This window comes from Streptomyces deserti (assembly GCF_054782695.1).
The window spans coordinates 1-57,671 of sequence record NZ_BAAGRZ010000015.1 but is presented as its reverse complement, the minus strand read 5'-3'; the positions used below and the strand labels follow the sequence as shown (position 1 = coordinate 57,671).

The window sequence follows — 57,671 nt, the reverse complement described above, 5'->3', positions numbered from 1 at the left end:
TCGTCCAGGAACAGCACCTCGGGCTCGCCGAGCAGCGCGAGCGCCAGGTCCAGGCGCCGCCGCTCACCCCCGGACAACTGCTTGACCCGTACGTCGGCCTTCCCCGCGAGCCCGACCAGCGCCAGCGCCTCCTTCGGTGGGCGCGCCCCGCTCACGCACCCCGCCCACATCCGCGCGGTCTCCGCGACGGTCAGCTCGGACGGGAAGCCCCCTTCCTGGAGCATCACGCCGGTGCGGGGCCGTACGGCGGCCCGGTCGGTGTACGGGTCGTGCCCGAGGACGCGCACTCGCCCGCCGGCCGGTGCCGCGAGTCCCTCCAGCAGTTCGACCGTCGACGTCTTGCCCGCGCCGTTGGTGCCCAGCAGGGCGAAGACCTCCCCGCGCCGCACGGCGAAACTGATCCCGCGCACCGCCTCGAACCCGCCCCCGTACACACGCCGCAGGTCAGTGACCTCAATCACGTGTTCGTGCCCGTTCGCTTCCATGCCACCAGCGTCCCGGCCCACCGACCCCCACGGCAGTGCACGCTGTCATCGACCGGCATGACAAATGTCAGAACGCACGCCCCGAACAGGGCACGCCCCGAACAGGGAGGCATCAAACAGGACCGGACACGCACCCATCCCGAACATGCGGCGAACCCGAACACGAAGAAGACCCCGATCCCTGAGGACCGGGGTCTTTTTCCCGAGCGGACGACGAGGCTCGAACTCGCGACCTCAACCTTGGCAAGGTTGCGCTCTACCAACTGAGCTACGTCCGCATTGCCCCCGACCGGCCTTCACCGATCGGTGCGAGCACCAGCCTACCTGATCCACAAGAGTGTTCGGTACGGCGGTACGGAGCGGGTGACAGGAATTGCACACTGCGCCTTCCCCCTGGAAGGGGGATGTTCTACTACTGAACTACACCCGCACATCCTGAGTGAGCTGGGCCTTTCGGCCTCGCCCCTCGGCGTGCTCCAGACTCTAGCTGATCAGCAGGGGTGCTGCGCAAGTCGGTTGCTCCGAGGGGCGGCTGACCGGTCGCCAGGCAGGCTCACTGCGCCGAGGCGAACGCCTCGTAGACCTTCTTGGGGATGCGCCCGCGCGCGGGGACCTCCATCTTGTTGGCCTGGGCCCAGGCCCGTACGGCCGCGGGGTCGGGGGCGACCTCCGTCTGCCGGTAGGCCCGGCCCGACCGCGACCGCTTGCGGCCGGCCGCCACGTACGGCGCGAGTGCCTTGCGCAGTTTCCTGGCATTGGCTTCGTTCAGGTCGATCTCGTACGACTTGCCGTCGAGTCCGAAGGCGATCGTTTCCGCCGCTTCCGAGCCGTCGATGTCGTCGAAGAGAGTGACCACGACCTTCTGCGCCACGAATATCGGTCCCTTCGTGCGACATCTCCGGGTTGACGTCTGCGATGACGTGCCGGGACGTCGCGGAGATGTCGGCTGTTCGCCTGTAATTGGGCAAAGTATCTGCTAATGACAATTCATTTGTACAGTGCCCGGCAATGCAATGTGAAGCTCGACTAAATCTGTCCGCGTGTCCGAGCGCAATAGGGTTCCGGGACCGAACTGGGATCTTTCCCGGATCTTTTCCCTCCCGCCTCCCGGTGATACCGAACCGTGACCGGCCTCACGTAGATACCTACAACTCTACTCGCGTAGAAATTTTGTGCGGGTAGTCTGAAGGAACCTGCTCAGCACCACACACCGGGAGTGCCAGTGGCACGCGTCGTAGTCGACGTCATGCTCAAGCCGGAGATCCTCGACCCCCAGGGCCAGGCGGTGCAGCGCGCACTGCCGCGGCTGGGTTTCGAAGGGATCTCGGACGTCCGCCAGGGAAAGCGATTCGAACTGGAAGTTGACGGGCCGGTCGACGAGGCCGTCCTCGCCCGCATCCACGATCTCGCGGAATCCTTCCTCGCCAACACCGTGATCGAGGACTTCACCGTGCGGGTGGAAGACCGGGCCGAGGAAGTCGCGGAGGCCGTGAAGTGACCGCTCGTATTGGCGTCGTCACTTTCCCGGGCAGTCTGGACGACCGGGACACGCAGCGTGCGATCCGTCTCGCGGGCGCCGAGCCCGTCGCCCTGTGGCACAAGGACAAGGACCTCAAGCAGGTCGACGCGGTGGTGCTGTGCGGCGGTTTCTCCTACGGCGACTATCTGCGCGCCGGGGCCATCGCCCGCTTCTCGCCGGTGATGGACACGGTCATCGAGCAGGCGAAGGCCGGACTGCCGATCCTCGGCATCTGCAACGGCTTCCAGATCCTCACCGAGGCCCACCTGCTGCCGGGCACGATGCTCCGCAACAACCACCTGCACTTCATCTGCCGTGACCAGAAGCTCCGGGTGGAGAACGCGCAGACCGCCTGGACCAGCGACTACACCGCCGGCCAGGAGATCCACATCCCGCTGAAGAACATCGACGGGCAGTACGTCGCCGACGGGCGCACGCTCGACGAGCTGGAGGCCGAGGGCCGGGTCGCCTTCCGCTACCTGGACGTCAACCCCAACGGCTCGCTGCGCGACATCGCCGGCGTCACCAACGAGGCCGGCAACGTCGTAGGCCTCATGCCGCACCCGGAGCACGCCGTCGAGCCGCTGATCGGCTCCGGCCGCACCGACGGTCTCCCCTTCTTCACCTCGATCCTCAAGAAGCTGGTCAACGCATGAGCCGGACGCCTCTGGACACGGTCGAGCACGCGACCGCGACCCCCGACGTCGAGCTGCCCTGGGCCGAACTCGGCCTGAAGAAGGACGAGTACGAGCGGATCGTCGAGATCCTCGGCCGCCGCCCCACCGGCGCGGAGCTGGCCATGTACTCGGTCATGTGGTCCGAGCACTGCTCGTACAAGTCCTCCAAGGTCCACCTGCGCCAGTTCGGCCAGAAGGCCCCCGAGAACGACGCCCTGCTGGTCGGCATCGGCGAGAACGCCGGTGTCGTCGACGTCGGCCAGGGCTACGCGGTCACCTTCAAGGTCGAGTCGCACAACCACCCGTCGTACGTGGAGCCCTACCAGGGCGCGGCCACGGGTGTCGGCGGCATCGTCCGCGACATCATCGCCATGGGCGCGCGGCCGGTGGCGGTCGTCGACCCGCTGCGGTTCGGCGCGGCCGACCACCCGGACACCAAGCGGGTGCTCCCCGGTGTCGTCGCGGGCATCGGCGGCTACGGCAACTGCCTGGGCCTGCCCAACATCGGCGGCGAGGTCGTCTTCGACGCCTGCTACCAGGGCAACCCGCTGGTCAACGCCGGCTGCATCGGTGTGATGCGGCACGAGGACATCCACCTCGCGAAGGCGTCCGGCCCGGGCAACAAGGTCATCCTGTACGGCGCCCGCACCGGCGGCGACGGCATCGGCGGCGCCTCGATCCTGGCCTCCGAGACCTTCGACGACGCCAAGCCGTCCAAGCGCCCCGCCGTCCAGGTCGGCGACCCCTTCCAGGAGAAGCTCCTCATCGAGTGCACCCTGGAGGCCTTCAAGGAGAAGCTGGTCGTCGGCATCCAGGACCTGGGCGCGGCCGGCCTGTCCTGCGCCACCTCCGAGCTCGCCTCCAACGGCTCCGGCGGCATGCGCGTGACCCTGGACGACGTACCCCTGCGCGACTCGACGCTCTCCCCCGAGGAGATCCTCATGAGCGAGTCGCAGGAGCGCATGTGCGCGGTCGTCGAGCCCGACAAGGTCGACCGCTTCCTGGAGATCTGCGACAAGTGGGACGTCATCGCCACCGTCATCGGTGAGGTGACGGACGGCGACCGCCTGGAGATCTACTGGCACGGCGAGAAGATCGTCGACGTCGACCCGCGCACGGTCGCGCACGAGGGCCCGGAGTACGAGCGCCCCTACGCCCGCCCGTCCTGGCAGGACGAGCTCCAGGCGGACGACGCGAACAAGCTGCCCCGGCCGGCGACCGGCGAGGAACTCCGCGATCAGGTCCTGAAGCTGGTCGCGTCCCCGAACCAGGCGTCGAAGTCCTGGATCACCTCGCAGTACGACCACTTCGTGCAGGGCAACACCGTCCTCGCCCAGCCCGAGGACTCCGGCATGATCCGCATCGACGAGGAGACCGGCCTGGGCGTGGCCATCGCCACGGACGGCAACGGCCGGTACGCCAAGCTCGACCCGTACACGGGCGCGCAGCTGGCCCTCGCCGAGGCCTACCGGAACGTGGCGACGACGGGCGCCAAGCCGCTCGCCGTCTCCGACTGCCTGAACTTCGGCTCGCCCGAGGACCCGGCGGTGATGTGGCAGTTCGCGGAGGCCGTGCGCGGTCTCGCCGACGCCTGCCAGCAGCTCGGCACCCCGGTGACCGGCGGCAACGTGTCCCTGTACAACCAGACCGGCGAGGCGGCGATCCACCCGACCCCGGTCGTCGCGGTCCTGGGTGTCATCGACGATGTCGCCCGCCGCACGCCCGTCGCCTTCCAGGAGGAGGGCCAGCTGCTGTACCTCCTCGGCGACACGCGTGAGGAGTTCGGCGGCTCGGCCTGGTCCCAGGTGATCCACGACCACCTCGGCGGCCTGCCCCCGAAGGTCGACCTGGAGCGTGAGCGCCTGCTCGCCGAGATCCTCATCGCCGCCTCCCGCGACGGCATGATCGACTCGGCGCACGACCTGTCCGACGGCGGTCTGATCCAGGCCGTGGTCGAGTCCGCGCTGCTCGGCGGCAAGGGCGCGCGTCTGGTCGTCCCGGACGGGCTGGACGCCTTCACCTTGCTGTTCTCCGAGTCCGCCGGCCGCGCGGTCGTCGCCGTGCCGCGCTCGGAGGAACTCCGCTTCACCGACATGTGCGGGGCCCGGGGCCTTCCGATCACCCGCATCGGTGTCGTGGACGGTGACACCGTCGAGCTCCAGGGCGTGTTCACGCTCTCCCTGGCCGAGCTGCGCGAGGCGCACGAGGGGACGATCCCGGCGCTGCTCGCGTAAGCGGCAAATCGGAAACAAGCCCCCGTCCGGTCCGCCGGGCGGGGGCTTCGTCGTCCTCCCGCAAGCCTCTTGCACGTAATTACGTACTTCCGTAATCTCTGTGGCGTGGAACTCGAACAGCGCGTCGCCGACCTGGAACGCCGACTGGCGGCCCTGGAGGGCGAGCACCGCGCCGCACCCCGGCTGACCGAGGGCGACTTCTGGGCCCTGAACGGGCTGAAGGAGCAGCTGGCCGAGCTGGGGGCCGCCGACGGAGGCGTCCTGTTCACGGGGGCCGTGCGGCTGCCGACCGGGGAGCAGTACGCGTGGCAGCACGGGGCCCTGACCGAGGGGCTGCTGGAGGACGACTGGACGGCCGCCGCCGATTCGTTCGCGGCGCTCGGTCACCCGGTCCGGCTGCGGCTGCTCCGCGAGATCATCGGCGGCCGGCGCACCGCGGCCGAACTCGCCGAGCTGGACGAGGTCGGCACGACCGGCCAGATCTACCACCACCTGCGCCAGCTGACCGGCACCGGCTGGCTGCACACGACCGGTCGGGGCCGCTACGAGGTACCGCCGGGCCGGGTCGTACCGCTGCTGGTGGCGCTGTCCGTGGCCCTGCCCTGACCAGGTCGGCGCCGACAAGACGAGGGGGAACGATGCTCGCACGCAAGCTCGCCATGACGGCCTTCCGGGGTCTGCAGCCGGCCTTCATCGGCCTGGTGATCGCCCACATCGGGCTCGACTGGGGATATCCGTGGTGGTGGAATCTCCTGCCGCTGGTCCTGGCGTACGTGCTCGTCGCCGTGGTGAACCGGTGGGGCGGCACTCCGGACCGCAGGCCTGAGGCACGCGAGCCGGTCGTCGTCGCCCCGCCCGTCACCGGCCGCTGGTCCGCGCAGAACAGCCCCGCCGACCGCACCCCGAGTCACGGCGTCCACGCCTACGGCCAGACGTTCGCCATCGACATCCTCGCCGAGCCGGAGCCGGGCGCCCGCCCCGGTTTCCGCTGGCTGTGGCCGCTCGCCCGCCGCAGCTCGGCCTTCCCGGCCTTCGGCGCGCCGATCCTGGCGGTCGCCGACGGCACGGTCGTACGGGCCGCCGACCGGCAGCGCGACCACCTGAGCCGTACATCGCTGCCGGGGCTGTTGTACCTGATGCTCGTCGAGGGCTCGGTGCGCGAGATGGGCGGGGTCCGCCGGATCCTCGGCAACCACGTCGTCCTCGACCTGGGCGACGGCACCCATGCCCTCTACGCCCACCTCCGGCGTGGCTCGCTCACCGTGCGAGAGGGCGACCGGGTCCGGGCCGGCCAGGTCATCGCCCACTGCGGCAACTCCGGCAACTCCAGCGAACCCCACCTCCACTTCCAGCTGATGGACGGCCCCGACCCGGACACCGCCCGCGGCGTCCCCTTCCGCTGGCACGGCATCGGCGTGCCCCGCAACGGAGAAATCTTCGAGGCGCCCGTCACCGCGACCTCCCCGGCCTAGGCTGAACCCCATGCCACCGGCCAAGAAGCGCCCCCGCACCTACGACCCCGGCAAGATCCGTACCGCGGTCCTGGCCCAGTTCGGCAACGTACGCCAGGCCGTCCGCACCCTGACTCCGGAGCAGCTCGCGCTGCCCACCCGGCTCGGCGACTGGACCGTGCGGGAGCTGGTCGCGCACCTGGGGACGGCCCTGGGGGCGGTCGCCCGCCTGGTCGACCTCCCGGAGCCGGCCAAGCAGGACGGGGCGCTGCTCGACTGGCCGTTCGCGATCGCCGCCGACGCCCCGGACATCGCCGGGTACGCCCGTGAGCTGGCCGAGCGCAACCCGGACCTGGACGCCCACCTCGCCGCCACCGAGGAGCGCTTCACGGCCGACCTCGACGCCCACCCCGGGAGCAGGCTGCTCGCCACCAGCGCGGGTGCCCTGCCGCTGGCCGACTACCTCGTCACCCGTACCGTCGAACTCGTCGTCCACACCGACGACCTCAACGCCGCCGTCCCGGGTCTCGACATCCCGTACGACCGTCAGGCCCTGGCCGCCTGCACCCGGCTGCTGGCCGACGCGCTCGCCGCCAAGGCCCCGGGCGGCTCGACGGAGGTGCGGATCCCGCCGTACGCGGTGGTGCAGTGCGTGGCCGGGCCCCGGCACACGCGCGGCACCCCGCCCAACGTCGTCGAGACCGACCCGCTGACCTGGATCCGGCTGGCGACCGGGCGGCTGGCGTGGCAGGACGCGGTCCAGGACGCCAAGGTCAGCGCGAGCGGGGAGCGGGCGGATCTGGAGGCGTATCTGCCGCTGATGAGGTGAGAAGGGGAACCGACCACTCCCCGTGTCCGTCGAAGCGGCATGTACAGGCAGAAGCAGCGCATGACCCTGACGGCCGCCGTCGCCGTGCTCGTCCCGCTCGCCGCGGCCTGTGGCAGCGAGCAGGCGGGCGGCGGCAGTGGCTCGGCCGACGTGGAGAAGCCCGTGACCGGCGTCCTGTGGAGCGTCGACAGCGTCACCGTCGACGGCACCGACCACCGCGCCCCCGCCGACGCCCACGTGACGATCGACAAGGGCGGCCGGGCCGAGGGCAGCTACGGCTGCAACCACTTCAGCGCCCGGGCCGCCATCGACGGCGACCGCATCCGGCTCAGCGACACCGCGACGACCCAGATGGCCTGCGAGAGGAAACCCATGGCCTTCGAACGGACCCTCGCCCGCACCCTCGCCGACAGCGAACTGAAGGCGCAGGTGAAGAGCGACCGCCTCACCCTCACCACCGACGACGGCGACACCGTCCGCCTGACCAGGTCCGAGGACGCCCCGCTGTACGGCACCAAGTGGACCGTCACGTCCCCCGGCGCCGACGGCCGCGCCCACCTCACCTTCGACGACAAGAAGGACACCGTCTCCGGCCGGCTCGGCTGCAACCACGTGAACGCCAAGGCCACCGTCCGCGACGGCCATATCACCCTCGGCACCCCGTCCACCACCCGAATGATGTGCGAAGACTCACTCATGGACACCGAGAAGACCCTGCTGCGCCTGTTCGACGGACAGCTCAGGTACGGAGTCGATCACCGCACCCTCACCCTGACCAGCGACAACGGCACGAGTGTCCGGGCGGTCGCCGAGCGGTGATCCACTCCTGAGGGTCGATCCCCCATTCGGACCATTGGCCGATCTCGCCTACACTCGGTGGCGTGCCACGTGGTGACGGTCGACTCAATCACGATCTGCTCCCCGGTGAGAAAGGCCCCCAGGACGCATGCGGCGTCTTCGGTGTCTGGGCTCCGGGCGAAGAGGTCGCAAAGCTCACGTACTTCGGGCTCTACGCCCTCCAGCACCGGGGTCAGGAATCCGCGGGAATCGCGGTCAGCAACGGCTCCCAGATCCTCGTCTTCAAGGACATGGGCCTGGTCTCCCAGGTCTTCGACGAGACCTCGCTCGGTTCGCTCCAGGGTCACATCGCGGTCGGTCACGCCCGCTACTCGACCACCGGCGCCTCCGTGTGGGAGAACGCCCAGCCGACGTTCCGCGCCACCGCGCACGGCTCCATCGCGCTCGGCCACAACGGCAACCTCGTCAACACCGCCCAGCTCGCCGAGATGGTCGCCGACCTGCCCAAGCAGGAGGGCGGCCGCAGCCCGCGCGTGGCGGCCACCAACGACACCGACCTGCTCACCGCGCTCCTCGCGGCCCAGGTCGACGAGGACGGAAAGCCGCTGACCGTCGAGGAGGCGGCCGGCCAGGTCCTGCCCCAGGTGCGCGGCGCCTTCTCCCTCGTCTTCATGGACGAGCACACCCTGTACGCGGCCCGCGACCCGCAGGGCATCCGCCCGCTGGTCCTCGGCCGCCTGGAGCGCGGCTGGGTCGTCGCCTCCGAGACCGCCGCCCTGGACATCACGGGCGCCAGCTTCGTCCGTGAGATCGAGCCGGGCGAGTTCGTCGCCATCGACGAGAACGGCCTGCGCACCTCCCGGTTCGCGGAAGCGAAGCCCAAGGGCTGCGTCTTCGAGTACGTGTACCTGGCCCGCCCGGACACCGACATCGCCGGCCGGAACGTGTACCTCTCCCGTGTGGAGATGGGCCGCCGCCTCGCCAAGGAGGCCCCGGTCGAGGCCGACCTGGTGATACCGACCCCGGAGTCCGGCACCCCCGCCGCCATCGGCTACGCGGAGGCGTCCGGCATCCCCTTCGGCGCCGGCCTGGTGAAGAACGCGTACGTCGGCCGTACGTTCATCCAGCCCTCGCAGACCATCCGGCAGCTCGGCATCCGCCTGAAGCTGAACCCGCTGAAGGAAGTCATCAAGGGCAAGCGCCTGGTCGTCGTCGATGACTCGATCGTGCGCGGCAACACCCAGCGGGCCCTGGTCCGCATGCTCCGCGAGGCGGGCGCGGCGGAAGTCCACATCCGGATTTCCTCTCCCCCCGTGAAGTGGCCCTGCTTCTTCGGCATCGACTTCGCCACCCGCGCCGAGCTCATCGCCAACGGCATGACCATCGAGGAGATCGGCACCTCGCTCGGCGCCGACTCCCTGGCGTACATCTCCATCGACGGCATGATCGAGGCGACCACCATCGCCAAGCCGAACCTGTGCCGTGCCTGCTTCGACGGCGAGTACCCGATGGAACTCCCCGACCCCGAGCTCCTCGGCAAGCAGCTCCTGGAGACGGAGCTGGCCGCGGGCCCGGCCGCCACGGCCGCGGCCGACGCGATCCGCCGCCCGTAGACAGCCCGCATTACCTGCTGTACGACACGAAGGTTCTCCTTAGCCATGTCTGAGACAACTGGTGCCAGCTACGCAGCTGCTTCTTACAAAACGGCAGGTGTCGACATCGAAGCGGGCGACCGCGCCGTCGAGCTGATGAAGGAGTGGGTGAAGAAGACCCAGCGCCCCGAGGTCCTCGGCGGCCTCGGCGGTTTCGCCGGCCTCTTCGACGCCTCCGCCCTCAAGAACTACGACCGTCCCCTGCTCGCCTCCGCCACCGACGGCGTCGGCACGAAGGTCGACATCGCCCGCCGGCTGGGCGTCTACGACACCATCGGCCACGACCTGGTCGCCATGGTCATGGACGACATCGTGGTGTGCGGCGCCGAGCCGCTGTTCATGACCGACTACATCTGCGTCGGCAAGGTCCACCCCGAGCGTGTCGCCGCCATCGTGAAGGGCATCGCCGAGGGCTGCGTCCTGGCCGGCTGCGCCCTGGTGGGCGGCGAGACGGCAGAGCACCCGGGCCTGCTGGGCGAGGACGACTTCGACGTCGCCGGCGCCGGTACGGGCGTCGTGGAGGCCGACCGGGTGCTCGGCGCGGATCGTATCCGTAAGGGTGACGCCGTGATCGCCATGGCGTCCTCCGGTCTTCACTCGAACGGGTACTCCCTCGTCCGGCACGTCCTGCTGGACCAGGCGGGACTCGCCCTGGAGACGCAGATCGACGAGCTCGGCCGCACCCTCGGCGAGGAACTCCTCGAGCCGACGAAGATCTACTCGCTGGACTGCCTGGCCCTGATCCGCACCACCGACGTGCACGCCTTCAGCCACGTCACCGGCGGCGGACTGGCGGCCAACCTGGCACGCGTCATCCCGGACGGTCTGCACGCGGTCGTCGACCGCTCCACCTGGACCCCGGCCCCGGTCTTCGAGCTCGTCGGCCGGACCGGTCAGGTCGAGCGCCTGGAGCTGGAGAAGACCCTGAACATGGGCGTCGGCATGATCGCGATCGTGCCGGAGGAGTCCACGGACGTGGCGCTCGCGACCCTGGCCGACCGGGGTGTGGACGCCTGGGTGGCCGGCGAGATCACGGACCGCGGTGAGCACACCACCGGTGCCGCCCTGGTCGGCGACTACGCGAACTGAGACCTGTAGGCAGCACAGAACCCGGTCGGTGACCGAGGTCACCGACCGGGTTGATGCTCACTGCAAGGTCAAGCGCCGCGACGCTGCTGAGAGGACTGGTCGTCCTCGTCCTCGTCGTCGTCCCCGTAGAGGTCGGCGTACTTTGCGTACAGGTCGTCGTCGTGCTCATCGTCCTCGAACCGGTCGCCGTTCGGCGACGTGTTCGACGTCGATGCGCCCAGCTCCTCGGCCAGGCGTGCGAGGTCCGTCCCACCGCTGTTGTACTTCAGCTGGCGGGCGACCTTCGTCTGCTTGGCCTTGGCCCGGCCGCGCCCCATGGCTCGACCCCCTCAACGACGGGGCTCGACGGCCCCAGAGTCTTGACACGCGTTCATGGTCCAGAACGGACTCTCCGTGGAGAGGCCGGTCCGTAGGGCTTCCACGGTACCTGAGCCCGCGCCCATACGGTACGTCGCCCGCAGGACGTGCCCGTGCCCAGGACCTTCGAGGCGCCCCGTCCTCGCTGGTCAACCGCGATTTTAACCACTTATCGGCGGTCGACCCGCCGGTGGAAGTGAGAGTTCTCTCTAAGTGCCCACCGACGGGTACCGGTCAAACCTGCCGCGGAGCCTTCTTCGACGGCCCCCGGCTAGCGCCTGGGCCGCGCCTCCGCCATCCGCTGCTCGGCGATCCGGTCGGCCGCGGCGGCCGGCGGAATGCCGTCCTCCTTCGCACGTGCGAATATGGCGAGCGTGGTGTCGAAGATCTTCGCGGCCTTCGCCTTGCACCGCTCGAAGTCGAAGCCGTGCAGCTCGTCGGCGACCTGGATGACACCGCCGGCGTTCACCACGTAGTCCGGCGCGTAGAGGATCCCGCGGTCGGCGAGGTCCTTCTCCACACCCGGGTGGGCGAGCTGGTTGTTGGCGGCACCGCAGACCACCTTGGCGGTCAGCACCGGCACGGTGTCGTCGTTGAGCGCCCCGCCGAGCGCGCAGGGGGCGTAGATGTCCAGGCCCTCGACGCGGATCAGCGCCTCGGTGTCGAGGACGGCCGTCACGCCCTCGGGGTGCCGGTCGAGGATCCGCCGGACGGCCTCCTCGCGCACGTCCGTGACGACGACCTCGGCGCCCTCGTCGCGCAGGTGGTCGACCAGGTGGCGGCCGACCTTGCCGACGCCGGCGATGCCGACCTTGCGGCCGCGCAGCGTCGGGTCGCCCCACAGGTGCTGGGCGGAGGCCCGCATGCCCTGGTAGACGCCGTAGGCGGTGAGGACGGAGGAGTCCCCGGCGCCGCCCTGCTCCGGCGACCGGCCCGTCGTCCAGCGGCACTCGCGCGCCACGACGTCCATGTCGGCGACGTACGTACCGACGTCGCAGGCGGTGACGTAGCGGCCACCGAGCGAGGCGACGAACCGGCCGTAGGCGAGGAGCAGCTCCTCGGTCTTGTCCTTCTCCGGGTCTCCGATGATCACGGCCTTGCCGCCGCCGTGGTCGAGACCGGCCATGGCGTTCTTGTACGACATCCCGCGCGCGAGGTTCAGCGCGTCGGCGACGGCCTCCTCCTCGGTCGCGTACGGGTAGAAGCGCGTACCGCCGAGCGCGGGGCCCAGGGCGGTGGAGTGGATGGCGATGACGGCCTTGAGGCCGCTGGCGCGGTCCTGGCAGAGCACGACCTGCTCATGTCCCCCTTGGTCAGACTGGAAGAGGGTGTGCAGGACGCCGTCGGTTACGTCGGTCACTGTGGTGACTCCTGAGTAAGTAGCGGCGGGTGGTGACAGGCTCCCGTGCGGGTGGCGGGGGCTGTGAGCACGAGATTAGAGCCTGGCGGGCCCGCCGGCCGCACAGTGCTCAGGATCACCTCCGTGCGGAGTACGTCCGTGCGACGATTTGCATAGATTTCCCGCGCGTTTGTGAGTGGGTTCCGCAGGTTTTCGCGACGGAGCGCGGGGGAGGGAGCAGGCGTGCCCAAGGTGTCCTCGGTGATCGTCCCCTACGCGGCATACCTCCGCGTCTACGAACCGCTGGCCGCCTTCCCGGAGCCGGAGCGCAGCCACTGGGCGCGCTACGCCCGCCGCACCGACCGCCCCTCGTACCAGGACGAACTCCGCCGCGCGCTGGCCGACTTGGCGCCGACCCCGCCGGTTCCGGTGCCGGTGCACGAGAGCGAGGACGCCTTCGTGCTCGACGTCGACGGCGTGATCTGCGTCTGCCCCTGGCGCACCCGGCTGCGCGGCTGGCAGGCCCTCGCCGAGCTCGCCGAGGAGCTTCCGGCGCCGGTCCTGGACGCCGTCCTGCCCCCGGTGCTGCGCCGCCAGACCGCCCAGGACTACGAGCGCTGGCTGGCCGACAACCCGGACGCCCGGCCGTGGATCCGCACGGCGACCTGGCAGGTGCCGATCAACTGGTTCGTGCTGGTCTCCGACGAGGAGCGCGAGTACGACAAGGGCTCCGCCGACGAGGCGCCCGTGCTGCGCTACCGCACGCCGATGGTCCAGGCCCGTCGGCGGGTGGCCCGGGGCCTGCGGGCGCTGAAGGAGGCCATGGACGAGGGGCCGCTCATCGACGGCCTGGTGGACGTCGGGCGGTGGCTGGAGGAGTTCCACCCGCGCTCGTACGTCGAGCTGGACTACGGCGGCCTGGTGCACGCCCTGCCGGCCGGTGCGCTGGAGGGCGACCACTCGGCGGCCGACGTGGCCGAGGGGATCGCGGCCCTGCGGCGCGGCGACGGGGTGACCGCGGGGGCCGCGTACGGGCGGCTGGTGGAGCGGTGGCGGTCGGTGCGGGACCTGCGGTCGGCGAACTGACGTTTGACGTGGCGCCCTTTTTGGGGTTTCGTCCTCGCACTGAGGTTCCTGAGGAGGTTCCTGAGGATGTTCTTGGACGGGCTCTGCGGATCCTGATCCTCCGTCAACAAGGGACGTAGAACCCGATCCGGGCGTATGTGTCAACTGTCTCATGCGTGACGGACTGCACTTACAAGACCCTTGCGCCCCTTACCCCTCCTCATGCCAAAATAGGACAAGGAGTCCGGGGAGGGCTCCTTCCGCCCCACTGTGGGCGGAATCTCTCGACATTGCACGCTTTGGGGGGTCGTGGAGACTCTGGATCGCCACTGTGACTGATCGTCACAGTGGCGTGACTGTCCGCTATGGCATGGTCCATCGGCTTCCGTCGCTGATGAACACCTGGAGGGCAATTCCATCGGTTTGGCCGACGCGGCTGGACAGATGGTGTAGTTGTAGTGCCGAGGACAAGCCGTTCGTCCTATAACCGACTCGACTCGCGTCCGCTCATTTCGGGCAACGCGGGTCAAGGTGCAGAATTTAGAGGAATGAACCGAGAAGGTTCGGTTCTCCCGAGGAGGCCGCTCATGACCGCTCGCACCCCTGATGCCGAGCCGCTGCTGACCCCGGCTGAGGTCGCCACCATGTTCCGCGTCGACCCGAAGACGGTCACGCGCTGGGCGAAGGCCGGCAAGCTCACGTCGATCCGCACGCTCGGCGGGCACCGCCGCTACCGCGAGGCCGAGGTCCGCGCTCTGCTCGCGGGCATCCCGCAGCAGCGCAGCGAGGCCTGAACAACTGAATAACCGGGCAAAACGGCTGGTCCCCCACCGGCCGAGGCGTCCGGAACCACAGCTCCAAGCGACGCGGGGTACTGCCCCAACAGTCCCCTCGCCCAAGCCGATCAGAGCTCTCCAGGCATGTGACAGGGTGCGTCGTCGATCGCGCTGGACTCCGCCGGGTCCAGCGCGATCTTTTTTGTGCGCCCACCGGGGCTCGGGGGAGGTGGCTGTGAGCGGCCTTGTCGGAGTCTGGGGAGGGGTGTCGGATCCCCTGGGTGCGATCCCCCGCAGGTGGTGCAATTGCACATATTAAATTGACCTGTTGTAGGCGAGGTGTAAGTACCGCGCTTCCCGAAACTCATGCGGTGACACCCGTCACATGCCAGGGAGCTTGTTGCCTCCGGCGTATCTGCGCTAGAGGGGACAGGTGTTGGGGCGGAGGGTGATCACGCGGTGGTCGGGCTCTCGTCCTCGACGGTCTCCTCGCGCCGCTCCGTGGGGCGCGGGGCGGAGTCCATCGCGAGCCGCAGCAGGCGGTGGCAGATCGGGCAGTGGCGAGTGAGATGCCGGTACGACGACGCGGCCGCCAGGTGCGCGCGGAGCAGTGCCCGCGTCTCGTGCCTAGCCGATGCCGCCATACGCCACCTCCAGGGGGCCGTACCGGGAACGGGCCCTGGTTTCTGGGTACCGAGCGAATGTGACGGCGTCAAGACGCGGAGAACCGCCGAGGGGCCGTACAGGACGCCAGACGGAGAAGAGCCCGGGTCCGAAGACCCGGGCTCTCTTTCTGCGGTCCTGACGGCATTTGCTGTACCCGATCGCGGCTGCGCCGCGGGCGCGGCCTCCCTCTTGACGGGGTGGCGAGCGGGGCGTCGGTGGTCACGAAGCAGGGCCCGCACCCCAGTGGGGTGCGGGCCCTGCTTCGTTCACTGCGGTCCTGACGGGATTTGAACCCGCGGCCTCCACCTTGACAGGGTGGCGAGCACTCCAAACTGCTCCACAGGACCAGGTTTCGCGGCGCCATTCGTGCGGTGCGCTGCGAGAAGAGACTGTACAGGAGGGTGAGCCCGCTGGTCGAACTCACCCTCCGTACGCACGCCGTCACGGCGCCAGCGCGTCGATCGCCTTCACGATCCGCTTGTCGGAGACGGGGTACGCCGTACCCAGCGCGTGGGCGAAGTAGCTGACCCGGAGCTCCTCGATCATCCAGCGGATGTCCAGGACCTGCTGGGGAACGGGCCGGCCCTGCGGCATCTGCTCGAGCAGCCAGGCGTACTCGTCCTGCATCTCGTGGACCTTCTCCATGCGGGTGGTGTCCCGCTGGACGTTCGTCGGCATCTGCTGCAGGCGGCGGTCCGCCGCGATCAGATACCGCATCAGGTCCGGCAGCCGCCGCAGCCCCGCCTCCGTCACGAAGCCGGGCTTCACAAGGCCGTCCAGCTGCTTCCGGACGTCCTGGAGGTTCGGCAGCAGCGCGGGGCTGCGTACGGCCTTCAGGCGGCGCTCACAGGCCTGCCAGGCGGCCAGCACCTGCTGCACCTGGCCCACCGTGCGGACGGTCGTGTCGACGATCTCGGCGCGGACCTTGTCGTACAGCTTCCGGTACGACTCCTCGTCCCACGCCGGGCCGCCGAAGTCGGCGATCAGCTTGTCGGCGGCGGCCGTCGCGCAGTCGTCGAACAGGGCCTGGATGGAGCCGTGCGGATTCGCGGACAGGGCGAGCTTCTGGGCGTTCGTCAGCTTCTCGGATGCGAACTTCGCTGGATTGACAGGGATGTTGCGCAGGATCAGCCGGCGCGTGCCCTTCCACATCGCCTCGGCCTGCTCGGCCTCGGTGTCGAAGAGGCGGACGGAGACCGTGTCGCCGTCGTCGACCAGCGCCGGGTACGCCTTGACCGGCTGGCCGGCCCGGCGGGTCTCGAAGACGCGGGTCAGCGTGCCGATCGTCCAGTCGGTCAGCCCCTTGCGCTCCAGGGACTCACCGCCCTGGCGCTCGGCCGTCGCCGCGGCCGCCTGCGACAGGGCCTTGCGCGCCTTGGGCTTCAGCCGGATCTTCAGCGCTTCCAGGTCCTTGTCCTCGGCGAGCTTGCGGCGTCGCTCGTCGACGATCCGGAACGTGATCTTCAGGTGGTCGGGGACCTTGGACCAGTCGAAGTCGTCGGCCTCGAAGGGGACGCCGACCATGCGCTTCAGCTCGCGCGCCATGGTCACGGTCAGCGGCTCCTGGAGGGGGACCGCCCGCTCCAGGAACGCCTTCGCGTAGTTCGGGGCCGGGACGTAATTGCGGCGGATCGGCTTCGGGAGGGAGCGGATGAGCTCCGTGACGAGTTCTTCCCTCAGGCCCGGGATCTGCCAGTCGAAGCCCTCGTCGGTGACCTGGTTGAGGACCTGGAGCGGGATGTGGACGGTCACGCCGTCGGCGTCCGCGCCCGGCTCGAACTGGTAGGTGACGCGGAACTTGAGGTTCCCTTGGCGCCAGGAGTCCGGGTAGTCGTCCTTGGTGACCGCGCCCGCCTTCTCGTTGATGAGCATCTCGCGCTCGAAGTCGAGGAAGTCGGGCTGCTCGTGCCGTTTGCGCTTCCACCAGGAGTCGAAGTGGGCGCCGGCGACGACGTGCTCGGGGATGCGCCGGTCGTAGAAGTCGAACAGCGTCTCGTCGTCGACCAGGATGTCCCGGCGCCGGGCGCGGTGCTCCAACTCCTCGACCTCGGTGAGGAGTTTGCGGTTGTCGGCGAAGAACTTGTGGTGCGTGCGCCAGTCGCCCTCGACCAGGGCGTGCCGGATGAACAGCTCGCGGCTGACCTCCGGGTCGATCCGGCCGTAGTTGACCTTCCGCTGGGCGACGATCGGGACGCCGTACAGCGTGACCTTCTCGTACGCCATCACCGCGGCCTGGTCCTTCTCCCAGTGCGGTTCGCTGTACGTGCGCTTGAGGAGGTGGCCGGCGAGGGGTTCCACCCACTCCGGCTCGATCTTGGCGTTGACGCGGGCCCAGAGGCGGGAGGTCTCGACGAGTTCGGCGGACATGACGAACCGCGGAGGCTTCTTGAACAGGGCCGAACCCGGGAAGATCGCGAACTTGGCGTTGCGGGCGCCCAGGTACTCGTTCTTCGCGCCGTCCTTCACGTCCTTCATCCCGATGTGGGACAGGAGGCCGGCCAGGAGCGAGATGTGGATGCGGTCGGCGGGGGCATCGTCCTCGTTGAGGTGGATGCCCATCTGCTTGGCGACCGTGCGCAGCTGGGTGTAGATGTCCTGCCACTCGCGGATGCGCAGGAAGTTCAGGTACTCCTGCTTGCACATCCGGCGGAAGGAGGACGAGCCCCGTTCCTTCTGCTGTTCGCGGATGTAACGCCACAGGTTGAGGTAGGCGAGGAAGTCGCTCGTCTCGTCCTTGAAGCGGGCGTGCTGCTGGTCGGCCTGCGTCTGCTTGTCGGCGGGGCGCTCGCGCGGGTCCTGGATGGACAGTGCGGCCGCTATGACCATGACCTCGCGGACGCAGCCGTTCTTGTCGGCCTCCAGGACCATGCGGGCCAGGCGCGGGTCGACGGGCAGCTGGGCCAGCTTGCGGCCGGTGTCCGTGAGCCGCTTGCGCGGGTCCTTCTGCGCAGGGTCCAGCGCGCCCAGCTCCTGGAGGAGTTGGACGCCGTCGCGGATGTTGCGGTGGTCCGGCGGGTCGATGAACGGGAACTTCTCGATGTCGCCGAGGCCGGCCGCGGTCATCTGCAGGATGACGGAGGCGAGGTTCGTGCGGAGGATCTCGGCGTCCGTGAACTCCGGCCGGGAGAGGAAGTCGTCCTCGCTGTACAGCCGGATGCAGATGCCGTCGGACGTACGGCCGCAGCGGCCCTTGCGCTGGTTGGCGCTGGCCTGCGAGATCGGCTCGATGGGCAGGCGCTGCACCTTGGTCCGGTGGCTGTACCGGGAGATGCGGGCGAAGCCGGGGTCGATGACGTACTTGATGCCCGGGACGGTCAGGGAGGTCTCGGCGACGTTGGTGGCCAGAACGATCCTGCGTCCGGTGTGCGGCTGGAAGACGCGGTGCTGCTCGGCGTGGGAGAGCCGGGCGTAGAGGGGCAGGATCTCCGTGAATCTGTACTGCTTCTTCGTGAGGGCGTCCGCGGTGTCCCGGATCTCGCGCTCACCGGAGAGGAAGACGAGGATGTCACCGGGTCCCTCGGCCATGAGCTCTTCCACGGCGTCGGTGATCGCGGTGATCTGGTCCCGGTCGGAGTCCTCCCCGTCCTCCTCGAGGAGCGGCCGGTAGCGGACCTCGACCGGGTACGTCCGGCCGCTGACCTCGATGATCGGCGCGTCGTTGAAGTGCCGGGAGAAGCGCTCGGGGTCGATGGTCGCGGAGGTGATCACGACCTTGAGGTCGGGCCGCTTCGGAAGCAGCTGAGACAGATACCCCAGCAGGAAGTCGATGTTGAGGGACCGCTCGTGGGCCTCGTCGATGATGATCGTGTCGTAGGCGCGCAGCTCGCGGTCGGTCTGGATCTCGGCGAGCAGGATGCCGTCGGTCATCAGCTTGATGAAGGTGGCGTCCGGGTTCACCTGGTCGGTGAAGCGGACCTTCCAGCCGACGGCCTCGCCGAGCGGGGTGTCGAGCTCTTCGGCGACTCGCTCCGCGACGGTACGGGCGGCGATACGGCGAGGCTGGGTGTGCCCGATCATGCCGCGGACACCGCGGCCGAGCTCCAGGCAGATCTTCGGGATCTGTGTGGTCTTGCCGGAACCGGTCTCACCGGCGACGATCACGACCTGGTGGTCGCGGATGGCGTCGGCGATCGCGTCCTTCTTCTGGCTGACGGGCAGCTGCTCGGGGTAGATGACCTCGGGAACGCGGGCGCGTCGCTCGGCCATCCGCTCCTCGGCCTTGGTGACCTCCGCCTCGATCTCGGTGAGGACGGCGGCCCGGGCCTCCGGCTTACGGATCTTGCGCGCGCCCTCGAGCCTGCGCCCGAGCCGGTGCGCGTCGCGCAGGGACAGCTCGGTCAGGCGGGGGGCGAGAGCGCCGAGGGCGGGGGCGGGGTGCGTAGACATACGGGATCCAGGATCTCATCCCGGGGAAATTCGTGGCTAACGCTTTTGCCTGCGGCGGTCGGGCCGGGGGTCCTCGGTCACGCCTGTCCCGCTCGGAGACCATGCCGCTCAGAGAACGCGAAACCCCCGTCGATGATCTCGACGGGGGTCGTTGTGGCTGGGGCCGGGGTCGAACCGGCGACCTTCCGCTTTTCAGGCGGACGCTCGTACCAACTGAGCTACCCAGCCACGAGGTTTCACGTGAAACCTCAGCGGTCCTGACGGGATTTGAACCCGCGGCCTCCACCTTGACAGGGTGGCGAGCACTCCAAACTGCTCCACAGGACCAAGCTGTTGCGTACGACAGTGTCGCACACGGCGATGTGGGTCTCCAAAACGAGTGGAAGAAAACCGCCGGATGCTGGATCCGGCTGGCTGACCTGCACTTTGTTGGTGCCCGATGTCGCTGGATCAGCATATCAGAGCGTGGATGGTGCCCCGAACCGATTACTCAGGGGCCGGTGTGGACGTAGGCCGCCCACCACAGCGGGTCGGCGTTGCGGCGGCGCAGCTGGTGGACGGCGTCGTGCAGGGCGTGGGCGGCGCGGTCCGGGTCGAGGGGCTGGGCGGGGGTTCCGAGGCCGGTGTAGAAGGCCTCGGCCACGCGGAGGGCGCAGGCGTCGTCGACCGCCCACTGGGCGGCCACCACGTGGGTGAAGCCCGCCAGCTGCAGGGCGCCGGCCAGGTGGACCGCCTCGTCGGGCAGCGCGGCGGTGCCTCGTGCGGTCTCGCAGGCGGACAGGAACGCCAGCCGCGCGTCAGCGAGCCGGAGCCGGGAGATGTCCGCGACGGTCAGCGGTCCGGCCTGCTGGTGGTCGTGCAGGTACAGGGCGCCGCCGGCCGAGTCGGTCGGGTCCTGGGTGCCGTGGCCGGAGAAGTGCAGGAAGGCGTGGCCGGGGAGCGCGTGCAGCAGGGCCGCGCGGGAGGCCTGGGGACCGGCCAGGACCGTGGTCCCCGGTAGCTGCTTCGCCAGTGTGCGTACCTCCTGCCGGGCGTGCGGCAGGGGTGGCAGGCCGGGGGTGTCGGATTCGTCGACGGCGAGCATGCGGGTCCTGCCGGCCGGGACGGGGTGCCGGTTCGCGGACTGGGTGGCCAGGGCCCGGACCGTCGTCGTGTACGAGCAGACGTAGCGGTCGGGCAGGGCCCGTGATCCGTCGCTCGTGGGGCCGTAGTGGCCGGCCGCGTGCAGCGGGAGGAGGGAGAGCAGGCCGGTGGAGCACCACCACAGGCGTGATCCCGGGGGTTCCTCCAGCACGGCCAGGACGGGTTCCGCCACCACGTCCCAGAGCCAGGCCAGGGTCCGGACCAGGATGCGCTGGGCCCGCCAGGCGTCGGCGGGGGAGCCGCCGGCCGAGGACAGCGCGGTCAGCAGGGCGTCGGCCCGCTCCAACAGGCCGTCCTCGCCCGCCAGACGGAGGCCGGGGAGCGGAACGACATGCAGGTCTTCCCGGGTGAGGACGAGTGCGTCACAGCGCAGGGTGCTCGTGTTCACGACCACCACGGGGCCGTGCGCGGCGGCGGCCCGCAGCCGTTCGACCGAGGGCGGTCGCAGGAAGTCCTCCAGCCCGGGCAGCTCGCGCGCCCGGCTGACCAACTCGTCCATCTCCCGGGCCAGTTCTTGGCGCTGCTCGGCCGCTGTCCGCTGCTCGCGCAGGAGGCGTGCGGGGGCCGCCGCGGTCATCGGGTCCGGGTCCGGGGCGGGACTCTCCAGCAGCGCGCGGATCTCCTGGATGCGGTCGGCCAGGTGCGGGGCCCGTGCCCGGAGGTCCGTCATGTCGTCGCGGGCGTCCAGCGCCTGCGCCAGGAGCACGCCCCGGCCCTGTTCCAGCAGCCGCAGGGCTTCCTGGGGGCGCCCGGCGTTCAGGGCCACGGCGGCCGCCCTGCCGGCCAGACCGACCGCCAGGCCGAGCGCGTCGAGCCGGTCCCCGCGGTCCAGGCCGTGCCAGGCCAGCAGCGGCAGCTCGGCGAGGGCGGCCCGGTGGGCGTCCAGGGCCTGGTTCCAGTCTCCGGCGCGGGTGGCCGACTCGGCCCAGGTGCGCGCGGCCCTGAACCGGGTGGCGGCCGGGGCCGTGGCGATACCGGTGGCCTCGCGGTACACGTCGTACGCCATGAGCAGGTCGTCCCGGTCCCCGTCCAGGCGTGAGCGGATGGCCAGCGCCGAGGCGAGGTTGTTCAGGCAGGTCGCGCGCTGTGGATGGTTTTCCGGGACGGCCCGGAGCGCCGCGCGGGCGGCCTGTGCGGCCTCCGCGACGTCATCGGCGTCCGCGGCGGTGGCGGCCCGGGGGTTTCCGTCGCCGCAGCGGGCGATGAGCACCATGCAGAGGTTGGACAGGAAGACCGGCCGCTGCGGGTGCCCGGGCGGGCAGAGGCGTACGGCATGCCGCAGGCGTTCGACCGCTTCGTCGGCGTCGGTCCGCCGGCCGGTGCTGTGGTACCGGCGGCGCAGCGCGAGCGCCAGGTTGCTCAGGCACGTCATGAGCTGTGGCCGGCCGTCGGAGACGCCGTCGGCCGCGGCGCGGGCCGTCTCGATCCCCTCGTCCAGGTCGGCGGCCGAGCCGGTCCGCCGGTACCGGGACAGCAGGGCCGCAGAGAGGTTGGTCCGGTGCAGGGCGCCGTCCGGGTGCCCGTCCGGCAGGGCGGAGACCGCGGCCCGGTGTGCCTCGACGGCCTCGTCCAGGTCGGCCAGGGCCCCCGAGGACTCGTACCGGCGGCGCAGGGCGGCGCCCAGGTTGGTCAGGTGGACGACGCGCGGGGCGGTGTCCACGGCGTGGGTGGTGTCGACCGACTCCCGGCCCGCTCGTACCGCTTCCGCCAGGTCCTCCTGGGACCCGGACCAGGCGTAGCGGGCCTCCAGCGTCGCACAGAGGTTGGAGAGGTAGGTCGCCCGGTCCCGGTGGTCCGCGGGCAGGGCGGTGACCGCCTGGCGGCTCAGCTCGACGGAGCGGTCCAGGTCGGCGCGGGTGCCGAGGCGCTCGGCCCGGACCCGCAGTACCGCGCCCAGGTTGGACAGCGTCTTCGCGTGGTCCGGTCCGGAGCGGGGCCTGGACGCCGTGGTGCGTTCGGCCTGTAGACAGGCCTCGAACCGCTGTACGGCCTCCTCCAGCGCGGCGAGGTCGTCGGTCTGCTGGTAGACCCTCTGCAGGGTGCTGCCGAGGTTGAACAGCACCTGTCCGGCGTGCGGGTCGCTCTTCCCCGAGATCCCTTCCAGGGCACGGCGGTTCCAGGCCATCGCCTGGGCGAGATCGTCGGGATCGCCGGTGCGGCCGTGCCGCCGCATCAGCACACCGCCGAGGTGCGACTCGTCGATGACCCGGTCCGGGGCCTTGGGGTTGACAGCGACCGCTTCCTTGAACGCCTCGATCGCCTCGTCCAAGTCGGCCAGTGACATGGTGAGGTCGAAGCGGTGGCTCAAGGCGAGTCCCAGCGTGGACAGGCACCCGCTGCGGGCAGTGGGGTGGAAGCCGGTCAGCAGGCCACTGGCTCTGCGCAGCACCGCGACCGCCTCCTCGGCGTCGTCCGGCGACCCGGTCCGCTGCGCCCGGGCGAGCAGGGCCTCGCCGAGGACGGTGAGCGGCACTCCCTGTTCGGCGCTGCCCTCCTGGGTGGCGCCGGCGCTGCGCCGGAGCGCCGCGATCGCGTCGTCCACGTCGGCCGGGTCCCCGAACTCCCGGTACCGGGCCAGCAGGACCCGGCCCAGGTTGTAGAGGTGCGGCGGGGCGGGGTCGTGCTGGGTGGTGTCCCGCAGCAGGGCCACGGCCTCGTCGATGTCCGCCCGCCGGTGCAGCCACGTGAACCTCAGCCGCAGGGCCATGCCCAGGCCGTTCATCATGTCGGGCCGATCGGGGCTTCCGGCGGGGGTGGACGCGAGCGCCTCCCGTGCGGTGTCCACGGCGGCGTCCAGGTCGGCTTCCGCGCCGGTCGCGTCGGCCTTCGAGCGGAGGATGCCGCTGAGACCGGCCAGGTGGCCGTGGCGGCCCGGGCGGCCCGGTGGGCACTCGGCCACGGCCCGCCGTGCCGCGTCGATGCCCTCGTCGAGGTCCGCCTGCCGGCGGTGGCGCGTGAACCGCTGGTCCAGCGCGCGCCCCAGGCCGGCCAGGTACATCGGCCGCTGCGGGTCCTGCGGTGCCGCGTGGCGTACGGCGAGCCGTAACGCCTCGACCGCGGCGTCCAGGTCCGCGGGCGCCGAGGTCCGCTCGTACCGCGCCAGCAGGGCGATGCCCACGGTGGAGTGGGACGTCGCCTGGGGCTCGGGCGTGACCCGTACGGACGCCATACCCGCCTCGATCGCCTCGTCCAGGTCGGCGGGATCCCCGGAGACCGAGAACCGCGTGGTCAAGGAGCCGGAGAGGTTGGCGAGGTACATCCCCCGGTTGGGGTCCTCGGGCACGGCCAGCTGCACCGCCAGCCGGCCCAGGGCGACCGCCTCCGCCAGGTCACTGCCGGTCTGGCGCACCGTGTACCGGAAGCGCAGCGCGCAGCCCAGGTTCGACAGCAGCATGGCGCGTTCGGGATGCGACTCAGGCAGCAGGGCGTCCACCGTCCGCCACAGGCAGATCGCCTCGTCCAGCGCGGTGCCGTCCCCCGCCGTCTGCCAGCGTCCGAACACCTCCAGCGCCCGCACGGACAAGCTCTCCGGGTCCTCCGCGGGTGGTGCCGGCACCGCGGCGACGGTCTCCCGCAGGTCTTCGGGCACCTGCTCCGGGGAGAACCGGGCGACCAAGGCGAACAGCCTCAGCGTGAGCTCTGCCTCGGACCGCCCCGCCTCGGTCTCCAGTCCCAGGAGCACGCACCGGGCGTGGTGCAGATGGGCGAGGGCGGCCAGCACGGACCGGTCGAGGACGTACAGCGGTCCGCCGCCCCGCTCCGGCCCGCGCAGCAGGAAGGCCCGCAGCTCGTCGGCCTCGGTCAGGGCGGCCGGGTCCAGCACCGCCTCCCGGATGCCCTCGCCGTAGAAGGACTCCAGGCGCCGGCCGAGCCGTTCGGTGAGCAGTTCGGCCCGCGCCCAGCCGCTGTCGTCCCGCATCGTCCGCCCCCGTCGGCCGCCACCGTGTTCGGTCCAGGGCATCATGATGGTCCATCAACTCCGTGGGGAGGAGAGCGATTCGTGGACACGGCGGAGCTGCTCGGCGCGCTGTGCCGGGAACTTCCCGCGCTGCGCACGGTCGCCGAGGAGACCGGTGATGGGCCCGGCCTGGAGGAGGTCCTGGCGGCGGCCCGGCGCGGCGAACCGGTCACCGACCGGCTGCGGGAGCTGGGGCTGCTGGGGCTGCTGGAGTCCTGGACGGCCCGCCAGGTGCCGGCCGGGCCGCAGCCCCCGCCGCCGCCCGGCGGTGGCGGTCTGGTCGCCCTGCCCGGCCTGGACGGCTCGGGACGCGTCGCCTACGGCCGCTACCGCTGCCCGGCCGGCACCTGCCGCCGCGCGGAGCTGCCGCGCCCCGGCGACGACCTGCCGATGTGCGCCCTGCACGGCCGCCCGCTGCGCTTCGGCTGACCGCGGGGCACGGATGCCGGAGAGGGGCGGGAGCCGATGAACGCCGTGCTGGCCGAGCTGGGCCGCAAGTACGTGGAGCGCTGGGTGGCGCTGCTGGTCCTGCCGGGACTGCTGTACGTGGCGGGCGCGGCGGCGGCGTACCGGCTGGGCCACAGGCACTGGGCGGACCTGGGCCGGCTCTCCGGCCTGCTGGAGCGCGGCGGTCCGTTGGACGGCCGGAACATCTCGTCGGTGTGGCTGCTCGCGATCGTGGTGCTGCCGGTGCTCTCGGCCGCCGCCGGGCTGGCCGCCCAGGGCGTCGCCGCGGCTCTCGGGCGGCTGTGGTTCGACCCCTGGCCCGCGGGGCTGGGCCGGCTCGCGCGGTGGCGGACGGCGGCCCGTGCCGCACGGTGGGCGGCGGCCGAGCGGGCGTACCGGGAGGAGCGGGAGCGGGCCGGTGACCGGCCGCCGGCCGCGGACGCCGCCCGGCTGGACGCCCTCGCGGCCCGGCGCAACGGCATCGCGCTGCGGCCGCCCGCGCACCCCACCTGGACGGGGGACCGGCTGGGCGCGGTCGACGCCCGGGTCTGGGGCTGGTACCGGCTCGACGTGGTGTTCGCCTGGCCCCGGCTGTGGCTGGTCCTGAACGAGTCTGAGCAGAACGCCCTGCGGGCGGCGCGCACCGAGCTCGACGCGGCCGTCGCCCTGGCGGGCTGGGGGGTGCTGGCCGTGCTGCCGGGACTGTGGTGGTGGCCGGCCCTGTTCGTCGCGGCGGGTGTCTTCCTGGCCGGTCTGCGCCGGACGCGCGGGGCCGTGGACACGCTGGCGCATCTCACCGAGGCCGCGTTCGACCTGCGGGGCACCGTACTCGCGCTGGAGCTGGGCTTCGACGTACCGGGGGGACGCCTCGACCCGGAGACCGGGGCACAGGTCACGGCGCATCTGCGCAAGAACGCGTGAGGGCACCCGCGGTGCGGGCGTGCGGGAGGGAATGCGTGCGGGCATGCGAAAAACCCACCCCCGTAAAGGGAGTGGGCTCGTACTACGTCCTTCTGTGGTGCCCCCAACGGGATTCGAACCCGTGCTACCGCCTTGAAAGGGCGGCGTCCTAGGCCGCTAGACGATGAGGGCTATCGGCCCGCCTGGGCGCTTCTCAGCGCGTCGGGGACGTGAGAAGCATATGGGATGGCGGGAGGTATCGCCAAAACGGTTTACGGAGAACCGGTCGGAGAGGTGGCCGGAGGCGTGGCCGCAGACGTGTTCGGCGCACCGGTCGGGGCGGTCGTCGAGGGCGTCGGCGGGGCGGTCGTCGCGCCCGGCTGGTTCTCCTTCGGGAGATGGCGGCTGACCTCGGCGGTCGTCAGACCGAGCCCGCCCAGTTCGATGGCGTCCCAGGCCTGCAGGCGCCGGTTGTCGCGGTCGAAGTACAGGATCGACGCCTCGATCGGATCCGGGTACTTGCCCTCGATCGCGCGCAGCCCGCTGCCGCCCGTGGAGCCCTCGATGCGCAGCCGGGTGCCGTACTTCATGACCTCCGTCTTCTCGCGGTGGACGTGGCCGGCCAGCACCAGCGGCACCTCCCCGTCGACCTGCCGGGCCGCCGAGGGCTCGTGGGCGATGGCCACGTCCACCGGGGTGCCGGCGGCCCGCTGGTCGCGCAGCGCCGAGGCCAGGCGGGCGCCCGCCAGCTCCTGCGACTGCTCGGCACCGGGCCTCTTCGACCGGTCGGGGGTGAACTGCGGGTCCCCGATACCGGCGAAGCGCAGGCCCGCGACCGTCCTCGCCCGGCCGTGGTCCAGGACGTGCACGTTCTTCAGGCCCTCCATGTAGCGCTGGGTGATCATCGAGTCGTGGTTGCCGCGCACCCACACGTACGGGGCGCCCAGGTCCTCGATGGGGTCGAGGAAGCCGTTCTCGGCGGCCGTGCCGTGGTCCATCGTGTCGCCGGAGTCGACGATCACGTCCACCTTGTACTGCTCCACGAGCGAGGCGATGATCTTCCAGCTCACCGGGTTGAGGTGGATGTCCGAGACGTGCAGGACCCGGATGGTGGTCGGGTCGGGCTGGTAGGCGGGGAGGGTGGACGTGGCGTCGTACAGCTTCGTCACGTTGGTCACCAGGCGCGCCAACTCCTTCTGGTAGACGTCGAATTCGGTGACGATGCTGCGGGCGTCGCCGACCAGGGAGGGCGCCGAGGACAGCAGTCCGGAGAACTTCGGTTCCAGCACCGAGTCGGGCCGCCAGGTGGCGTACGCCGTGCCGCCGGACGCGCCCAGGAGCGCGAGGGCCAGGCCGCCGGCGGCCAGGGCGCGGCGCGGGCGGCGGTAGACGGCGAGGCCGAGGGCGGTCGCGCCGGAGACCACGGCGACGCAGGAGCGGACGGCCAGGTCCAGGGTGCCGTGCCCGACGTCCCGGGTGACCTCGTCCTGGAGGCCGGACAGGCGCTCGGGGTGGTCGACGAGGGCCTGGGCGCGGACCGGGTCGAGCTGGTCGACGTTCACGTCCAGGCGGACGGGGGCGATGTGGCTGTCCAGCCGCAGGGCACCGAGGGGTGAGACGTTGATCTTCGTGCCGCCCGTGAAGGAGGGGCGCAGCGTCATCGTGGTGTCCATGGGCCCGACCGGGACCCGCACGTTGCCCACGATCAGCAGGCCCAGCCAGGCGCCGACGAGGACGACGGTGACGAGGCCGAGGGCGCGGACCCACGGGTGCGGCTGCGGCACCAGCTCGATCGTCGTCGGTGCCTGACGGGAGCGGTAGTGGCGGGCGAGGGCGCGCGGGACCCTACGGATGCGGTTCGGGACGTTCATGACGGTCATCACTGCGGCGGGGACGCGGGCACATTGGTCCCGTATGCCCAAGTCCGGGGCCGGGTATGCGGGCCGGCCACGACCCTCGTGACCTCGTACGGCTGTGCCGTAGGGGAGTGTCGTACCCGACAATGGGCCTGTGCTGGAGATGACGCGCGAGGAGTTCGAGGAACTGGTCGCCGAGGCGCTCGACCGGATCCCGCCGGAGCTGACGCGACTGATGGACAACGTCGCGGTGTTCGTCGAGGACGAACCGCCCGCGGACGATCCCGAGCTGCTCGGGCTGTACGAGGGGACCCCGCTGACCGACCGCGGCGAGTGGTACGCCGGTGTGCTGCCGGACCGGATCACCATCTACCGGGGGCCGACCCTGCGGATGTGCGAGACGCGGGAGGACGTCGTCGCCGAGACGGAGATCACGGTGGTGCACGAGATCGCGCACCACTTCGGCATCGACGACGCCCGGCTGCACGCGCTGGGCTACGGCTGAGGCCTTTCGAGGGGGATGAACGGGGCGCGTGTCCTCTTGTTGGCGGCGGGAGTTGGGCACGTTGACTCATCACTCGCCCCGGAGGTGGCCCCGTGCGCCCCTTGTACGTACCCGTCCGCCTGGCCGCCACGGTCGTCGCCGTCGCCGCTGCCGCCGGCTGCATGAGCGTGGGCGACGACGGCGCCGGCGGGAACGCCAGGCCGTCGCACTCCGCCGGGCAGCGGGGCGGGAAGGCGCCGGACGGCGGGTCGGCGGTGTCCGGCGGCGCTGCCGGATACGACACGGCGGCGGCCGACGGCGAGCACGGGCACGGCAAGGACAAGCGCAAGGGCGGGAAGGGCAAGGGCGGGAAGGGGCGGCCGGCGGCTCCCGGGGCGTCGCCGTCCGCCGTCGCCGGCGGGTCCGCGCCCGCCGACGACAAGCCGGACAGGCCCTTCGGGCCGCCCCCCGAGCGGCCCGCCCCGCCGAGCCCCACCCGGACGGCCGAGCCCGAGCCCACGCCCACGCCGCCCGAGCCGTCCGCCACGCCGGAGCCGACCGCGCCCGAGCCGTCGTCGTCGGCGCACGAGCCGCCCCAGCCGCAGATGGTCCAGCGCGAGCCGGCGCCCGAGGCGGGCTCTCCGGCGTAGGAACGGAGTACAGGTGAGGTGGGTCTCCTGCGCAGGAATACGTGGGCGGCCGGGGCCGTTCGTGTGGGAGACTGTTCCAACTGCTGTCCTGCGGCTCGGTTTGCCTTCGGGGACCCGAGGTGCGTATGGTGGCAGATCGTTTGATCCTATTTGCCCGGCGCCAACGCAGAGCGCGCCGTGTGGCGCGTACTCTCCTTTGCCGTGGTGGACCGCATCGAGGCGGTCGTAATTGCGAATCGCGAATCACGGAGTTGACGGGCGCGTGCCGACGAGACGACTCCGGAAGGTTTCGCATTCGCATGTCCATCATCAGTACTGATCACGTCGTCGTGCCCGAGAGCACCGAGGACACCCCCAGCACCCCCGAGGCCCCCGAGCTCACGTTCGCGGACCTCGGACTGCCCGAGGGCGTCGTGCGCAAGCTCGCGCAGAACGGCGTGACCACCCCCTTCCCGATCCAGGCCGCGACCATCCCGGACGCCCTGGCCGGCAAGGACATCCTCGGCCGTGGCCGCACCGGCTCCGGCAAGACCCTCTCCTTCGGTCTGCCGACCCTGGCCCAGCTCGCCGGCGGCCGGACCGAGAAGCACAAGCCGCGGGCCGTCATCCTCACGCCGACGCGTGAGCTCGCCATGCAGGTCGCCGACGCGCTCCAGCCGTACGGCGACGTCCTCGGCCTGAAGATGAAGGTCGTCTGCGGCGGCACCTCCATGGGCAACCAGATCTACGCCCTGGAGAAGGGCGTCGACGTGCTGGTCGCCACCCCGGGCCGGCTGCGCGACATCATCAACCGCGGCGCCTGCTCCCTGCAGAACGTGGAGATCGCCGTCCTCGACGAGGCCGACCAGATGTCCGACCTGGGCTTCCTGCCCGAGGTGACGGAGCTGCTCGACCAGGTGCCGGCGGGCGGCCAGCGGATGCTGTTCTCCGCGACCATGGAGAACGAGATCAAAACCCTCGTCGACCGCTACCTCAACGAGCCCGTCCACCACGAGGTCGACGCGGCGCAGGGCGCGGTGACGACCATGTCGCACCACATCCTGATCGTGAAGCCCAAGGACAAGGCGCCGGTGACGGCCGCGATCGCCTCCCGCAAGGGCCGGACGATCATCTTCGTGCGCACCCAGCTCGGTGCCGACCGCATCGCCGACCAGCTGCGCGAGGCCGGTGTCACGGCCGAGGCGCTGCACGGCGGCATGACCCAGGGCGCGCGGACGCGCACGCTGGCCGACTTCAAGGACGGGTACGTGAACGTGCTCGTCGCGACGGATGTCGCCGCGCGCGGTATTCACGTGGACGGGATCGACCTGGTCCTGAACGTCGACCCGGCCGGCGACCACAAGGACTACCTGCACCGGGCCGGCCGTACGGCGCGTGCGGGCCGCACGGGCACCGTCGTCTCCCTCTCCCTGCCGCACCAGCGGCGCCAGATCTTCCGGCTGATGGAGGACGCGGGCGTCGACGCCACGCGCCACATCATCCAGGGCGGCGCGGCCTTCGACCCGGAGGTCGCCGAGATCACCGGCGCCCGGTCGATGACCGAGGTCCAGGCCGAGTCCGTGGGCAACGCGGCGCAGCAGGCCGAGCGCGAGGTCGCCCAGCTCGCCAAGGAGCTGGAGCGGGCCCAGCGGCGCGCGGCCGAGCTGCGCGAGGAGGCCGACCGGCTGCTCGCCCGGGTCGCGCGCGAACAGGGCGTGGACGTCGAGGCGGTGGCCGGGGAGCCGGCCGAGGCCGTGGCCGGCGTCGAGGTCGCGGTGCCGGCGCAGTCGGCCGCGCCTGCCGTCGAGTCGGGCGGGCGCGAGGAGCGTACGGAGGCTTCGGCGTCGTACGACCGGCGGGACGAGCGGCGCGAACGGCGGGACGAGCGGGGCGGGTTCGGCCGGGAGCGGCCGGAGCGGTCCTTCGACCGTGACCGTGGCGGGCGGTCCTTCGAGCGCCGTGACGACCGGGGCGGGTTCAACCGGGACCGTGACCGTGACCGCGGGTTCGACCGCCGGGACGGTGACCGGGGCGGTGACCGTGGTGGCTTCCGCCGCGACGACCGGGGCGACCGTGGCGACCGTGGCGGGCGTTCCTTCGACCGCGACCGTGGCTTCGAGCGCCGTGACAACGACCGGGGCTTCCGCCGGGACGACCGTGGCAGTGACCGCGGCGGTGACCGTGGTGGCTTCCGCCGCGACGACCGGGGCGACCGGGGTGACCGCGGTGGGCGTTCCTTCGAGCGCCGTGACGACCGTGGCGGCCGTTCGTTCGAACGCCGGGACGACCGGGGCGGGTTCAACCGCGACCGTGACCGCGGCGGCTTCCGCCGGGACGAGCGTGGCGGGCACCGCGGCAGCGACCGCCCGTTCAACCGCGACCGCCAGGGCGACCGCCCCGGCTTCCGCACCGGCGGCCACGAGCGTCCCTACGGCCGCCGTGACGACCACCGCAGCACCGGCACCGGCACGGGCACCGGTTCCTTCGGCCGCCGCGAGGACAAGCCGCGCTGGAAGCGCAACGGCTGACACCGGTAACACCGGTAACACCGGTAACACCGGTAACACCGGTAAGAGCGGTAACACCGGTAAGAACTGAGCGCCGTGGCCCCACCGTTCCTTGGTGGGGCCACGGCGCTTGTCATATGCGGCCCGCCCCACTGACGAAGCAGCTTGTAGGGTCAGGCGGCTTTGAGGGGGATGTGTCGGCGGGGGCTGCGGTGTCTGAAGCGGCGGCGTCTCCCTCGTTCTTCCGGGGAGGATCGCCTTGATTTGTCATGCCGGTCCGGGGAGATCGACCAGACCCCCGGCACCCTGGCCACCGTGCTGCTGTCCAAGCCGTCGGCGAGCTGGCGGCTGACCGTGCGCAGCAAGGCGACCGGCAAGGTCGTCGACACCCGGGAGGGCGGGGCGGCGCGGGGCGAGCTCGGCATCAGGTGGAGCGGCCGGACGCCGGCGGGGACGGCGCTGCCGAGCGGCCCGTACGACTGGACGCTGCCCGTCACCCCCGCGGACGGCGTCGGCGGGCCCCTGGAGGTGCGCGGCTCGGTACGGCTGCTGCACGGCAGCCCGGTGCGCCACGACCACGTGGGCCCGCGGGGCCTGCCCGACGGCACCGGCGACCTGCTGACCTCACGGGCTGGCAGCGCTACAAGGGCCTGTTCCAGCAAGGGCCCTCCCCGGCCGCCCTGTGACCCATGTCATGTCCCGGCGCGAGAAACGCCGGGGCATGAGGGCGCATCCGCGGTCGCGTCCCGATACCCGATCGGAGACACGGCTACATCCGGCTATGCTCGGGTAGGCAACATCACCTGGGCCCTTAGCTCAATTGGCAGAGCAGTGGACTTTTAATCCATTGGTTGTGGGTTCGAGTCCCACAGGGCCTACCGGAAAGCCCCAGGTCGGCGGGTGTCTGACCTGGGGCTTACGTGTGTCCTGGGGCTTACGCCTGTCTTGAGCAGGTGCCCCCGTGACGGGCCGTCCCCTTCGCCGATACGATCAACGAACTGCAGTTCGCGGAGGGGGGCCGTGCCGTATGACCGCGCTGAGCGATGGGTCGGACGCCCGGGGCGGTGGTGACCGGGTGCCCCTCGACGGTGACCGCGTCAAGCACCTGGAGTTCATCCAGGCGGTCATCACCCGTATGGGCACCAACTCGTTTCTCATCAAGGGCTGGGTGCTGACCCTGGCGGCGGGGCTTCTCGCCGTGTCGGCCAGTCGGTTGAGCTGGCAGATCGCCACCGCCGGTGTGGTGCCGCTGCTCTGCTTCTGGGCCCTCGACGGGTATTTCCTGCAGCAGGAGCGGCTGTTCCGCAAGCTCTACGACGACGTGCGCCGGCCCGACAGCACGGTCGAGGTGATGTCCATGAACGTCGGGCCGTACCTGGCGGGCACGTCCTGGCGGCAGTCGCTGCTGTCGAAGACGGTGGTGCTGTTCCACGGCGCGCTCCTCGTGGCCGACCTCTCGATCATCGTCATCGCGCTCTGAGCAGGTCCTGCTTGTGAGCAGGTCTTCCGGCCAGGTCGTCTGAGCAGGTCGTCTGGACCAGGTCCTCTGACCGCGGTGCTCCGAACTACGGTCCTCTGACTACGGCCGCTACTTGCGCCCCGGCCACGATCCTCCGACCGCGGCTTCCTGATCACGGCGCCGGCCGACCGACCTCCGCCGAGATCCGGCGGGCCATCTCGTCCAGCGCCGCCTCGTCCTCGAACGCCGCTTCGCGCGGCGGCCAGATACGGCCCATCGGATCCCCCGGCCAGCGCGGCACCAGGTGGACATGGGTGTGGAGAACGGTCTGCGAGGCCGCCGCCCCCGCCGAGTTGATGATGTTGATGCCGTCGGGTTCGAGGACCGCACGCAGCGCCCTGCCGACCGTCAGCACGGCCCGCGTCAATCGCTGCACGGCGGCATCGTCCATCGCCCACAGGTCCGAGGAGTGCGCGCGGGGCACGACCAGGGTGTGCCCCCGCGTCGCCGGGGCCAGGGGGAAGAACGCCACCGTGTGTTCGTCCTCGAAGACCACGCGTGCCCAGCCCGGGCCGGCGACGATCTCACAGAAGGCGCAGTCGGCGGAGTCGGCGTTGTCGTCCATCGGGTCCTCCTCGAACACTCGGCCTGCGTACCCCGGATCGTGCCTGTTCCACGCCGCTCCGGCACGCACATCCGCCTCGCCCACCCCGGGGTTCAGCCCGCCGTCCGCTCCGTCAGGTCCGTCAGCTCCTTCAAGTCCGTCAGGTCCGTCCGCTCCGCCAGTTCCGCCAACGGCAGCGTGTGCTGAGTCTGGAGCACTTTCGCGCGCAGGTAGCGGACGTTGTGCGCGGTGGTGAAGACGCCCGTGGGGACGCGGTCGCGGACGGCGAGGCCCAGGGTGCGCAACTGGTCGGCCTTGTCGGGGTTGTTGGACAGCAGATCCAGGTCACGGATCCCCAGGGCGCGCAGCATCTGTGCCGCCGCCGTGTAGTCGCGGGCGTCCTCCGGCAGGCCGAGCGCCGCGTTCGCCTCGTACGTGTCCAGGCCCTGGTCCTGGAGGGCGTACGCGTCGAGCTTGTTGTAGAGGCCGATGCCACGGCCCTCCTGGCGGAGGTAGAGCAGGACCCCGCCGCGGTCGGCGATGCGCTTGACGGCCTCGCGCAGCTGCGGGCCGCAGTCGCAGCGGGCCGAGCCGAACAGGTCCCCGGTCAGGCACTCGGAGTGCAACCGTACGAGGGGGACCGGACCCGGGTCGCCCAGGACGACGGCCACGTGTTCCCGGCCGTCGGCCAGCCCGTGGAAGGTGACCAGGTCGGCGTCGACGCGGTAGCCGTCGTGGAAGCGCAGCGGGACCCGGACACGGGCACGCGGGGTGGCGGCGGGGAAGTCGGGCATGCGGGCCTCCGGGTTCCGTTCGTTCCTGTGCGGCGGCACGGCCGGTCCGCTCGCCCCGGCCGCACAGCCATCTGCTTCAGTTTTGAAGCAGTCCCACGGTCCCGGACTCTATCCTGTGCTTTAAAGTTAAAGCAACCCTGTGGGGGGCATGGCTGACGTGACGGGGTCACGAGCAGGACGGTGACGACCGGCGGCGCCAAGGCACCTCGTCGGGCGCCGCCCCGTCCTCCTGCAGCGCCCGCGCCACCCCGGTGCAGATCTCCTCCAGCTGCCCGACCTGCTCCTCGGTGAGGTGGTCGAACAGGGAGGTCCGTACGGTCTCGACATGCCCGGGCGCCGCGCGCTCCAGCACCGCCAGGCCCTCGTCGGTCAGGGCGGCGATGCTGCCGCGCTTGTCCCAGCCGCAGGCCTCGCGCCGCACCATGCCGTCCTTCTCCAGGCGCGTCACCGCGTACGTCAGCCGGCTACGCGTGATCTTCAGCTGCTCGGCCAGGCCGGTCATGCGCAGCCGCCGCTCCGGGGCCTCCGAGAGGACGGCCAGGATGGAGTAGTACAGGTGCGGCATGCCGGCGTCCTGCTGGAGCTGCCGGTCGATCGCATCCTCCAGGAGCAGTGTGGCGGCGAGGTACGCGCGCCAGGCGCGCTGCTCCTCGGGGGTGAGCCAGCGGGTCGTCATGCCGCCAGTGTAAGTTTGTTTCAAACTTGAACCAAGTCTGCCCGCTCACGACCCACCGGGAAGCGCCGATGCCCCACCCGTACGTCCTGCTGTCCGCCGCCGTCTCCCTCGACGGCTACCTGGACGACACCGGCCCCGAGCGCCTGCTGCTGTCCAGCCCGGCCGACTTCGACCGGGTCGACGAGGTGCGGGCGTCCGTCGACGCGATCCTGGTGGGCGCCGGCACCATCCGCGCGGACAACCCCCGGCTGCTGGTCAACTCGCCCGAGCGGCGCGCCGCCCGCCGCGCCGAGGGCAGGCCCGAGTACCCCCTCAAGGTCACCGTCAGCGGCTCCGGCGACCTGGACCCGACGGCCAACTTCTGGCACACGGGCGGCGAGAAGGTCCTCTACACGACGGACAAGGGCGCCGAACGGGCCCGCGCCCTCGGCATCGCGGCCGACGTCGTCCCGCTCGGCACCGAGCTGGACTGGCGTCGGCTCCTTGCGCACCTGCACGACGTACGGGGCGTACGGCGGCTCATGGTCGAGGGCGGCGGGCAGATCCACACCCAGCTGCTCACCCAGGGCCTCGCCGACGAACTGCAGCTCGTCCTCGCCCCGCTCTTCGTGGGCGACCCGGACGCACCCCGCCTCTTCGGCCCCGGCGGCTACCAGGCGGGCCGGCTGCGCCTGCTGGAGACCCGCCCGATCGGCGACGTCGTCCTCATGCGCTACGTGCCGACGGCTCCGGGCACCGGACGGCTGCCCTCCGCCGCCGACCACCACTGGCTGGCCCTCGCCTGCGACCTGGCGGCGCAGTGCCCGCCGTCGCGGACCGCGTTCAGTGTGGGAGCGGTGGTCGTGGCGGCCGACGGTACGGAGCTGGCCCGGGGGTACTCCCGGGAGGGCGGCGATCCGGTCGTGCACGCGGAGGAGGCGGCGCTCGCCAAGACCGACCCGACCGACCCGCGCCTGGCCACCGCGACGGTCTACAGCAGCCTGGAGCCCTGCGCCCGCCGGGCCTCCCGGCCCGCGCCCTGCGCCCGGCTGATCCTGGACGCCGGAGTGCGCCGGGTCGTCACGGCCTGGCGTGAGCCGGACACGTTCGTGGCGGGGGCCGACGGGAGCGGTCTGCTGGCCGCCGCAGGTGCCGAGGTCGTCGTCCTCCCGGAGCACGAGGAGCGGGCCAAGGCCCCGAACCGCCACCTGCTGACCGGCCCCCCGGCCGTCTGAAAACGCCTGGCTCCGGACCGGAAAACCGCCGGTGAAGGGCGGTGGACGGGTATGTGTGTGCTCACCGTCCCGCGGATGGCGTACACTGGTGACACACCGACGCGGGGTGGAGCAGCTCGGTAGCTCGCTGGGCTCATAACCCAGAGGTCGCAGGTTCAAATCCTGTCCCCGCTACTCAAGGCTCAGGGCCGGAACTCATGGAGTTCCGGCCCTGAGTGTTTCCCGCCCGTCCCCATCCGTCATCGTCCCTGAGGGATCAGTCATCGTCCCTGTGGGTCTCTGAGGGCGGGCAATGATCATTGTCACGTGACGTGAGCGAACCGCCTCGGTCCGCATAACAACTGATACGCCGTCAGGTAACACTGGCCACATGAGACGGGGTCAACTCGCCCGTTTTTCACCGTTCCTGGCAGGTAAGTCCGCGCGAAAATCGTTAATGATCAAGAGGAACAGCTTGGAATCCACACCCCGCGTCTATTAACGTTCGATAACGCAGCGCGGTCGTCCCAGCCGTCACAGGAGACGGCTCCGTGCGCACGCGCCGAATCCCGCGAGGGAACCGGGGAACCACCACCTTGGGGTGAATCGAGCGGATGCCGCCGTGGAAGCACGGCCGGTATACGCGCGTAGGAGACCTTCCCGCTCCGAACCCGTCAGCTAACCCGGTAGGCGGAGACGGAAGGAAAGGAGTACGCCTACGTGGCGTCCAACCGGCCTGCCCCCGAGGCCCCGTTCGTGCCGAGCCAGCGCAGTACCGACACCTTCGGCTACGACGGTTACCGCACCGACGAGGGCCCGTTCCAGGAGTGGAACCCCACCGAGGAGTCCATCCGACCCGTACGCGGCCGGCATCGCGTCACCAAGCAGCGCGGCGGACTCGCCCGCAGCTCCACCGTGCTCGGCGTCGGTGTCATAGCCGCCGTCGGCGCGGGCGGCATGGCCAGCGCCCAGACCGGCAAGCCGCCGGTGTCGATCTCCATGCCCGACCTCCCCAATGTGGGTGCCCTCATCTCCGACGAGGAAACCCCGGAGGGCTCCGCCACCCCGCTCAGCGACATCGGCGTGACCTCCGCCGACACCGAGCAGGGCGCCGCCGGCGCCGGTGAGGCGCTGCGCGCCCGGATCATGGCCCAGGCCGAGCGGCAGCAGCAGCAGGTCGAGAGCAAGGCCGCCGCCGAGGCCGCGGCCGCCGCCGAGAAGGCCGCCAAGGAAGCGGCCGAGAAGGCACAGAAGGAGGCCGAGGCCAAAGCCGCCGCCGCGAAGGCGAAGGCGGAGGAGGAGGCCCGCAAGAAGGCCGAGGCCGAGCGCCTCGCCCAACTGGCCAGGCAGTACGCGCTGCCGACCTCCTCGTACACCATCACCTCCACCTTCGGCCAGGCCGGCGCCTACTGGTCCTCCGGCTACCACACCGGCCTCGACTTCGCGGCGCCCACGGGCACGCTCATCAAGGCCGTCCACAGCGGCACCATCACCCAGGCCGGCTGGGACGGGTCCTACGGCTACAAGACGGTGCTCACCCTCGACGACGGCACGGAGATCTGGTACGCGCACCAGTCCTCCATCAGCGTCAGCGTCGGCCAGAAGGTCAACACCGGCGACGTCATCGGCCGCGTCGGCGCCACCGGCAACGTCACCGGCGCCCACCTCCACCTGGAGGTCCACCCGGACGGCTCCGCCAACGGGGTCGACCCGAGGGCCTGGCTGCAGAGCAAGGGCCTCAACCCCTGAGATCCGCCTGAGCGTTGAGATCCTCCGAGGCGTGAGGTCTTCCGAGACCTGAGATCTCCTGAGATTTACGATCCCTTGGCCGGGCGTGCGGAATGGGCGCGTCCGGCACGGTCGTTGACGAGGAGCATGACGTCTCTTCGCAAGCTCGGCACCTCCGACCTCGAGGTCTTCCCGCTCGCCCTCGGCGGCAACGTATTCGGCTGGACCGCCGACGAGGCGGCCTCCTTCGCCGTCCTCGACGCCTACACGGCCGCCGGCGGCAACTTCGTCGACACCGCCGACGTGTACTCGGCGTGGGCCGAGGGCAACGAGGGAGGCGAGTCCGAGACCCTCATCGGCAAATGGCTCGCCGCGCGCGGCAACCGCCCGGACGTCGTCATCGCCACGAAGGTCAGCCAGCACCCCGAGTACCGGGGCCTGTCCGCCGCCACCATCAAGGCGGCGGCCGACGCCTCCCTGCGCCGCCTCGGCACCGACTACATCGACCTCTACTACACCCACTTCGACCAGCCCGAGGTGCCGGTGGAGGAGATCATCGGCGCGCTGGACGAGCTGGTGAAGGCGGGGAAGGTGCGCCACATCGCCGCCTCCAACATCTCCGCCGAGCGGCTGAAGGCGTCCCTGGCCTTCTCGGACCGCGAGGGCCTCGCCCGGTACGTGGCGCTCCAGCCCCACTACAACCTGGTCTCGCGCGACACGTACGAGGGTGAACTGCGGGACCTCGCCGAGCGGACCGGCCTGGCGGCCGTGCCGTACTACGCGCTCGCCTCCGGGTTCCTCACCGGCAAGTACCGGCCCGGTACGACGGTGGACAGCGCCCGGGCGGGCGGTGCGTCCAAGTACCTGGAGACCGAACGGGGGCGGCGGGTGCTGACGGTCCTGGACGAGGTCGCCGCGGCCCACGACGCCCCCGTCGCGACGGTCGCCCTGGCGTGGCTGGCGGCCCAGCCGACGGTGGCCGCGCCGATCGCCTCCGCCCGGACGGTGGAGCAGCTGCCGGCCCTGCTGGGGGTGGGGGAGCTGCGGCTGACGGAGGAGGAGCTCGGGAGGCTGACCGAGGCCTCGGCCTGATCGACCGGTAGATCGATCGGTAGGCGGCGCCCCTACGACCGGTAGGGGTTGTACGCGGGATACGGTGCCGCCGGATGTCCGTACACGGACCCGTACCCGTACACCCCGTACACCGGCCAGGGCGGGGCGGCCACCGGTACGGGCGGGGCCGTGCGGCGGGCCGCGTGGTCCAGCGCGGGGCGCGCCACCTCGCGGCGCCGCCACAGCGCGTCCAGCAGCTCCCGTTCCCGTACGACGAAGTCCGCGCCGGTCCGGCCGCGGCGCGCGCGGTGCCGCAGGAACGCCAGCGAGGTCGCGTACGCCTCGTACTGCGCCACCGCCCGGGCCGCCTGCTTCCCCGCGTGGCGGCGGGCGTACTGCCGGGCGATCCGCCGCGCCCGCATCGAGCTGAGCGCGAACGGTTCGGCCGGTGTCAGCCACCCGGCCACCGCGTACGCGGGCAGCTCGGCGCGTACGGTCCTCAGCTCGCGCTGCCGGGTCCAGATCACCAGCCAGGTCAGCAGCCCGAACATGGGCACCATGAAGCCCGCGTACACGGCGAAGAAGCCGTACTCGCCGAGGGCCGAGGAGCCGTTCCACAGGGCGTGCATGCCCATCGCGAGCAGCAGGCCGGAGAGCGGGACGAGGAGGCGCCGGCCGCGCTGCCGCTCCGTCGCGAGGGCGGCGAAGCCGAAGCCGATGCCGGTGAGGACGGTGAAGAGGGGGTGCGCGAACGGCGACATGATGATGCGCACGAAGAAGGTCGCCGCCGTGACGGAGGCGATGCCGCGGCCGCCGGTGAGCTGGTCGGTGCCGAAGGCGGTGCCCAGGTAGAGGATGTTCTCGGTGAACGCGAAGCCGGTGGCGGTGACCCCGGCTATCACCACCCCGTCGAGGATCCCGGTGAAGTCGCGGCGGCGGAAGAGGAAGACCAGTAAGACGGCGGCGGCCTTCGCGGACTCCTCGACGATGGGCGCGATGACGGTCGCGCCGAGGGTGTCGGCGCTGGACGGATCCGCTGTCGCGGTCGCTATCCACCGGGTCGCGAAGCTGTTCGCGACGATGGCTATCAGCGCCGCCGCGCAGGCGCCCCAGGCGAAGGAGAACAGCAGGTTCCGCCAGGGGCCCGGCTCGACGCGGTCCAGCCACCGGAAGGCGGCTATGAGCAGGGGGACGGGCAGGACGGCGAGGCCCAGACCGACCAGGAAGCCCTCGGTGCCGGTCTCCTCGCGGACCAGGGCGAGGATGACCAGCCCGGACAGCGCGAGGAGCGTGCTCAGGGCTCCGTAGCGCACCCATGCCCACTGCCACCAGTGCGCGTGCCGTGCGCCGTGGGCGGGTGTGCCGCCGGCGGGGCCGCTGGGGTACGTCGGGTACGGGGGACAGGTGGCCACGGCATTGACCCTAACGAGACTGTGCGGGTGCAGGGTGCACTACGGATGCTGCACGGGGGTGCTCTACGGGTGCTGTACGCGACGGAAGAGCAGGTCGTTCACGACATGTCCCTTGTCCAGTCCCTGGCCCTCGAAACGGGTCAGCGGGCGGAAGCCGGGGCGCGGCGCGAAACCGCCGTCTGCCTGCGTGTTCTCGAAGTCGGGATGCGCCGTGAGCACCTCGAGCATCTGTTCGGCGTACGGTTCCCAGTCGGTCGCGCAGTGCACGATCGCGCCCGGCTTGAGGCGGGACGCGGCCAGGGTGAGGAAGGCGGGCTGGATGAGCCGGCGCTTGTGGTGCCGCTTCTTGGGCCAGGGGTCGGGGAAGTAGACGCGCAGGCCGTCGAGGGAGTCCGGGGCGAGCATTTCGCGCAGGAGGATGATCGCGTCCCCGTTGCCGACGCGGATGTTGGTCAGGCCGCTGCGGTCGGCGAGGTTGAGCAGATTGCCCTGGCCGGGGGTGTGGACGTCGACGGCGAGGATGTTCGTGCCGGGGTCGGCGGCGGCCATCTGGGCGGTGGCCTCGCCCATGCCGAAGCCGATCTCCAGGACGACGGGGTTGTCGTTCCCGAACAGCTCGGGGAGGCCGAGGCGCCGGCGTCCGTCGATGTCGAAGCCCCACTTGGGCCACAGCCGCTGCAGCGCGTCCGCCTGCCCTGCGGTGACGCGGCTCCTACGAGGCTGGAAACTCCGGATCCGCCGCTCGAAGTGCGCCCCGGCCGGATCGGCCTTCGGCCCGTCCGGAAAACGCGGCTCTCCCTTGGCCCGGTCACGCCGGACGGACGCTGCGGGGCGAGCGGGCTGGGGGGCTTCGGGGGTGTTCACGGAGTCAGTCACAGTGCTGTCGATTTTACGGGGAGGCCTGCCTGGCTGCGGGCAGTCGTGCCGCGGGGGCGGCGGGGCGCTGTGCCTGCCTGGGTGGACACCCACCCGCGCCCAGCACCGACGCCGAGCCCCCTGCAACGCCGAGCTCAGCAGCCCACCCCTCTCACCCGGCCCCCTCACCCACCCAGCACAGCCAACGCCCTCCGCGCCACTTCCCTCCCGATCGGCAACGAAGCCGTAGCCGCGGGCGACGGCGCGTTCAGCACATGTACCGCCCGCGCCCCCTCCCGGATCAGGAAGTCGTCCACCAGCGTCCCGTCCCGCAGCACCGCCTGTGCCCGCACCCCCGCCGCCGTCGGCACCAGATCGTCCTCCGTCACCGCGGGCAGCAGCCGCCGTACGGCCCGGGTGAACGCCGCCTTGGACAGGGACCGCCGCAGCTCACCCGCCCCGTACCGCCAGTGCCGCCGTGCTATCCGCCACGACCCCGGCCAGCTCAGCGTCCCGCCCAGCTCACGCAGGCGTACCGTGCCCCAGTCGTAGCCCTCGCGGGCCAGTGCCGGCACCGCGTTGGGGCCGATGTGCACCTCTCCGTGGATGCCGCGCGTGAGGTGCACCCCGAGGAAGGGGAACGCCGGGTCGGGGACCGGGTACACCAGGCCCCGGACCAGTTCCGGGCGGGCGAGGTCGTAGTACTCGCCGCGGAAGGGGACGATCCGCACGCCGGGGTCGTCGCCCGTCATCCGGGCGATCTCGTCGCAGTACAGGCCCGCGCAGTTCACCAGGACCCGGCCGCGTACGACGTCCCCGGTCACGGTGAGCGCGGCGACGCCGAGGTTAGGGCGCCGGTCGATGCGTATGACGTCCGCGCCGTAGCGGATCTCCGCCCCCGACGCCTCCGCCAGCTGCCGGGCCACTCCGGCGAAGTCGCAGATGCCGGTCGTGCCGACGTGTATCGCCGCCAGGCCCTGTACGTCGGGCTCGTACTCGGCGATCTGGGCGGCGCCCAGCTCCCGTACCGGAATGCCGTTCTCCCGGCCGCGCTGTACCAGCCCGTGCAGCCGCGGCAGCTCCTCCCGCTCCGTCGCGACGATCAGTTTGCCGGTGACGGCGTGGGCGATGCCGTACTCCGCGCAGAACTTGACCATCTCGGCGGCGCCCCGTACCGCGTAGCGGGCCTTGAGGGAGCCGGGGCGGTAGTAGATGCCGCTGTGGATGACGCCGCTGTTACGGCCCGTCTGGTGGCGGGCCGGGCCCGGTTCCTTCTCCAGGACCGTCACGCGGGTGCCCGGCGCGGCGCGCGTGATCGCGTACGCCGTCGACAGGCCGACGATTCCGCCGCCGATCACCAGCACGTCACAGTCGTATGCGATCTCCGCCCGCACCTGTTCCACCTCCCGGTTTCGATAGTGCACTGTGCCACTGACAATGCGCTCAAACCCGGGAGGCGACCGGCGGACCGTCGGCAGGATCAGGCGGGAGCCATCAGCAGCGGCCGGGCGCGCTCCCGCAGCTCGACCACGCGCGGTTCGTCGCCGTACGGCTCCAGCCGGTGCAGGAGGTCCTTCACGTACTCGGTGGTGCGGGCCGAGGAGATGCGCCCGGCCACTTCGACCGCCCGTACGCCCTGCTCGCAGGCCGCGTCCAGGTTGCCCGACTCCAGTTCGGCGACCGCGGAGACGACCAGGCGCAGGCCGTGCGAGCGGACGAACTCCTCCGTCGGCTTCGACAGTGCCTGCTCGGTGAAGCGGCGGACCTGGCGCGGGGCCTTGAGGTCGCGGTAGCACTCGGCCGCGTCGGCGGCGAAGCGGTCGTACGAGTAGAAGCCGAGCCAGCTGGGGTCGTGGTCGCCGGGGCGGGCGCGCTCCAGCCAGCTCTCGGCTGCCTTCAGGGCCGCGCCGGCCGCCTGGGCGTCGCCCGCACGCGCGTGTGCCCGGGCCTCGACGAGGCGGAAGAAGCTCATGGTGCGGGCCGTGGCCAGGCCCCGGTTGCGTTCCAGGGCGGCCTGGGCGAGGTCGACGCCCTCGTCGCCGAAGCCGCGGTAGGTGGCCTGGAGGGACATGGAGGCCAGGACGTAGCCGCCCAGGGGGACGTCCGCCGCTGCCCGGGCCAGGCGCAGGGCCTGGATGTAGTAGCGCTGGGCCGCCTCCTGCTGGCCGGTGTCGAAGGCCATCCAGCCCGCGAGGCGGGTGAGTTCGGCCGCCGCGCCGAAGAGGGCGCGGCCGACGTCGTCGGAGTAGGAGCCGAGCAGCAGCGGGGCCGCCTCGACCCGCAGGCATTCGGGGACCATCGACGAACGCCAGTCCCCGCCGCCGTACTTGGAGTCCCAGCGCCGCGCGTCCTCGGCGGCCTCGCGCAGCTTCTGCACATCGCTGTGGCCGACTTTGAGCGGTGCGCCGGAGCCCTCGGCCGGGTTCGCCTCGCGCGCCACCGAGCTGTCGGCCGGGGTTATCAGCCATCGCGAGGCAGGCGTTGCGTATGCGCTCACTGCGAAGGAGCCGGCCAGCGACTGCCAGATGCCGCCGGAGCCGGCGCGGCGGCCGGCGAGGTCGAGACGGTACAGCTCCGTCGCGGACTTCACCGCCTGCCCGACGTCCCGGGGGAAGGCGAGGCCCACTTCGGGCGCGGGATCCGCGTCCGCCAGGCCGATCTCGTGGAGCGGCACCGGGCGGCCGAGCTTCTGGCCGATGGCGGCGGCGATGAGGTGCGGCGCCGCACCCTGCGGCACCATGCCCTTCGACACCCAGCGCGCCACCGACGTCTTGTCGTAGCGAAGCGTCAACCCGCGTTGGGCGCCAAGATCGTTGACGCGTCGTGCGAGTCCCGCGTTGGAGATTCCCGCGAGGGCGAGAACGGCGCCGAGTTTTTCGTTCGGCCCGCGTTGCTCCCTGGACATGCGCCACCCCTCGACACAGACGGCTGCCGCGCTGGCATAACCAGGCGGCATTCGTAAACCCAGCGTAGTTCGCCGCATCCCAAGCGTTAAGGGGCATTGTTCCGGTTGGCGGGATTGTGGTCCGTACTGAAGTACGGGCCCGACACGGGCAGTTGCGGCGTGCTCCCGGTGTGTGGCCGTGCGCCCGTCCGTGCGCTCTTCTCCAGCCACCGCGGGAGCGGTTCCATGGTCCCTGCGTGGGTCGGCCCGCTGTACTGGATCCAGTGGGCTGGGGGACACCGCCGCCTCCATCCCCGCGGGCGGCGGAACGGTCCGGGAGGCGCGCTCCGCCTCCCGGACTGCGCGACCGCCGTGCGGTACGCAGAGCCTGTACGGAGCGTGTTCAACGTTGCGCGCCCCGCTCCGATTTGGCTGAAAACCCACCCCACTCTCCCGGGGAATCACCGCTTCTACCACGGCACTTGAGGGCGCGTTGGGCGTTCTCAGGGGCGCGTTGTGGGGCGCATTTCGCGTCGCAAAGACCATGCCCCGGCCGCGAGTCGGGGTGGTCCGGACGGGGCGCCTGTGGGGCTCGGGCGCGCACGCGGGGCGCGTTTGCCGGAGCGCAAGCGGCTTTGCGCACCCTCTGCGGCGTGTCCTTCATGGCAGCATGGTGAACCGGTTCGTACGGTGCACTGGTTGTCCACAGCCTGTGGAGGCGTCGATGCGGTGGTTGGTGGGATGGAGCAGCACCGCCGCGGGAGCCGTGCGGGCAGGCTCCGCGGGAGCCACCGGCTACGACACCGGACCCGACGGCGAGACCCTGCACCCGGTGGGTTCCCAGCTGTTGTGGGGCGACCCCGATCCGCTGTGGGCGGTCGGCGACTGGCGCCCCGACGAGGTGCGGGTCGTCGCGGCCGACGCCCAGACCCGTATCGCCGTCCTCGGCATCTGCGGCGCCAGCGACGAGCAGCTGCGCGTCGCGCTGTTCGCCGCGCGCGGCGGCGCCCTGCGCCATCTGACGGCCTGGCCGGGCAGCTACACGGCCGTGGTGCAGGTGGGCCGGCGGATCACCGTATGCGGCGATCTGGCGGGCGCGCGGCCCGTGTTCCACACCCCCTGGGCGGGCGGCACGGCGTACGCGACGGCCGCGCTGCCGCTCGCCGACCTCATCGAGGCCAACCTCGACTTCGGGCACCTCGCCGCGCTGCTCGCCGCCCCCGACGTGCCGGCCGCACTGCACGACTCCACGCCGTACGACGGCGTGAAACGCATTCCGCCGGGGCATGCGCTGATCCTGCGTGCCGGGGCGCGCGAGATCGCCGGGTACGAGCCGGTCGCCTCCCTCGCCGTCGCGGCGCCTCCGGCCGACCCGGACAGCGCGGTCGACGCCGTGCGCGACGCGCTCGTCGAGGCGGTGCGCACGCGTCTGTCCGCGCCCCGGCACGTCCCCGGGGACGGCATCGATCCCGGGCCGGTGCCCGGCATGGGACCCGCCGAACGGCGTGCCGCGCGCGGGATGCCCGTTCCGGGGATCGGGGCCGACCTGTCCGGAGGGCCCGCCTCGGCGACGCTCGCCCTGCTCGCCGCCGGGCTTCCGGGCATGCCGGGCACGGTGCTGGGGCACGGCACGGGCGCGGGGGAGCGGCTGCTGGCCGTCACCTTCAACGACCTGGCCGTCGGCGGCCGGGAGGCCGAGCTGGAGCGGGCGGGAGCCCTGGCGGCGAACCCGCGCCTGCACCACGTCGTCGTCGCGGGCGGCGAGGAGACGCTGCCGTACGCCGACCTGGACGGGCCGCTGACGGACGAGCCCGGGCGGTACCTGGTGACGGCGGCGCGGCATCGCGCCCGGCTGGCGTCCGGCAGCGCGGACCACTTCACCGGGTACGGCGCCCGCCAGGTGCTGGACGCCCATCCGGCGCGCCTGGCCGACCTGTTGATGGACCGCAAGCGGCGCCACCTGGTGCGTCCCGTCGCCGCGCTGGCGAAGGCGGACGGCTCGGTGATGGTCCCCGCGCGCGTGTACGCCGCGGCCCGGCGGCTGGCCCGTACGCCGTACCGGGCCGGGCTGGAGGCCCTGGCCGGGCGTCTCCTCGACCACCACGCGGACGGTCCCGACGAACCCGGCGGTGCGGTGGAGGCGTCGCTCGCCGCCCTGAACTGGGGCAGACCCGGGCCGGCGGCACGCTGGCTGACGGGTGAGGCGCTCGCCGAAGTATCGGTTCGCCTTCAGGCGTCCACCCATCGCTCCGACGTGGGGCCGGGACAGCGGCCCGGTGATTTCCGCGCGCGTGCCGCACTGGCGCGGTACGCGGCGGACCTGCGGGTGCTGGAGCAGGCCGCGGAGATCCGCTTCCAGCGCCTGCACGCGCCGTTCCTCGACAACCAGGTCGTACGGGCCGCCCGGGCGCTTCCCGAGGCGCTGCGGGTGCGGCCGGGGGCGCGGGCGGTGATCCTGCGGACGGTGCTGGAGGGCGCGGGAGTACGGGAGGTGCCGCCCGGCTGGGGCGCACCGACGCAGGCGACGGCGGAGGCCGCCGCGCGTACGGGGTTGCGGGTGGCCGCGGACTCCCTGCTGGCGCTGTTCGACACGCCGTTGCTCGCGGAGGCCGGGCTGGTGGAGGCACGGGTGGTCCGGGCGGCGGTGCGGGGCGCTGCCGCCGGCGAACCGCTGCCGGTGGACGGCCTGGCCGACCTGATCTCCCTGGAACTGTGGCTCCGCCGGCTCCTGGCCCGCCGAGGCACGTGCTGGACGGGCACACCGGCACGGCAGCGGGCCGTACCGGCGGGGATCGCGCCGCAGCGGGGGGCGCTGGGGGCGGGGGCGCGGGCCTCCGGCGGTGTGGCGGGGGTGTGATGCCTGCGGGGGCCTCCGGTGGTTGCCGGGGTGGGGGTGCCTGCGGGTGCCTCTGGCGGTTGGGCCGGGGTGTGATGGCTGCGGGGGCCTCCGGTGGTTGGGCCGGGGTCGGGGATGCCCGCGGGTGCCTCCGGTGGTGTGGCGGGGTGTGATGCCTGCGGGTGTCTCCGGTGGCCGAGGCTGGTTGGTGGGTGCCTGCGGCGGCCTGTGCGGGTGGGGTGGGCTTGCTGTTGCGCCTCTTGCGTGGGGCTGCCGACCCGGCCGGGCGGTCGTCTTGCCCCAGCACCAGCGCCGGGTACTTGGCAGCGGACGGTGCCTGGGCGCGTTCAACGCCACCTGTCCGGACCCACCGTCGCCCACAAACCCCGTGCCCCCGGCACCCACCGCCGCCACAATGACCCGGTGCGGTACAGAATCCTGGGCATCACCCAGGCGGAGGACGATCACGGCGCCGTCGTACCCGTCGGCGGCCCCCGCCTCCGTGCCCTGCTCACCGCCCTCGCCCTGCGCCCCTCCCGCGTCACCACACCCGGAACACTGATCGACGAGGTCTGGGCGGACGACCCGCCCCAGGACGCCCCGGCCGCCCTCCAGGCCCTGGTCGGCCGCCTACGCCGTGCCGTGGGCAAGGACGCGGTCACCTCGGAAGCCGGCGGCTACCGGCTCGCGGCGACCCCGGACGACGTGGATCTCTTCGTCTTCGAGCGGCTCGTACGGGAGGGCACCGCGGCCCTCGACCACGGTGATCCGGACGACGCCGCCCAGCGCCTCGACGACGCCCTGGCCCTGTGGCGGGGCCCCGCCCTCGCCGACCTCCCCGACCGGACCGCCGCCGCCACCCGCCCGGAGGCCCTGCGCCTGGAGGCCGTACGCGCCCGCACCGAGGCCCGTCTGCGGCTCGGCCGCGCCGCCGACGTCGTACCGGAACTGCGGGAGCTGACCGCGGCGCACCCGTACGACGAACCGCTGCACGCCCTCCTCATCCGCGCCCTGCGCGACACGGGCCGCGAGGCCGACGCGCTCGCCGCGTACGAGTCCGCCCGCCGCGCCCTCGCCGACGGTCTGGGCACCGACCCGGGGCCGCAGCTGCGCGCCCTGCACGCCGAGTTGCTCCACACGGCTGCGCCGCCCCTGGCCGCCGTACAGCCCGTCCGCAGCGGGAACATCCGGCCCCGTCTGACCTCCTTCGTCGGGCGGGAACTCGAGATCGACGCGATCCGTTCCGACCTGCACAGGGCCCGACTCGTCACTCTCACCGGACCGGGCGGCTCTGGAAAGACCCGTCTCGCCGAGGAGGCCGCCGCCGGGCTTCCGCAGGCGTGGCTGGTCGAGCTGGCCCCGCTCGACCGGCCGGAGGCGGTGCCCGGCGCGCTGGTCAGCGCGCTCGGTCTGCGCGAGACCGTGCTGATGACCAGCGAGCTGAAGGCCCCGCAGGACGACCCCGTCGCCCTGCTCGTCGAGTACTGCGCCCCGCGCAGCCAACTCCTGATCCTTGACAACTGCGAACACGTCATCGGCGCGGCCGCCGACCTCGCCGAGACGCTCCTGACCCGCTGCCCGGGGCTCACGATCCTCGCCACCAGCCGTGAACCCCTGGCTGTCCCCGGCGAGTTGGTGCGCCCGGTCGAGCCCCTGCGACCGGAGCACGCGCACCGCCTCTTCGCGGAGCGTGCCACTGGCGTCCGTCCCGACGCCGACGCCGTGCTCCGGGACGAGGCGGCGGTGGCGGAGATCTGCCGGCGGCTGGACGGGCTGCCGCTGGCCATCGAGCTGGCCGCCGCCCGGCTGAGGCTGCTCACCCCGCGGCAGATCGCCGACCGGCTCGACGACCGCTTCCGGCTGCTCACCTCCGGCAGCCGCACGGTCCTGCCCCGCCAGCAGACCCTGCGCGCCGTCGTCGACTGGTCCTGGGAGCTGCTCGACGAGGCGGAACGGACGGTGCTGTGCGAGCTGTCCGTGTTCGCGGGCGGCTGGGATCTCACGGCGGCGGAGGCCGTGTGCACCGGGCCCGTGGCCGACATCCTCGGGGCGCTCGTCGACAGGTCCCTGGTCGTGGCGGCCCCGTGCGGGCGGGACGGCAGCGACGGCATGCGGTACCGGATGCTGGAGACCATCCACGAGTACGCCGTCGAGCGCGCCGCCGAGGTCCCCGGCCTGCGCGCCGCGGCCGAGCGCCGGCATCGCGCGTGGGTGCGTGCGCTGGTCGAGCGGGCCGATCCGCTGCTGCGGTCCGCCGGGCAACTGCCGTGGATCTCCCGCCTGGAGACCGAGCTGGACAACATCCGCGCGGCCCTGCACCGCGCCCTCACGGCCGGGGACGAGCCGGAGGCCGCCGCCCTCGCCCTCGCCATGGGCTGGTTCTGGTGGCTGCGCAACTACCGCCACGAGGGCATCGCCTGGCTCGACCGCACCCTGCGCCTCGGCGCCGCCCTGGATGCCACCTCCAGCGGCACGTCCCCGGCCTCGCCCGACCCGGTCGACGCCTTCCTCGCCGCCCCGCACGGCGAGGCGGAGCATCCGCTGCACACCCTGCGGATGGACCTGCGCATGCTGCACCTCTTCCTGAGGTCCGAGGTCGAGCCGATGGACCGGGTGCCGGACGAGCGGCTGTGGCGGTATCTCGCCCGGGTGCGGGCCTTCTTCGAGAAGGGCGGTCCTCAGGCGGCCCGGATGCCGGGGCTCGTCTGGCCGTTGACCGCCTACTTCGCGGGCGACCCGGGCGACGTCCGGGCGGTGATGGACACGGCGGTCGCCAACTGCCGTGCCTATGGCGGGGAGTGGGAGATCACCGTCGCCCTGATGTTCCGTACGCATCTGGTCGTCGACTCACCGGGCGGCATGAAGGGTGTCGACGACGACCTGGCGGAGCTGCGGGTGCTCAGCCGCCGGGTCGGTGACCGCTGGGTGCGGGCCCACGTGTGCAGTGCGGCGGGTGAGGCCGCCATGGCACGCGGCCGTTTCGAGGAGGCCAAGGGCGAGTACGAGGAGGCGCTGCGGCTCGCCTACGAGGTCGGCGCGTACGCCGAGTCGCCGTTCCTCATCGTCCGGCTCGCCGAGATCGCCTACCGCGCGGGCGACCGCCCGGCCGCGCTGGCGTCGCTGGACGAGGCGAGCGCCGCCGCCGACCGCTACGGCGTGGCGGACTCCAAGGCCTTCGTCCTGCTGCTGCGGGCCCAGCTGGCGCGGGAGGACGAGCACACCGCGCGGGCCCGCGAGCTGTGGGAGGCGGCCCGGGCGGAGTCCGCGCGCGGGACGCCACCGCCCCAGTTCGCGGTCATGCTGAACCTGATCGACGTGATGCTGACGGCGGACGAGTCGGGCCCGGAGCACGCCCTGCCGAAACTGACCGACACCCTGCGCGAGGCCGTGGAGAAGCGCTGCTCCGAGACGCTCCGGGCGGCGCTCGTGGACAGCGCGGCGGGGCTGCTGTGCGACCTCGGCGACACCCCGCGCGCGGCGCGTCTGCTCGGCGCCGCAGAGCACTGGCATGGTGGCCGTCCACGCCCCATGCCGGAGCGCGCACAGGTCGAACGGGCCGAGGCCGCCGCCGGCGCCGTGCTCGGCTCCGAGCGGTACGCGGCGGAGCACGCCCGAGGCACGGCCTTCACTGCGGAGGACGTCCTGCGCGAGCTGGCCGAGGCGAGTCCTCCGGCGCGCGTGCGCCCTTAGGGCAGCATGGATGGGGCCGCCGGGGACCGCCGGATCGCCGCCCCTGATGACGCCGGAGTTCCACAGCGGGACGCCGCCGGCGTGGACGGAGAAGGACACCTTGCACCGCCTACGACGCCCTGGTCGGCGTGGACGACGGTCGTAGGCGGTGCAGGCGCGCTTGAGGTCGATGGTGACGGAGGAGTGGCCGTGCACGGTCACGCCGTGCGCGTACGGCCGCCCCCCGACGGACAGGGCGGAGCGCTGCCACACCCAGCTGCTCTGCGCGCTCCGCATCCCGGGTTCGCTGCCGTCGCCGGTGACGTCGTACGACGGCTCGCTCCACTGGTGGACGTCCGGGGCGGGCGGCACCGGCGTCGGCGTGGGACTCGGCGTAGGGGCATGTCGCCGAGGTGCGCCCGGTGCGCGGGCTGCGCAGCGCCCACGCCCGCGGCCACCTCAGCGCGTCACGACCCGCGGGCGCGAACCGTGCGGGAGGGGCCCCGGCCTCACATCGGCCGGGACCGCAGCCCCTCCAGGAGGATGTCCAGCAGCCGTGCCGAGGCGGCCGCCTGCTGCGCCGCGTCCGGCAGCGAGGGCGCGGCCGTCGCGATCACCAGCAGCACGTCCGACACCGACACGTCCGGCCGCAGCTCACCGGCCGCGCGCGCCCGCTCCACGAGCTGGCCCACGACCTCCAGCAGCGCCGCCGCGCCCGCGTCGTCCTCCGGCGCCAGAGCCGGCGGCTCCTCGGGCACCAGCCGCAGCTCACCCGTGCCGGGCTGGATCCGCTGCTGCGGCACCCGGGCGGCGGTCTCGTCCGCCACCCCCACCCGCAGCACCTGCGGCGGCAGCAGCCGCCCGGCGCCCGAGGCCACCGACGTGCGCAGGAAGCGCGACAGCGCCGACCACGGCTCGTCCTCCTGGCCGAGCGCCGCACGCGCCTGCTCGGTCAGCCGGGAGGTCTCCTCCTCGGCTATCCGCCGCACCAGGACGTCCTTGCTCGGAAAGCGCCGGTACACCGTGCCGACGCCGACCCGCGCACGCCGCGCCACGTCCTCCATCGGCGCGCCGTATCCCAGCTCGCCGAAGACCTCGCGCGCCGCGCGCAGTACGTGCTCCAGATTGCGCTGTGCGTCCACACGCAACGGCGTCGTCCGCGCTCCGTCCCCGCGTCCGTTGCCCGCCGCCGCGCTCATCGTCGCGCCGCCGGATGCCACAGCGGACGCGGACGACCAATGCGAGTCCTGAACATGCATATGTATTCCCCCGGTAATGACGTCTCCCCCCGGAGACTCTCCCCGTCATCGAAAGCCGGAGCGTCGCGGAACAAGCCCGCCTGCCGAACCCGCCCGGTCGCGGACCCGATGAGCGCATCCCCTTCACCCCGTCGACACACGAACATAGTTGAGAGGGAGTCAATTCAGAAGGGGCAGGTTCCGCACGGAGCGCCCCCCGATCGGAGTACGGGTCGTATACGTCCCGATTGCACCCCGGACCGGCCACCCGATCACCCCCGCTGACCTGCACCTCTTCCCCGCACTGCGGCAATCCGCCCGGTGCCGCGCGCCCGCGCGGCGCGGTCACACAATTCGTCGAGGCTGTGGACAAACGCAAGCGCCGGGTGCGTCATGGGATGGTGAAGGAACGTGCGCGCATTCTCGTTGTCGGCGGCGGCTACGTCGGGATGTACACGGCCCTGCGCCTCCAGAAGAAGCTGAGGCAGGAGCTGAAGCGGGGCGAGGCCGAGATCACGGTCGTCACCCCCGACCCCTACATGACGTACCAGCCGTTCCTCCCCGAAGCGGCCGCCGGCGCCATCTCGCCGCGCCACGTCGTCGTACCGCTGCGCCGCGTCCTCGACCACTGCCACATCATCATCGGCGAGGCCAAGGCCATCGACCACGCCAAGCGCACCGCCACCGTCACGACCCTCGCCACCGCAGAGGAGGGCACCGGCGGCCGGCAGCTGACGTACGACGAACTCGTCCTCGCCCCCGGTTCGATCTCGCGCGCCCTCCCCGTCCCCGGCCTCGCCGAGCACGGCATCGGCTTCAAGACCGTCGAGGAGGCCATCGGCCTGCGCAACCACGTCCTGGAGCAGATGGACATCGCCTCCTCCACCCGCGATCCCGCGATCCGCGACGCGGCCCTCACCTTCGTCTTCGTCGGCGGCGGCTTCGCCGGTGTCGAGGCGCTCGGCGAGCTGGAGGACATGGCCCGCCACGCCGCGCGCTACTACCACAACATCCGGCCCGAGGACATGAAATGGATCCTCGTCGAGGCCTCCGACCGCATCCTCCCCGAGGTCGGCGAGGAGATGGGCCGCTACACGGTCAGCGAACTGCGCCGCCGCAACATCGACGTACGCCTCCGGACCCGCCTGGAATCCTGCGCCGACCGGGTGGCGGTCCTCAGCGACGGTGCCCGCTTCCCCACCCGCACGGTCGTGTGGACGGCCGGCGTCAAACCCCACCCGATCCTCGCCGCCACCGACCTGCCGCGAAACGAACGCGGACGCCTCACGTGCACCCCCGAGCTGACGATCGAGGGCGCCACGCACGCGTGGGCCGCCGGAGACGCCGCCGCCGTGCCCGACGTCACCGCCGACGAACCCGGCCGGGAATGCGCCCCCAACGCCCAGCACGCCGTCCGCCAGGCCCGCCTCCTCGGCGACAACATCGTGCACTCCCTGCGCGGCGAGCCCCTGGAGACGTACGCGCACAAGTACGTCGGCTCGGTGGCCTCCCTCGGCTTCCACAAGGGCGTCGCACACATCTACCGGCGCAGGCTGAAGGGCTACCCCGCCTGGTTCATGCACCGCGCCTACCACCTCAACCGCGTGCCCACCTTCAACCGCAAGGCGCGCGTGCTCGCCGAATGGGCCCTGGCCGGGCTCTTCAAACGGGAGATCGTCTCCCTGGGTTCACTCGAACACCCCCGGGCGGAGTTCGAACTCGCGGCCGGTGGAAAGCCTTCTCAAGATCCCCCGGGCAACCCGAAGGGGTCGTCCTGACCGGACCCAGGAACTCCACCGGCCGGCCCGGCGTCTGACGGATGCCGACCCGGTCTGCACCCTGCCAGACTGGTCCACCACCGCGGGCGGGCCACCGCTCACCCCCGGTGCGGCTCCCGGGGCCCCGGCCGGTTCCGGTGCCGGCCGCCGACGACTACACGAGGCAAGGATTCGTGAACTTCACGCGCTGGAGCGCCCGGCTCCCCGGAACGCAGCGCCGCGCCGCAGCGCGGACCGAGCAGACGGTCCCCACGGACCGGCGGGGAGAAGGCTCCGTCCCCGCCGCCCGCGCCGAACAACTGACCGACGAGCCACCGCCCGTGCCGGCCGTCGACGACCTACGGGTCCGCGAGGTCCTCGACCGCGTCCCGTCCCTCGTCGCCCTGGTCCACGGCCCCGACCACCGCATGGCCTACGTCAACGACGCCTACACGGCGGCCTTCGGAGTACGCCCGATCGGCGCCCCCGCGCGCGAGGCACTCCCGGAGCTTGACGAACTGGGCCTGCTGCCGCTGCTGGACCAGGTCCTGCGCAGCGGCAAGCCCCGCACGGTCAAGTCCCGCAAGGCCCCCGACGGCCGCTCCTACACGTTCACCTGCACCCCCGTCTCCGAGGGCGACGGAGGCGTACTGGTCTTCGCCACGGACGTCACCGACCACGCCGAGGCCGCCGAACGCCTGCGCGCCAGCGAACGCCGCCAGCGCGAGACAGCCGTGACCCTGCAGAGATCGCTGCTCCCCCAGGAACTGGAAGAACCCGACGACCTGCGCATCGCCGCCACCTACCACCCCGGCGGCACGGAGGCCGCGGTCGGCGGCGACTGGTACGACGTGATCACCCTGGGCGGCGGCCGCACGGCCCTGGTCATCGGCGACGTCATGGGCCGGGGCGTCCGCGCGGCGGCCGTCATGGGCCAGCTCCGTACGGCGGTCCGCGCGTACGCCCGCCTCGACCTGCCCCCGCACGAGGTGCTGCAACTCCTCGACGGCCTGGCCACCGAGATCGACGCCAACCAGATCGCCACGTGCGTGTACGCCGTCCACGACCCGAACGAGGGACGGCTGGTGTACTCCTCCGCGGGCCACCTCCCCATCCTGGTCCGCGACGAGACCGGCACCGTCCAGCGCGCCGACGAACCGACCGGCCCCCCGCTCGGCACGGGCGGCTGGATGCACACCTCGGGCTCCATCGCCCTCAGCCCCGGCTCGACGGCCGTCCTCTACACGGACGGCCTGGTGGAGCGCCGCAACGAGGACCTGGACGAGGGCATCGCCGCCCTGGAACGCGCCCTGGCCGGCGCGACCGGCACCCCGCAGGTCATCTGCGACCGCCTGGTCCGCTCGGCCGGCGTCACGGCCGACCACGACGACGACGTGGCCGTCCTGGTCCTCCAGCACCCGGCCCGCACGGGCCCCGAGAGCGAACTGTTCCGCAACGCGGCCCTGGACCTGCTCGGCGGCGTGGAAGCGGCCCCACGCGCGCGTGCCTTCGCCTCCGGCGTCCTGACCAGCTGGCGCTTCCCCACCGACCTGCACGACCTGGGCGTCCTGGCCGCCAGCGAACTGGTCGCCAACTCCCTCCAGCACGGCACACCCCCCATGCGCCTGCGTCTGCGCCGCACCGACCGCCGCCTGATCATCGAGGTCACGGACGGCGACGACCACCTCCCCAGGCGCCGCAAAGCCGAACCGGGCGACGAGTCGGGCCGAGGCATCGCCATCGTCGCGACGATCGCCTCCAACTGGGGGTGCAGACGGACACCGGGGGGCGGGAAGGCGGTGTGGTGCGAGTTCGTGCTGCCGCGCGGGACGGTGTGACGACCGCGGCGGCAGCCCCGAACCCGGACAACCAGGGGGCCGTCGGGCCCGCCTACGCAGCCAGCGACTCCGCGGGCTCCCCGCCCCGCGCCACCACCCGGCTCTTCGCCAGCCACGGTCGATCCTGTACGTCCGTCAGCTGCCGCCCCAATCGCACGGCGAGCACCGTGATCCCCAGGGAGAACAACAGAAACGCCACGATGTACGGCGCGTGCAGCGAGGCCCCGAGCGGTCCGCCCACCGCCGGCCCCACGGCCAGCGCTAGCTGCTTCACCAGAGCGAAAGCGGAGTTGTACTGCCCGGCCATCCCGCTCGGCGCAAGGTCGGCGACCAACGGCGCGACGGTCGGCGACAGCATCGCCTCCCCCAGCCCGAACAGGGCGTACGTCGAGACGAAGGCGGCCGTGGCCATCTCCTGGCTCACGTGCCCGAGCCCGGCATACCCGGCCACCGCCCATGCCACGGCCCAGATCAGCCCGACGGCCGCGATCACCCGTGACCGACTGCGCCGCTCCACGAACCGCAGCACCGCGAACTGCGCGACCACGATCACCAAAGTGTTCGCCGCGAGAGCAGTCCCCAGCGCCGACGTCGAAATCCCGGCGGCCTCCACCCCGTACGCACTCAGCCCCGACTCGAACTGCCCGTAGCAGGCGAAGAACAACACGAAGCCCAGCACGCACAGCTGAACCATGGCCCGATTGCCCAGCAGCTGCTTCCAGCTCCCCTTCGCCGACGGAGCGTCCTCGAACCGCGGCGAGTGCGGCATCCGCACCGTCACCATCACCACGACCAGCAGCAGGAACATCGCCGCCTCGATCGCGAACAGCAGCGTGAACGAGGAGACCCGCGTGGTGTCGACGAGGTGCCCCCCGATGAGACCACCCACACCAAGCCCGAGGTTCTGCAGAAAGAACTGCGTCGCGAATGCCCGGCCCCGCGTCTCAGCCGACGAACAGTCCACGATCATCGTCGCCAGCGCCGGCTGCATCACGGCCTGCCCGGCCCCGAGGACGGCCGCGGACAGCAGCACGGTCGCCGCACCGCTCGCCAGCCCCAGACTCAGCGCCCCGACGGCGGCGGCGACCAGGGCGACGAGCAGCACCGGAAGCGGGCCGCGCCGGACGATGGCCCGCCCGGCGAACGGCAGCACGATCAGCGCGGCCACAGCGAAGACGGCGAGCACGAGCCCCGCCGTCACGGCCCCCAGCCCCCGCACCTGCGCCACATAGACGTACAGGTAGGGGACGGTGAAGCCGAGTCCGAAGGCGCTGAGTGCGTTGCCCACGTGGATCCGGCGCATCGCTGCGCCCATCGCCCTGGTCACGTTCACCTCTCTCACTAGTTAGACGTGAAGACTTCGAAACTAAAGTTCGAAGCTAAAGAGTACACATCGAAGGACTTCAGAGCAAAGCAACGGCGTGCGATACTGCCGCCCATGGCCGACACTCCCGGCGTCAGCGAGCCGACCCTCGAAGAGCAGATCGCCGCCTACCAGCGCGAGTTCCAGGACCTCGACCCCCAGGTCGAGAAGATCGTGTCGGCGCTGTCCCGTCTGAACCGCCGTATGAACGTCGCCTACGGCCGCCAGACCGCCGCCCTCGGCATCAGCAACGCCGAGTGGGAGGTCCTCAAGGCCCTCGTCCTCTCCGGAGCCCCCTACCGCATGGGCCCCAGCGACCTCGCCAAACGCCTCGGCCTGACCCCGGCCGCCATGACCCACCGAATCGACCGCATGGTCGCCGAGGGACTGGTGACCCGTGAACGGGACGAGTCCAACCGCGTACGAGTGATCGTGGAGCTGACACCGGAGGGGCGAGAGAAGTGGCTGGAGGCGATGCGCCTGGCGTCGGTCTTCGAGGAGGACCTGCTCCAGGACCTCTCCCCCGAGGAGCGAACGGCCCTCGGCGAGGTCCTCACCCGCCTCCTGCGCAGGGTGGAGCACGCCCAGCCAGACGCCGGCGGACGCCTCTCTGACCTGGACTGATGCGCGCAATAAAAGATCTTGACAGGGGGTTCTTGACAGCCCCCAGCCCGATCCGTAGAGTTCTTCGGGTTGCCGCAGAGACGTAACGGTTCTGCGACAGCACTTCCGCCGCACGAGCGGCCTCCACACCACTAGCAAGATCTCCCAACGGGGTTGATTTCGGCATACCCGAATTCAATTCGAATTGGGAGGCGACGACTTGATCGGCGCCGAACGGGCCGATTTTGGAATCGCCGAGAGAACGCGCTAAGGTTGGAGACGTCGGAACGGCCCAACGGTCGCGAAGACAGCTCCTTCTGACTGGGGATCAGGTCCGAAAGGATCTGATAGAGTCGGAAACACCAAAGGGAAGCGCCCGGAGGAAAGCCGCGAGAGAGTCTCTCGGGTGAGTACGAAGGAAGCGTCCGTTCCTTGAGAACTCAACAGCGTGCCAAAAGTCAA

Annotated in this window: 43 protein-coding genes, 8 tRNA genes, 1 pseudogene and 1 riboswitch (1 of these 53 running past the window's edge); of the genes and pseudogenes, 28 read left to right on the top strand and 24 right to left on the bottom strand. The window is 71.7% G+C overall.

Going from position 1 to position 57,671, the window contains the following annotated elements; genetic code table 11:
• The 4 genes from ACYVMZ_RS23555 to ACYVMZ_RS23540 all read right to left on the bottom strand — a co-directional run.
• Positions 1-485, bottom strand: partial view of an ABC transporter ATP-binding protein gene (locus tag ACYVMZ_RS23555; RefSeq protein WP_461082790.1) — the start only. It extends 505 nt beyond the left edge of the window; 485 of the gene's 990 nt are visible here — the first part of the coding sequence; the start codon lies at positions 483-485; its stop codon lies off the left edge, out of view.
• A gap of 205 nt (positions 486-690) precedes the next feature.
• A tRNA-Gly gene (locus ACYVMZ_RS23550) sits at positions 691-763 on the bottom strand.
• Positions 764-843: 80 nt separating this feature from the next.
• Positions 844-915, bottom strand: a tRNA-Gly gene (locus ACYVMZ_RS23545).
• 123 nt (positions 916-1,038) lie between these two features.
• On the bottom strand, positions 1,039-1,356 hold the full coding sequence (locus tag ACYVMZ_RS23540) for a histone-like nucleoid-structuring protein Lsr2 (protein WP_461082787.1): 318 nt from the start codon (positions 1,354-1,356) through the stop codon (positions 1,039-1,041).
• Between the two features lie 351 nt (positions 1,357-1,707).
• Between ACYVMZ_RS23540 and purS the strand changes: the two genes are divergently transcribed.
• The 9 genes from purS (at position 1,708) to purM (ending at position 10,734) form a co-directional block, all read left to right on the top strand.
• Positions 1,708-1,983 (top strand): phosphoribosylformylglycinamidine synthase subunit PurS, encoded by a 276-nt coding sequence (gene purS / locus ACYVMZ_RS23535; protein WP_461082785.1) that lies wholly within the window; start codon positions 1,708-1,710, stop codon positions 1,981-1,983.
• Positions 1,980-2,660, top strand: coding sequence for a phosphoribosylformylglycinamidine synthase subunit PurQ (gene purQ / locus ACYVMZ_RS23530; RefSeq protein ID WP_461082783.1), 681 nt, complete (start codon positions 1,980-1,982; stop codon positions 2,658-2,660). The genes purS and purQ overlap by 4 nt, the downstream gene beginning before the upstream one ends.
• Complete coding sequence (gene purL, locus ACYVMZ_RS23525; RefSeq protein WP_461082781.1) at positions 2,657-4,915, top strand: phosphoribosylformylglycinamidine synthase subunit PurL; 2,259 nt, start codon at positions 2,657-2,659, stop codon at positions 4,913-4,915. The genes purQ and purL overlap by 4 nt, the downstream gene beginning before the upstream one ends.
• A gap of 105 nt (positions 4,916-5,020) precedes the next feature.
• Positions 5,021-5,521 carry an ArsR/SmtB family transcription factor gene (locus ACYVMZ_RS23520; RefSeq protein WP_461082779.1) on the top strand — a complete coding sequence of 167 codons (501 nt, stop codon included), beginning with the start codon at positions 5,021-5,023 and terminating at the stop codon, positions 5,519-5,521.
• Between the two features lie 32 nt (positions 5,522-5,553).
• On the top strand, positions 5,554-6,387 hold the full coding sequence (locus ACYVMZ_RS23515) for a M23 family metallopeptidase (RefSeq protein ID WP_461082777.1): 834 nt from the start codon (positions 5,554-5,556) through the stop codon (positions 6,385-6,387).
• 10 nt (positions 6,388-6,397) lie between these two features.
• A complete protein-coding gene (locus ACYVMZ_RS23510) occupies positions 6,398-7,195 on the top strand; it encodes a maleylpyruvate isomerase family mycothiol-dependent enzyme (RefSeq protein ID WP_461082775.1) in 798 nt (265 codons plus the stop codon).
• 39 nt (positions 7,196-7,234) lie between these two features.
• Entirely contained in the window at positions 7,235-8,014 is a 780-nt protein-coding gene (locus ACYVMZ_RS23505; RefSeq protein WP_461082773.1) for an META domain-containing protein, read from the top strand.
• Positions 8,015-8,076: 62 nt separating this feature from the next.
• Positions 8,077-9,606 carry an amidophosphoribosyltransferase gene (purF, locus tag ACYVMZ_RS23500; protein WP_461082771.1) on the top strand — a complete coding sequence of 510 codons (1,530 nt, stop codon included), beginning with the start codon at positions 8,077-8,079 and terminating at the stop codon, positions 9,604-9,606.
• 45 nt (positions 9,607-9,651) lie between these two features.
• Positions 9,652-10,734, top strand: a complete 1,083-nt coding sequence (purM, locus tag ACYVMZ_RS23495) for a phosphoribosylformylglycinamidine cyclo-ligase (RefSeq protein ID WP_461082769.1) — start codon at positions 9,652-9,654, stop codon at positions 10,732-10,734.
• Between the two features lie 68 nt (positions 10,735-10,802).
• On the opposite strand, the gene ACYVMZ_RS23490 is transcribed toward purM, so the two are convergent.
• Positions 10,803-11,051: a DUF3073 domain-containing protein gene (locus ACYVMZ_RS23490; RefSeq protein ID WP_461082767.1), complete on the bottom strand. Its 249-nt coding sequence runs from the start codon at positions 11,049-11,051 to the stop codon at positions 10,803-10,805.
• Between the two features lie 311 nt (positions 11,052-11,362).
• A complete protein-coding gene (locus tag ACYVMZ_RS23485; RefSeq protein WP_461082765.1) occupies positions 11,363-12,451 on the bottom strand; it encodes a Leu/Phe/Val dehydrogenase in 1,089 nt (362 codons plus the stop codon).
• 222 nt (positions 12,452-12,673) lie between these two features.
• Between ACYVMZ_RS23485 and ACYVMZ_RS23480 the strand changes: the two genes are divergently transcribed.
• Together ACYVMZ_RS23480 and bldC are read left to right on the top strand one after the other, a co-directional pair.
• Positions 12,674-13,516: a hypothetical protein gene (locus ACYVMZ_RS23480; protein ID WP_461082763.1), complete on the top strand. Its 843-nt coding sequence runs from the start codon at positions 12,674-12,676 to the stop codon at positions 13,514-13,516.
• A 566-nt stretch (positions 13,517-14,082) separates the two neighbouring features.
• Positions 14,083-14,289: a developmental transcriptional regulator BldC gene (gene bldC / locus ACYVMZ_RS23475; protein WP_003949541.1), complete on the top strand. Its 207-nt coding sequence runs from the start codon at positions 14,083-14,085 to the stop codon at positions 14,287-14,289.
• Positions 14,290-14,723: 434 nt separating this feature from the next.
• Here the strand turns inward: bldC and ACYVMZ_RS23470 are convergent, their stop codons facing one another.
• The 6 genes from ACYVMZ_RS23470 to ACYVMZ_RS23445 all read right to left on the bottom strand — a co-directional run bounded on the left by ACYVMZ_RS23470 (position 14,724) and on the right by ACYVMZ_RS23445 (position 24,385).
• Positions 14,724-14,915 (bottom strand): DUF6274 family protein, encoded by a 192-nt coding sequence (locus tag ACYVMZ_RS23470; protein WP_461082761.1) that lies wholly within the window; start codon positions 14,913-14,915, stop codon positions 14,724-14,726.
• 294 nt (positions 14,916-15,209) lie between these two features.
• Positions 15,210-15,284, bottom strand: a tRNA-Asp gene (locus ACYVMZ_RS23465).
• A gap of 94 nt (positions 15,285-15,378) precedes the next feature.
• The gene (hrpA, locus tag ACYVMZ_RS23460) at positions 15,379-19,323 is read right to left on the bottom strand and encodes an ATP-dependent RNA helicase HrpA (RefSeq protein ID WP_461082759.1); all 3,945 of its coding nucleotides are present in this window, start codon (positions 19,321-19,323) and stop codon (positions 15,379-15,381) included.
• A 154-nt stretch (positions 19,324-19,477) separates the two neighbouring features.
• A tRNA-Phe gene (locus tag ACYVMZ_RS23455) sits at positions 19,478-19,551 on the bottom strand.
• A 24-nt stretch (positions 19,552-19,575) separates the two neighbouring features.
• Positions 19,576-19,650: transfer RNA gene (locus tag ACYVMZ_RS23450), tRNA-Asp, on the bottom strand.
• Positions 19,651-19,813: 163 nt separating this feature from the next.
• Positions 19,814-24,385, bottom strand: a complete 4,572-nt coding sequence (locus tag ACYVMZ_RS23445) for a CHAT domain-containing protein (protein ID WP_461082757.1) — start codon at positions 24,383-24,385, stop codon at positions 19,814-19,816.
• A gap of 81 nt (positions 24,386-24,466) precedes the next feature.
• Here ACYVMZ_RS23445 and ACYVMZ_RS23440 point away from each other — a divergent pair, with 81 nt between their 5' ends.
• Positions 24,467-24,853, top strand: a complete 387-nt coding sequence (locus ACYVMZ_RS23440) for a hypothetical protein (RefSeq protein ID WP_461082755.1) — start codon at positions 24,467-24,469, stop codon at positions 24,851-24,853.
• Between the two features lie 36 nt (positions 24,854-24,889).
• Complete coding sequence (locus ACYVMZ_RS23435) at positions 24,890-25,792, top strand: hypothetical protein (RefSeq protein WP_461082753.1); 903 nt, start codon at positions 24,890-24,892, stop codon at positions 25,790-25,792.
• 95 nt (positions 25,793-25,887) lie between these two features.
• Here ACYVMZ_RS23435 and ACYVMZ_RS23430 read toward each other — a convergent pair.
• Positions 25,888-25,963: transfer RNA gene (locus ACYVMZ_RS23430), tRNA-Glu, on the bottom strand.
• Positions 25,964-26,043: 80 nt separating this feature from the next.
• Positions 26,044-27,651: a metallophosphoesterase family protein gene (locus ACYVMZ_RS23425; protein WP_461082751.1), complete on the bottom strand. Its 1,608-nt coding sequence runs from the start codon at positions 27,649-27,651 to the stop codon at positions 26,044-26,046.
• Between the two features lie 130 nt (positions 27,652-27,781).
• Between ACYVMZ_RS23425 and ACYVMZ_RS23420 the strand changes: the two genes are divergently transcribed.
• The 6 genes from ACYVMZ_RS23420 to ACYVMZ_RS23395 all read left to right on the top strand — a co-directional run bounded on the left by ACYVMZ_RS23420 (position 27,782) and on the right by ACYVMZ_RS23395 (position 32,727).
• Positions 27,782-28,132, top strand: coding sequence for a metallopeptidase family protein (locus ACYVMZ_RS23420; protein WP_461082749.1), 351 nt, complete (start codon positions 27,782-27,784; stop codon positions 28,130-28,132).
• 92 nt (positions 28,133-28,224) lie between these two features.
• Positions 28,225-28,761: a hypothetical protein gene (locus tag ACYVMZ_RS23415; protein ID WP_461082747.1), complete on the top strand. Its 537-nt coding sequence runs from the start codon at positions 28,225-28,227 to the stop codon at positions 28,759-28,761.
• 299 nt (positions 28,762-29,060) lie between these two features.
• Complete coding sequence (locus ACYVMZ_RS23410; protein WP_461082745.1) at positions 29,061-31,268, top strand: DEAD/DEAH box helicase; 2,208 nt, start codon at positions 29,061-29,063, stop codon at positions 31,266-31,268.
• 171 nt (positions 31,269-31,439) lie between these two features.
• On the top strand, positions 31,440-32,090 hold the full coding sequence (locus ACYVMZ_RS23405) for a FlgD immunoglobulin-like domain containing protein (protein WP_461082990.1): 651 nt from the start codon (positions 31,440-31,442) through the stop codon (positions 32,088-32,090).
• Positions 32,053-32,125: transfer RNA gene (locus ACYVMZ_RS23400), tRNA-Lys, on the top strand. Before ACYVMZ_RS23405 ends, ACYVMZ_RS23400 begins: the two co-directional genes overlap by 38 nt.
• 149 nt (positions 32,126-32,274) lie before the next feature.
• Positions 32,275-32,727, top strand: a complete 453-nt coding sequence (locus ACYVMZ_RS23395; RefSeq protein ID WP_461082743.1) for a hypothetical protein — start codon at positions 32,275-32,277, stop codon at positions 32,725-32,727.
• A gap of 151 nt (positions 32,728-32,878) precedes the next feature.
• Here ACYVMZ_RS23395 and ACYVMZ_RS23390 read toward each other — a convergent pair whose 3' ends face one another.
• The 3 genes from ACYVMZ_RS23390 to ACYVMZ_RS23380 all read right to left on the bottom strand — a co-directional run bounded on the left by ACYVMZ_RS23390 (position 32,879) and on the right by ACYVMZ_RS23380 (position 34,780).
• Positions 32,879-33,331, bottom strand: coding sequence for an HIT family protein (locus ACYVMZ_RS23390; protein ID WP_461082741.1), 453 nt, complete (start codon positions 33,329-33,331; stop codon positions 32,879-32,881).
• A gap of 92 nt (positions 33,332-33,423) precedes the next feature.
• The gene (locus ACYVMZ_RS23385; RefSeq protein ID WP_461082739.1) at positions 33,424-34,104 is read right to left on the bottom strand and encodes a GTP cyclohydrolase II; all 681 of its coding nucleotides are present in this window, start codon (positions 34,102-34,104) and stop codon (positions 33,424-33,426) included.
• 166 nt (positions 34,105-34,270) lie between these two features.
• The gene (locus ACYVMZ_RS23380) at positions 34,271-34,780 is read right to left on the bottom strand and encodes a MarR family winged helix-turn-helix transcriptional regulator (RefSeq protein ID WP_461082737.1); all 510 of its coding nucleotides are present in this window, start codon (positions 34,778-34,780) and stop codon (positions 34,271-34,273) included.
• Positions 34,781-34,848: 68 nt separating this feature from the next.
• On the opposite strand from ACYVMZ_RS23380, the gene ACYVMZ_RS23375 reads away from it, so the two are divergent.
• From ACYVMZ_RS23375 to ACYVMZ_RS23360, 4 genes are all read left to right on the top strand, one after another.
• A complete protein-coding gene (locus tag ACYVMZ_RS23375) occupies positions 34,849-35,994 on the top strand; it encodes a dihydrofolate reductase family protein (RefSeq protein WP_461082735.1) in 1,146 nt (381 codons plus the stop codon).
• Between the two features lie 100 nt (positions 35,995-36,094).
• Positions 36,095-36,168 (top strand) — tRNA-Met (locus ACYVMZ_RS23370).
• A 355-nt stretch (positions 36,169-36,523) separates the two neighbouring features.
• A riboswitch (cyclic di-AMP (ydaO/yuaA leader) is annotated at positions 36,524-36,681 on the top strand.
• 12 nt (positions 36,682-36,693) lie between these two features.
• Positions 36,694-37,722: a M23 family metallopeptidase gene (locus tag ACYVMZ_RS23365; protein WP_461082733.1), complete on the top strand. Its 1,029-nt coding sequence runs from the start codon at positions 36,694-36,696 to the stop codon at positions 37,720-37,722.
• Between the two features lie 126 nt (positions 37,723-37,848).
• Positions 37,849-38,793 (top strand): aldo/keto reductase, encoded by a 945-nt coding sequence (locus tag ACYVMZ_RS23360; protein WP_461082731.1) that lies wholly within the window; start codon positions 37,849-37,851, stop codon positions 38,791-38,793.
• A gap of 32 nt (positions 38,794-38,825) precedes the next feature.
• On the opposite strand, the gene ACYVMZ_RS23355 is transcribed toward ACYVMZ_RS23360, so the two are convergent.
• From ACYVMZ_RS23355 to ACYVMZ_RS23340, 4 genes are all read right to left on the bottom strand, one after another.
• Positions 38,826-40,166: a PrsW family intramembrane metalloprotease gene (locus tag ACYVMZ_RS23355; protein ID WP_461082729.1), complete on the bottom strand. Its 1,341-nt coding sequence runs from the start codon at positions 40,164-40,166 to the stop codon at positions 38,826-38,828.
• A 63-nt stretch (positions 40,167-40,229) separates the two neighbouring features.
• The gene (gene trmB, locus ACYVMZ_RS23350) at positions 40,230-41,042 is read right to left on the bottom strand and encodes a tRNA (guanosine(46)-N7)-methyltransferase TrmB (protein WP_461082727.1); all 813 of its coding nucleotides are present in this window, start codon (positions 41,040-41,042) and stop codon (positions 40,230-40,232) included.
• 164 nt (positions 41,043-41,206) lie between these two features.
• Positions 41,207-42,415, bottom strand: coding sequence for an L-2-hydroxyglutarate oxidase (gene lhgO, locus ACYVMZ_RS23345; RefSeq protein ID WP_461082725.1), 1,209 nt, complete (start codon positions 42,413-42,415; stop codon positions 41,207-41,209).
• Positions 42,416-42,501: 86 nt separating this feature from the next.
• Positions 42,502-43,926, bottom strand: a complete 1,425-nt coding sequence (locus tag ACYVMZ_RS23340; RefSeq protein ID WP_461082723.1) for an MFS transporter — start codon at positions 43,924-43,926, stop codon at positions 42,502-42,504.
• 703 nt (positions 43,927-44,629) lie between these two features.
• Between ACYVMZ_RS23340 and ACYVMZ_RS23335 the strand changes: the two genes are divergently transcribed.
• Together ACYVMZ_RS23335 and ACYVMZ_RS23330 are read left to right on the top strand one after the other, a co-directional pair.
• Entirely contained in the window at positions 44,630-46,762 is a 2,133-nt protein-coding gene (locus ACYVMZ_RS23335) for an asparagine synthase-related protein (protein ID WP_461082721.1), read from the top strand.
• Between the two features lie 402 nt (positions 46,763-47,164).
• On the top strand, positions 47,165-50,431 hold the full coding sequence (locus ACYVMZ_RS23330) for a BTAD domain-containing putative transcriptional regulator (RefSeq protein WP_461082719.1): 3,267 nt from the start codon (positions 47,165-47,167) through the stop codon (positions 50,429-50,431).
• Between the two features lie 36 nt (positions 50,432-50,467).
• On the opposite strand, the pseudogene ACYVMZ_RS23325 reads toward ACYVMZ_RS23330, so the two are convergent.
• Positions 50,468-50,707 (bottom strand): annotated as a pseudogene (locus ACYVMZ_RS23325) (NPCBM/NEW2 domain-containing protein); the annotation flags it as partial.
• A 212-nt stretch (positions 50,708-50,919) separates the two neighbouring features.
• Entirely contained in the window at positions 50,920-51,669 is a 750-nt protein-coding gene (locus ACYVMZ_RS23320; protein ID WP_461082717.1) for a TetR/AcrR family transcriptional regulator, read from the bottom strand.
• 377 nt (positions 51,670-52,046) lie between these two features.
• Here ACYVMZ_RS23320 and ACYVMZ_RS23315 point away from each other — a divergent pair, with 377 nt between their 5' ends.
• Entirely contained in the window at positions 52,047-53,426 is a 1,380-nt protein-coding gene (locus ACYVMZ_RS23315) for an NAD(P)/FAD-dependent oxidoreductase (protein ID WP_461082715.1), read from the top strand.
• Between the two features lie 173 nt (positions 53,427-53,599).
• Positions 53,600-55,243 carry an ATP-binding SpoIIE family protein phosphatase gene (locus ACYVMZ_RS23310; protein ID WP_461082713.1) on the top strand — a complete coding sequence of 548 codons (1,644 nt, stop codon included), beginning with the start codon at positions 53,600-53,602 and terminating at the stop codon, positions 55,241-55,243.
• Positions 55,244-55,295: 52 nt separating this feature from the next.
• Here the strand turns inward: ACYVMZ_RS23310 and ACYVMZ_RS23305 are convergent, their stop codons facing one another.
• A complete protein-coding gene (locus tag ACYVMZ_RS23305) occupies positions 55,296-56,558 on the bottom strand; it encodes an MFS transporter (protein ID WP_461082988.1) in 1,263 nt (420 codons plus the stop codon).
• A gap of 123 nt (positions 56,559-56,681) precedes the next feature.
• On the opposite strand from ACYVMZ_RS23305, the gene ACYVMZ_RS23300 reads away from it, so the two are divergent.
• Entirely contained in the window at positions 56,682-57,230 is a 549-nt protein-coding gene (locus tag ACYVMZ_RS23300; protein ID WP_461082711.1) for a MarR family winged helix-turn-helix transcriptional regulator, read from the top strand.
• The last annotated feature ends 441 nt before the right edge of the window (positions 57,231-57,671 follow it).

What these genes read in the sequence shown, in the direction of transcription:
- purL (WP_461082781.1), top strand. Translation starts at nt 2,657, where the DNA reads ATGAGCCGGACGCCTCTGGACACGGTCGAGCACGCGACCGCGACCCCC.
- ACYVMZ_RS23515 (WP_461082777.1), top strand. Translation starts at nt 5,554, where the DNA reads ATGCTCGCACGCAAGCTCGCCATGACGGCCTTCCGGGGTCTGCAGCCG.
- ACYVMZ_RS23510 (WP_461082775.1), top strand. Translation starts at nt 6,398, where the DNA reads ATGCCACCGGCCAAGAAGCGCCCCCGCACCTACGACCCCGGCAAGATC.
- ACYVMZ_RS23505 (WP_461082773.1), top strand. Translation starts at nt 7,235, where the DNA reads ATGTACAGGCAGAAGCAGCGCATGACCCTGACGGCCGCCGTCGCCGTG.
- purM (WP_461082769.1), top strand. Translation starts at nt 9,652, where the DNA reads ATGTCTGAGACAACTGGTGCCAGCTACGCAGCTGCTTCTTACAAAACG.
- ACYVMZ_RS23490 (WP_461082767.1), bottom strand. Translation starts at nt 11,051, where the DNA reads ATGGGGCGCGGCCGGGCCAAGGCCAAGCAGACGAAGGTCGCCCGCCAG.
- bldC (WP_003949541.1), top strand. Translation starts at nt 14,083, where the DNA reads ATGACCGCTCGCACCCCTGATGCCGAGCCGCTGCTGACCCCGGCTGAG.
- ACYVMZ_RS23470 (WP_461082761.1), bottom strand. Translation starts at nt 14,915, where the DNA reads ATGGCGGCATCGGCTAGGCACGAGACGCGGGCACTGCTCCGCGCGCAC.
- hrpA (WP_461082759.1), bottom strand. Translation starts at nt 19,323, where the DNA reads ATGTCTACGCACCCCGCCCCCGCCCTCGGCGCTCTCGCCCCCCGCCTG.
- ACYVMZ_RS23445 (WP_461082757.1), bottom strand. Translation starts at nt 24,385, where the DNA reads ATGCGGGACGACAGCGGCTGGGCGCGGGCCGAACTGCTCACCGAACGG.
- ACYVMZ_RS23435 (WP_461082753.1), top strand. Translation starts at nt 24,890, where the DNA reads ATGAACGCCGTGCTGGCCGAGCTGGGCCGCAAGTACGTGGAGCGCTGG.
- ACYVMZ_RS23425 (WP_461082751.1), bottom strand. Translation starts at nt 27,651, where the DNA reads ATGACCGTCATGAACGTCCCGAACCGCATCCGTAGGGTCCCGCGCGCC.
- ACYVMZ_RS23410 (WP_461082745.1), top strand. Translation starts at nt 29,061, where the DNA reads ATGTCCATCATCAGTACTGATCACGTCGTCGTGCCCGAGAGCACCGAG.
- ACYVMZ_RS23405 (WP_461082990.1), top strand. Translation starts at nt 31,440, where the DNA reads ATGTGTCGGCGGGGGCTGCGGTGTCTGAAGCGGCGGCGTCTCCCTCGT.
- ACYVMZ_RS23395 (WP_461082743.1), top strand. Translation starts at nt 32,275, where the DNA reads ATGACCGCGCTGAGCGATGGGTCGGACGCCCGGGGCGGTGGTGACCGG.
- ACYVMZ_RS23390 (WP_461082741.1), bottom strand. Translation starts at nt 33,331, where the DNA reads ATGGACGACAACGCCGACTCCGCCGACTGCGCCTTCTGTGAGATCGTC.
- ACYVMZ_RS23385 (WP_461082739.1), bottom strand. Translation starts at nt 34,104, where the DNA reads ATGCCCGACTTCCCCGCCGCCACCCCGCGTGCCCGTGTCCGGGTCCCG.
- ACYVMZ_RS23380 (WP_461082737.1), bottom strand. Translation starts at nt 34,780, where the DNA reads ATGACGACCCGCTGGCTCACCCCCGAGGAGCAGCGCGCCTGGCGCGCG.
- ACYVMZ_RS23375 (WP_461082735.1), top strand. Translation starts at nt 34,849, where the DNA reads ATGCCCCACCCGTACGTCCTGCTGTCCGCCGCCGTCTCCCTCGACGGC.
- ACYVMZ_RS23360 (WP_461082731.1), top strand. Translation starts at nt 37,849, where the DNA reads ATGACGTCTCTTCGCAAGCTCGGCACCTCCGACCTCGAGGTCTTCCCG.
- ACYVMZ_RS23340 (WP_461082723.1), bottom strand. Translation starts at nt 43,926, where the DNA reads ATGTCCAGGGAGCAACGCGGGCCGAACGAAAAACTCGGCGCCGTTCTC.
- ACYVMZ_RS23335 (WP_461082721.1), top strand. Translation starts at nt 44,630, where the DNA reads ATGCGGTGGTTGGTGGGATGGAGCAGCACCGCCGCGGGAGCCGTGCGG.
- ACYVMZ_RS23320 (WP_461082717.1), bottom strand. Translation starts at nt 51,669, where the DNA reads ATGCATGTTCAGGACTCGCATTGGTCGTCCGCGTCCGCTGTGGCATCC.
- ACYVMZ_RS23315 (WP_461082715.1), top strand. Translation starts at nt 52,047, where the DNA reads ATGGTGAAGGAACGTGCGCGCATTCTCGTTGTCGGCGGCGGCTACGTC.
- ACYVMZ_RS23305 (WP_461082988.1), bottom strand. Translation starts at nt 56,558, where the DNA reads ATGGGCGCAGCGATGCGCCGGATCCACGTGGGCAACGCACTCAGCGCC.
- ACYVMZ_RS23300 (WP_461082711.1), top strand. Translation starts at nt 56,682, where the DNA reads ATGGCCGACACTCCCGGCGTCAGCGAGCCGACCCTCGAAGAGCAGATC.